Origin of the sequence: Amnibacterium sp. CER49 (assembly GCF_029846255.1) — a bacterium.
Classification (GTDB): domain Bacteria; phylum Actinomycetota; class Actinomycetes; order Actinomycetales; family Microbacteriaceae; genus Amnibacterium.
Genome location: NZ_JARVWQ010000001.1, coordinates 956497 through 1012049, shown reverse-complemented (window position 1 = coordinate 1012049; position 55553 = coordinate 956497). Strand labels below are relative to the sequence as shown.

Here is a 55553-nt window from a genome sequence, read left to right as displayed (position 1 = left end):
CGTACGCCGTCGAGACCACCTTCACCGCGCACACCGGCTCGCTGCCCACCGCGGGCCCGGCGACCACGACCGGCTTCGGCGGCACCGCCGGTCCCGGCGGCCGAGCCTTCGCGCAGGGCGGTGGCTTCCGCGGCCAGAACGGCTTCGGCGGCGGTCAGCCGCCGGCGTTCGGCGGGCCGACCGGGCAGCCGCCCGCGTTCGGCGGCCAGGCCGGCACCAACGGCGGCTTCCGCGGTGCGCCCGGTGGCGCGGCCGGTGGTCTCCTCGGTGGCAGCACGACGGTGAGCAGCGCGCTCGTCACCGCGCTGCAGCAGGACGCCGGCAGGTACACCTGGGCGGCCGCCGCGATCGGCTCGCAGAACGCCGCCGCCTACCAGCTCGCCTCCGGCGAGGCCGTGATGCCGATCGGCGGCTTCAACGGCAGCGACCCGTCGCCGACGCTGGCCGGGTTCCAGGCCGACGTCGCCGCCGGGAAGGTGCACTGGTTCATCGCCTCCGGCATGCGCGGCGGGAGCGCGAACGGCGGCTCGGATGCCGCAGCGCGGATCGCGACCTGGGTCGAGGCGCACTTCTCGTCGTCGACGATCGGCGGGGTGACGGTCTACGACCTCACCTCCGCATCGGCCGCCTCCTCGAGCACGACCTCGGCCTGACGCCCGGCGCGGCGACGGTCGCCCTGGTGGGACAGACTCCTGCCATGGCGACCGTCGTGCTCGCGCCGAACGCGTTCAAGGGCTCCCTCGGCGCCCCTGCGGCCGCCGAGGCGCTCGCCGCGGGCTGGCGATCGGTGCGACCGGCCGACGTGCTCGTGCCGCTGCCCGTGGCGGACGGCGGCGACGGCACCCTCGACGCGGTCGAGGCCTCCGGGGGCGGGGTGCGGCACCTGCTCGACGTGCCGGGGCCTGCGGGAGGGACCGTGACCGGGCCCTGGCTCGCGCTGCCGGACGGGGCGGCGCTCGTCGAGCTCGCCGCTGCCGGCGGGCTCGCCCTCGCCGACCGGTCCGGGCCGCCGGACCCCGCCCGGGCCGCGCTGGCGAGCACCCTCGGCTTCGGGCGCGCGGTGCGGGCCGCGATCGAGGCCGGCAGCGACGAGGTGCTGCTCGCCGTCGGCGGCAGCGCCTCCAACGACGGCGGCGCGGGGTTCCTCACGGCCCTCGGTGCCCGGCTGCTCGACGCGGCCGGTGAGCCCGTGCCGCCCGGCAACGCGGGCCTGGCGGTGCTGCACCGCGTCGACGTCCGCGGCCTCGTGCCGCTTCCCGTGCGCGGCGCCCGGATCCTCACCGATGTGACGAACCCGCTGCTCGGGCCCGACGGCGCCGCCGCGGTGTTCGGGCCGCAGAAGGGCGCGGGGCCGGTCGACCTCCCGGTGCTCGAGCGCAACCTCGCACGCCTCGCCGAGGTGCTCGCCGGCGCGCTGCCGGTCGATCCGTGCGCGGCGGGCGCCGGCGCGGCCGGCGGTCTCGCGTTCGGGGCGGCGGCCTGGGGCGCGACGATCGTCGACGGCGCGGCCGAGGTGGCCCGCCGGGTAGGGCTGCCCGGCGCGCTCGTCGGCGCCGACGCGGTCGTCACGGGGGAGGGGCGCTACGACCGGCAGACGACGGCGGGCAAGGCGCCGGAGCGGGTGCGACTGCTCGCGCTCGCGGCCGGCGTCGCGCCGCTGCTCGTCGCGGGATCGATCGATGCGCCGACGGACGGCTGGCGCGCCGCCGTGGCGCTCGCCGACCTCGCGGGCTCCGCCTCGGCCGCGATCGGGTCGCCGGCGCGGTTCCTCGAGCAGGCCGGGGCGCGCCTCGCGGCGGAGTACGGGGTCTGAGGGCTCAGCCGAGCGAGAGCGTCGGCCCCAGCGCGACGGCGACGCACAGCGCCGCGCCGGCGAGCACGAACACCGCGGTCGCCCGCAGCGGGTGCCGCTCGTGCCAGCGCAGCTGGTGGCGGTGCCGGGAGCGCAGCTCGGAGAGCGTGACCGGCTCGTCGGTGGTCTCCAGGGGCACGTCGAAGTGCGCGAGGACGTCGGTGAGGCACGAGTCGTTCCAGGCGCCCTCGCGCATCCGGAACAGGGTGCGCGCGCGGCCGTCGAGGAGGAACAGGTGGCGCCGCGGCTGCAGGGTGTGCGGGTCGTAGATGGGCACGACGAGCGCGGAGGCGACGTCGCCGATCCGGGCCCGGCGCGGGGTGCGGAGCAGGCCGTGCTCGAGCAGGCCGTCCGCGTCGAGACGCAGCCGGACGCCGGCGAAGCGCCACGACACCGCCTCGGTGGCGAGGAACGCGCCGGCGGTCGCGACGAGCAGCGGCAGCGCCTTGTCGATGCCGCCGATGAGGATCGCGGTCAGGTAGGCGGGCGCGAACGCGCCGAGCAGCGCGAGGACCACGCGGCGCCGGTCCGCGTGCCGGATCGGCGTGAGCGTGCGCTCCGCGACGGGCGCGGCCACCTGGGTCATGGCCGCAGCGTAGGGACGGGTCCGGCCCGGGATGCAGCCCCAGAAGGGGCGCCCTGCCGGTCCCGCCGCCCGGGGTCAGGCGCTCACGTACACCGCGAGGTGCTGCCCCGAGAGGGTCGAGCGCTGCGTCACCAGGTCGGCCGGGGTGCCGGTGAAGACGATGCGGCCGCCGTCGCGGCCCGCTCCGGGGCCGAGATCGATGATCCAGTCGGCGTGCGCCATCACCGCCTGGTGGTGCTCGACGACGATCACCGACCGGCCGTCGTCGACGAGCCGGTCGAGCAGGCCGAGCAGCTGCGCCACGTCGGCGAGGTGCAGGCCCGTCGTCGGCTCGTCGAGCACGAGGATCCCGCCCGGCTCCGCCATCCGGTTCGCGAGCTTCAACCGCTGCCGCTCGCCGCCCGACAGCGTCGTGAGCGGCTGCCCGATCGCGAGGTAGCCGAGCCCGACGTCGTCGAGCCGGCCGAGGATCGCGTGCGCGGCTGGGACATGCGCGGGACCCCTGCCGAAGAAGGTCGCCGCCTCGGTGACCGGCATCGCGAGCACCTCGGCGATGTCGCGACCGCCGAGCCGGTGCTCGAGCACCGCCGCCTGGAACCGCCGGCCCTCGCACTCCTCGCAGGTCGTCGAGACGCCGCTCATCATGCCGAGGTCGGTGTAGACGACGCCGGCGCCGTTGCAGACCGGGCAGGCGCCCTCGGAGTTCGGGCTGAACAGCGCGGGCTTCACCCCGTTGGCCTTCGCGAACGCGGTGCGGATCGGATCGAGCAGCCCGGTGTAGGTGGCGGGGTTGCTGCGGCGGGAGCCCCGGATCGGCGTCTGGTCGATGGACACGACGTCGACGCCGGCGGGCAACGAGCCGTGCACGAGCGAGCTCTTGCCGGATCCGGCGACGCCCGTGACGACGACGAGCACGCCGAGCGGGATGTCGACGTCGACGTGCTGCAGGTTGTGGGCGGTGGCGTCGCGGACCTCGATCCGTCCCGTCGGCGTGCGCACCGAGTCCTTCAGCGCCGTGCGGTCGCCGAGGTGCCGTCCGGTGACGGTGTCGCTGCGCCGCAGCTCGTCGACGGTGCCCGTGAAGCAGACGCGGCCGCCGGCCGCGCCGGCGCCCGGCCCCAGGTCGATGACGTGGTCGGCGATCGTGATCGCCTCGGGCTTGTGCTCGACGACGAGGACCGTGTTGCCCTTGTCGCGCAGCCGCAGCAGCAGCCGGTTCATCCGCTCGATGTCGTGCGGGTGGAGACCGACCGTCGGCTCGTCGAAGACGTACGTGATGTCGGTGAGCGCCGACCCGAGGTGCCGCACCGTCTTCGTGCGCTGCGCCTCGCCGCCCGAGAGCGTGCCGGTCGGGCGGTCGAGCGACAGGTAGCCGAGCCCGATCTCGACGAACGAGTCGAGGGCGGCGGTCAGCGCGGTGGTGAGCGGGGCGACCGCGGGCGCGTCGAGGCCGCGCATCCAGTCGGCGAGGTCGCTGATCTGCATCGCGCACGCGTCCGCGATGCTCACGCCCGCGATCCGGGCCTCCCGAGCAGGGGCCGCGAGGCGGGTCCCACCGCACTCCGGGCAGGACGTGAACGTCACGGCCCGCTCGACGAAGGCGCGGATGTGCGGCTGCATCGCGTCGACGTCCTTCGACAGCATCGTCTTCTGCAGCTTCGGGATCAGCCCCTCGACCGTGAGGTTCAGGTTGCTGAGGCGCACCTTCGTCGGTTCCTTGTGCAGCAGGTCGTCGCGCTGCCGCGCCGTGAGGTCGCGCACCGGCACGTCCGCGGGGACGAGCCCCGACTCCGTGTACATGCGCACCTGCCAGCCGTCGGGCGTGTAGCCGGGCACGCGGATGGCGCCGTCGGCGAGCGAGCGCGACTCGTCGACGATCTCGGCGAGGTCGAGGTCCGTGATGCTGCCCATGCCCTCGCAGCGCGGGCACATGCCTCCCGCGCGCTCGTAGGTGCGCGACACCGCCTTGCCGCCGGCGACCGAGATGGCGCCCTTGCCGACGATCGAGGGCACGTTGAACGAGAAGGCGTTCGGGCCACCGATGCGGGGCTCCGCGAGGCGGCTGAAGAGGATGCGCAGCATCGCGTTCACGTCCGTCGCGGTGCCGACCGTCGACCGGGCGTTCGCGCCCATCCGCTCCTGGTCGACCCCGATCACCGTCGTCAGGCCCTCGAGCAGGTCGACGTCGGGCCTCGCCGACGTGGGCATGAAGCCCTGCACGAAGGCGCTGTAGGTCTCGTTGATGAGCCGCTGCGACTCCGCCGCGATCGTGCCGAAGACGAGCGAGCTCTTGCCGGAGCCCGACACCCCCGTGAAGGCGGTGAGGCGCCGTTTCGGGATGTCGACGTCGACGTCCTGCAGGTTGTGCTCCCGCGCACCGCGCACGCGGATGACGTCGTGCCGGTCGGGCGCGGGGCCGTCCGCGGTCGGCCGGTCCGGGACCTCGATCGTCATGGGCGCTCCCTTCCCCGGCCGACGGCGGCCGGGGGGCCAAGCCGATCCTGCCGGGCGCGGGTCAGCCCTGGAAGTCCTCCGGGTCGACGTCGGCGAGGAACCGCCGGAACTCGGCGACCTCCTCCTCGGCCTCGACGGGCTCCTCCTCGGTGCCCTCCGGCTCCTCGAGCACCCCCGCGTCGTCGAGCACCGCCTCGGCGACGAAGAGCGGCGCCCCGACGCGGGAGGCGAGCGCGATCGCGTCGGACGGTCGGCAGTCGAGCGTCAGGCGTCCGGCCGTCGTCGTGAGGCTGAGCTCCGCGTAGAACGTGCCCTCCTCGATCCGGGTGACCGCGACGCGGTCCACGCTCGCGTCGACCGCCTCGAGCAGGCGCTGCATGAGGTCGTGCGACAACGGTCGCGGGGCCTCTTCGCCGTTCACCGCGATCGAGATGGAGGCGGCCTCCTGCGCGCCGACCCAGATCGGCACGAGCGTGCGCGGACCGCGGTCGTGCACGAGCGGCGTGAGCAGCACGACGGGCTGCATGCGGGCGTCGACGGCGAGGCCGAGCACACGGACCGGGACCACGGGCGGCACCTCCCTCGTCGCCGGCGCGGCGGGCGCCGTCCCGTCCAGGGTAGGCCCGGAGCGCTCCGCCGAGCCGGTCGATCCGCGCCCGCATCCCCGACGTGAAGCAGCGGCGCGGCTGCGTCACCCGGACCTCCCAGCCTGCTCCGGGAGGCTCGGCCGACGGAAGGAGCCGCAGGTGAAGCGCATCTCGATGGCGGGCTCGGACATCGCCGTGACCGACGGGCGGATCGCCGCGGCGCTGCTCGACTACGCGATGCATCTCGGGCAGTCCGGCACGACCGACACGGTCACCCTGCCGGTCGCCGCGAACGGGCGGGTCCAGGAGGCGAGCCTGCTGCTGGGTCCGGCGAGCGAGATCGCGGTGACCGACAACAACGACGTGAGCCTCGAGGGCGTCGAGCTGCCAGGGGTCGAGGCGGTCGTCGCCGAGCTGGAGCGCCGCGTCCACGTCCTGACCGGGCAGCGCGACGAGATGCCGGGCGATCCGGGCGACGTGCACTCGGCGTTCGTCGACTTCGAGGACCCAGCCGGCCGCCAGGGGTGACGCGCCGGTTCGTCGGCGGGGGACGTCCCGCGCCGCTCGGATCAGCCGTCGGTGCCGGTGCTCCTCACCAGGTGGGCACCAGACCGTCTCGCCCGGCCGGGCCCGAGGAGCGGGAGGCCCTGCCGACGCACCGCTCGGCTCGGCGGCCGAGGCGCGGTCACACGCACTTGGGGTTGCTCGAGGCGATGGTCCGTGTCGCGGTGGCGACGGACTGCGCCGCGACCCAGTTCGACCCGACCGACGCCTGGACCTTGTAGGAGTAGGTGCCGTTCGCGAGCGAGGCGCTCGTCCAGGCGGTGCTCGGTGCCGTCACCGTCGCCGTCGCGGTGCCGGAGCCGTTCGCGAAGATCGCGTAGCTCGTCGCGTGGGCCACGGCGGTCCAGGTGACGACGATCGTCTGGCTGCTGCTCGATGTGCAGGAGCTGGTGGGCGACGGTACCGGTGCGGGCGATGCCGAGGCGGCGGATTGTCCTTTCGCGCCGGCGGCGGTGACGGCCCAGGCGGTCGCGAAGGAGGCGGACGCCGTCGTCAGGAGGGCAGCGGCGACCGCGGCGGCGAGCCACAGCCGGATCCTGAGCGCCATCCCGGTCGTTCCGTTCGTTCGATCCCGCGGCGGACCCGATTCCCGTCGCGTCCGCCGTCCAAAGACCCGCTCAGCTGGTCCAGGCGTCGGTCGCCGGCGACGCGGTCGCGGTGCCCGACCCGCCGCTCGCCGCGATACCGGTGAGCGACGGCATCGAGAAGTAGGCGTTCTGGCAGGCCGAGGGCGAGTTCGTGCCCATGATCGCGTCGCTCGTGAACGTCACGGTGAGGTTGCCGTTCGCCGCGACGACGAGCGGCGTCGTCAGCGTGTGGGCGGTGCCGCTCGTGCCCGTCGCGAAGTTCCACGCGACCGTGCTGCCCGTCGCCGTGGTCGTCGCGTCGCAGCCGGTGACAGCCGCGGAGAGCGCGGCGTCGCTGTAGCCGGCCCCGTAGGTGGTGCTCGTCGGGAGGTTCACCCCGGTGACCGTCACGGGGAAGGAGTTCGGGTTCGTGATCTTCGCCACGACGTCACCCGTGCCGCCCGGGTACAGCAGGTTCGACGGCGACGGCGTCGTCGTCGCGACGATCGTCACGTTGGAGACCGAGCCGGCCTTGCTCAGGGCGTTCGAGCCGCCGGCGAGACCGACCAACCAGTTCGTGGCCGCGTACGAGGCGGTGCCGACGAGCAGCACGCCGACGGTGGCCGAGAGGATCTTCGATCCGAGCGACCAGCGGCGCGCGCGGCCGACGTGACGGGCGCTCCTCACGCGCCTGCCCGTGCCCTGCCGGTGCTTGCTCGAGGCCATCCTGCGGTCCAATCCATCGGTCGTGCGGCGCTTCCATGCGCTGACCTCGCGTCAGGGCTCCCTGACGAGGTCGCGCGAAAACTATTCGGAGCGGAGGCGCGCGCCGCGGAGCGACGGGCGCCCCAGTTGGAGGCATCCCCGTTCAGGTGGCGGCGCCGCAGAGCGGGCGATGACCGCGGGGATCGAGGCCGTCGGCCGCCTCGTCCCATCACGTCGCGAGGTCAGGAATGACGGCGGGGACGCCGAGACCGCGACGATCGAGCCCCGCCCCGAACGACTCGGCCCGGATGCGTCGCCGACTCCGCGGGGCGACCTGGATCTTCCGCGTGTCGGGATCCTCGCGCAGCGGGAGGAACCGACCTGACCAGACCGGTGCGACCGTCGCTCGCGGCATCCACGCGCGAATCGCCCGGCGAACTCACAGCCTTCCGCGCATCCAGGAGGGCCTCCGCGGCAGAAGTACAGGTCAGCAGGCGACGACAGGCCGCCTCAACCCCCCAACCCGAGGAGATCCCCGTGCGAATCCGTTCGCTCCTGACCGGTCTGACCGTCGGCGCCGTCGCTGCGGTCGGCGCGATCGTGCCCACGCAGGCAGCCACCACCAGCGACTCCACGACCGCCGTCGTGTCGATCCTGCACGCCGTGCCGAAGACGCCCGTGGACGTGTACGTCAACCACCACCGCCTGCTGAACGACTTCCAGCCCGGCACCTTCGCCGGCCCGCTCAACGTGAAGGCCGGCAGCTACACCATCACCATCACGGCCGCGTCGGCGACGAACGACCGCCACCCCGTCATCGGCCCCCTCACGGTGCGCTTCGCCGCGCACCAGAACTACACGGTCGCCGCGCACCTCACCGCGAGCGGTGCGCCGACCGCGACGCTCTACACCAACCCGCTCGCGCCGACGGCGGACGAGAGCGGCCGCCTCATCGTGCGCCACGACGCCGCCGCGCCGGCGGTCGACGTGCTCGCGAACGGATCGGCGATCATCAAGGGCCTCACGAACCCGGGTCAGCGGATCCTCCGCGTCAAGGAGGGCACCTACAGCGCCGCGGTGGCGCTCGCCGGCACGACGAAGCCGGTCATCGGTCCCGCGAAGGTGCGGCTCGACGAGGGCATGGACACCATCGTCTACGCCTGGGGCAGCGCGAAGGCGGGCAACCTGATGCTCGCCGTGCAGACCGTCTACACCCACGGCGGCGAGGACTAGTCCGCAGCGACCCAGCGGCGCGATCCGCTGGTGAACCCGCCGGGCAGCGGCTGGACCCGTTCCAGCCGCTGCCCGGCACCGATCGGTGGGCCATGATGAGCGCGGTACTGACGCGCAGGGCGGCGGCGCCGGACGGGCTGCGGATGGACGAGGACGACGACGACGCGCTGAGCCGCGCGTTCTCCTCCGGCGATCCCCGCGCGCTCGCCGAGGTGTACAGCCGGTGGTCGGCCCTCGTGCACACGCTCGCCCTGCGCTCGCTCGGCGACCCGGGGGAGGCGGAGGACGTGACGCAGCAGGTCTTCGTCGCCGCCTGGCGATCCCGCGGCACCTTCGACCCGGACCGCTCGCGGGTGCCGGCCTGGCTCGTCGGCATCACGAAGCACGCGATCGCCGACGCGATCGCCGCCCGCGTCCGGCTCGCCGAGCTGACCGAGCGCCTCGAGGGCGAGGAGCAGACGCGGCAGGAGTCCGACCTCGCCGACCGGCTGCTCGTCGCGGACGAGCTGCAGCGCCTGCCGGCCGAGGCGCAGCAGGTGGTGCGGCTCGCCTTCTTCGACGGCCTGACGCACCTGCAGATCGCCGAGCGGCTCGGGCTGCCGCTCGGTACCGTGAAGAGCCACATCCGCCGCAGCCTCACGCGGATGCGCGATCGCTTGGGGGTGAGCGATGACGCACGTCGACCCTGACGTCCTCGCGCTGCTCGCCCTCGGCGAGGACGCCGCGACGGACGAGGAGCGCGCCCACATCGCGGACTGCGCGGAGTGTCGCGAGCTGATCCGCGAGCTCGCGAGCGCCGCGGCCGTCGGCCGCACCGTGCTCGAGCTCGACCGTCTCGTCAGCCCGCCGCCGCGCGTCTGGGACGCCGTCGCCGCCGAGCTCGACCTTCCCGCCGACGTGGCGCCCGTGGCGGTGCTCGAGCGGCCGGTCCCCGATGACGCGCCGCGCGCCGTTCCGCACGTCGCGCGGCGTCGCCGGTCCCGTCGCCGCCTCGTGCTGCTCGCCGTCGCGGCCGCCGTGGTGCTGCTCGCCGCCGGCATCACGGCCGGCATCGGGATCGCCCACGTCGACCAGCCGCGCATCGTCGCCGAAGCCGTGCTCTCGCACCTGCCCGGGTTCCCCGGCGCCTCCGGGCGGGCCGACATCGAGCAGTACCCCGACGGGCGGCGTGTGGTCGTCGTGACCACGAACCTGAAGCCGAGCGCGTCGGCCGGGCACGAGGTCTGGCTCATGGACGCCGCGACCGGGCGCCGGGTCGAGGTCGGCTTCCTGAAGGACGGCGCGGGGGAGTTCCCGCTGCCCGAGCACGTCGACCTGAAGCAGTACTCCTACATCGACATCTCCGTCGAGCCGCACGACGGCGACCCCGCACCCTCCGGCCGGTCGGTGGTGCGGGGGCCGCTCGGCTCCTGAGGCCGCCGCCGGCCGTGACGCAGACGCTTCCAGGACGGACGGGCGGTCACGCCGCATGAGCCGCCAGGCGGTTCCCGCTCCCGCGGAGGGTGCGCGCTCCCGCACATCGGGACGGGTGCGGGTGCTGCGGGTGCTCGCCGCCCTCGTCCTCGTCGCCGCCTGGATGGCGGTGTCCGCGCGAGGCGGCCCGACCTTCGGCACGATCTCCGAGGTCACGAACAACGACCAGACCTCCTACCTGCCCGCGACGGCCGAGTCGACCGTGGTGCAGAACCGGGAGAAGGACTTCTTCGGCTCCGACACGATCCCCGTGGTCGTCCTGTTCGTCCGCGATAGCGGCCTGATCGCCGCCGACCGGCAGGCGGTCGCCGCCGAAGCGTCTCGCTTGCGCGCGGTCCACGACGTCACGTCCGCCTCGCCGCCGCTGCCGTCGAAGGACGGGAAGGCGCTCGAGATCATCGCGACCGTCCGCGCATCGGCGGACGGCAGCGTGGTCGTCGACGCGCTGCGCAGGTCCGTCGCCGGCCACGAGAGCCCAGGGCTGCGCAGCTGGGTCACGGGCCCCGCCGCGATCGGCGCGGACTTCGGCGCCGGCTTCAGCGGCATCGACGGCGTGCTGCTGCTCGTGGCGCTCGCAGCGGTGTTCGTGATCCTGCTGGTCGTCTACCGCTCGTTGCTGCTGCCGGTGGTGGTGCTGCTCACCTCGGGCTTCGCGCTCACCGGCAGCATCCTCGTCGTCTACGGCATCGGCAAGGCGGGCTGGGTGACGATCACCGGCCAGAGCCGCGGGATCCTCGCCATCCTCGCGATCGGCGCGGCGACGGACTACTCGCTGCTGCTCGTCGCCCGCTACCGCGAGGCGCTGCGCACGGAGCGCAGCCACTGGCGCGCGCTGTGGACGGCGTGGAAGCGGGCCATCGAGCCCATCGCGGCGTCCGCCGCCACGGTGATCCTCGCGGTGCTCTGCCTCGGCTTCTCCGACCTCAACTCGAACAAGGGGCTCGGGCCGGTGGCCGCCGTGGCGATCGCGTTCGCGTTCCTCGCCGCCGTCACCGCGCTGCCGGCGATCCTCGCGCTGCTGCGCCGCGCGGCGTTCTGGCCGCTCATCCCGCGCTACTACGACCCCGCGGCCGCCACCGCCGACGAGCCGCGAGCGGGACGCCTCTGGAGCGGCATCGGCCGCGGGGTCGAACGACGGCCCCGGATCCTCTGGATCGCGACGACCGTGGTCCTCGGCGCGCTCGCCCTCGGCCTCACGCAGCTGCAGGCGAACGGCGTGCCCCAGACCGACACCCTGCTGAGCCCGTCGCAGTCGGTGGCCGGGCAGAAGGAGCTCGGGCGGCACTACGACGCAGGCAGCGGCAGCCCGGTGGTGGTGCTCGCGCCGCAGGCATCGGCGACGCGCGTCCTCCACGCGGTCGAGCAGGTGCCGCACATCGCCTCGGCGAGCGTCTACACGGGCACCCGGGGTGGGCCGCCCGCGGGCATGCCGGGGGTTCCGGCGCCGCAGCCGAAGGTCGTGGGCGGTCGGGTGCTGATCGAGGCGACGCTCACCGTCCAGGCCGACTCGCGCACCGCCCAGGACGCGGTGACGACGGTCCGGTCGAGGCTCCGTCCCATCGCGCCGACGGCGAAGGTCGGCGGCACGTCGGCGCTCGACCTCGACACGAACGTCACGGCCCAGCGCGACCTGCGCACGATCATCCCGATCGTGCTGGCGGTCATCTTCGTGGTCCTCGCCCTGCTGCTGCGGTCGCTCGTCGCGCCGCTGCTGCTCATCGCGACCGTCGTGCTCAGCTACGGCGCCACGCTCGGGGTCGCGGCGCTCGCGTTCCGGTTCGGCTTCCGGTTCCCCGGGGCCGATCCCTCAGTCCCGCTGTTCGGCTTCGTCTTCCTGGTCGCGCTCGGCGTCGACTACAACATCTTCCTCATGACCCGGGTGCGGGAGGAGGCGAAGCGGCGGGGCACGCGCCGCGGGATCGTCACCGGGCTCACCGCGACGGGCGGCGTGATCACGTCCGCCGGCGTCGTGCTCGCAGCGACCTTCGCCGCGCTCGGCGTGATCCCCATCCTCTTCCTCGTGCAGATCGCGTTCATCGTCGCCTTCGGCGTGCTGCTCGACACGATCGTCGTGCGCACGCTGCTCGTCCCGGCCGCGTCGCTCGAGATCGGCCGGGCGCTCTGGTGGCCCGCGCGGCTGTGGCGCAGGGACGGGGCCGCGAGCCCGTCGGGCCCGACGAGCTGAGCGCGGAGAGGTCGAGGCCGCGGGGGCTCTGGAACCGCGTGCACGGGCACGTCGCAGGCGCTCGCTCCATTCCCGCTGCTCCCACAGGGCCGGGCGCATCGCAGGGGCAACGGGGGATCGTCCGCGTCCCACCGCGCGCTCGGCTTCGAGGTCGAGCCGAGCGACGACCTGCTGGACGGCGTCCCGGTGCGGCTCGACCACGACGGCCTGCTGCCGGCACCCGCCTGGTGGATCCCGGGCGCGTTCCGACATCGCGGGCGCGGAACGACGCCCGGAATCTCGGAAGCCGCCCGGTTCCGCGGCGACGTCAGGCGGCCGTGCCGCCGAACCGCTCCCAGCGGCCCTCGGAGACCACGTCGACCCGTCCATCGACGACCCGGATGGCGGTCTGGTCGTCGATCGCGTAGGACGGGCACGGCATGGTCTCGGCCCAGGCCACGGCCTCCGCCATCGTGTTGCCCGGCATGCCGTCCTCGGCGAGGTGCGGGCAGATCGCGAAGTCGACGAGGCCGAGCGCGCGGTCCTCGATCTCGCCCTTGCGCCACTGGATGAAGTCCTCGCCCACGCTCGGCGCCGTGACCATGCTCCCCGCGCTCATGCCGACCCAGACGGTCTGCTCGAGCGTCGGCAGCAGGTCCTCGAGCCCGGACTCCCGCACCCAGTGCGCGAGGTACAGCGCGTCGCCACCGCTGAACAGCAGGACGTCGGCATCGCGGAGCCACGGGGTCCACTGCTCGGCCGGAAGACTCGGCAGCGCCGCGAGCTCGAGCAGCGCCACCGACTTCCACTCGAGATCCGTCATCGGCTCCGCGGAGCGGCCGGCGACGAACTGCCAGGCCCGATCGAGGCCCGCGCGGGGGTGGCCGTACATCGCGGTCGGGATGCAGAGCGCGGTCGACTCGGCGATCGGCTTGCCGAGCAGGTCGACGAGCGCGTCGCGGATGCTCGCGTTCTTGACGCCGGCCGAGGTGAGCAGGAGCTTCATCGACGAATCCCTTCCGAGGCTGCGCCGAGACTACGAGAGCCGACCGTCGGGCTCGCCGCGCGTCCATCGACGCCGATCGGCGTCACCAGCGGTGGAACTGCACCGTGCCGTCGACGATCGGGTACGGGTGGGCGTGCTCCTTCTCGTACTTCGACGAGATCGCGACCCGGCCCGGGCCCGTCAGCGACAGCCAGAGGTGCCGGTTCTCGTAGTTCTGCGTCGTGAACCACGCGAACCAGCCCGTCGTCGACGGGTACTCCGCGACGAGGTAGGGCGTCACCGAGAGGTCGCGGTAGAGCAGCGCCTGAGGCGGGATGCGGATCGTCTCGCCGACGCCGAGGTCGCGGAACATCGTGTTGCCGGGGGAGTGGAGCAGGAGCAGGCCCGGGCCGCCCTGGGCGTGGAACAGCTCGTCGTACCGGCCGAGGGGGTACTCGACCTCGTACTCGGTCTCCTTGCCGTTGTCCTTGCGGAACTTCAGCCACAGGTCGTTCTTGTGCGGGCGATAGGTGACTGCGGGCGTCGCGGCGAGGAAGACGTGGTCGCGGACCCAGTAGCCGTGCCCGTCGTCGATGGGGAGCGCCACGATCTCGCCCATGTGGTTGTCGGACAGCGCGATGCGGCCTGGACCCTGTGCGCTCAGCAGCGTCATCGTCATCCCCGATCGCACCCGGTTCAGGAAGCCGTTGCCGTCGGCGTGCTTCCCGAGCTGCACCTGCTCCTCCGCGTAGGTGAGCTTGTAGTGCGGGAACCAGATCGCGTCACCGTCGACCAGCGAGAACTCGGCGATCGGCACGTAGTCGCCTGCGATCTGCACCGAGGACCGGCCGATCTGGATGTGCGCCATGTCCTCGGCGCCCGGCAGCTCCTCCCAGCCGGAGTCGGACACGATCTCCTGCACCCGGGCGTGCGCCCCGCAGGAGAGGCACTCGCCGCGGGACCCCAGCGTGCCGGTCTGCCGGCAGTACGGGCACCAGTAGCCACCTGCCGAGGCGGATGCGGCAGCGGTCGAGATCCCGGCGCCGGATCCGCTCGCGGCGGCGGTGGCGGCCGCCGCGGTGCCCGTCTCCGCGACGTCGGCCACGGCGGTCGCCTCGGCAGTGCCCCCTTCTGTGCTCATGCCCTCCGTGGTCGGCGCCATCGGCCGGATGCGCTGCTCGCCGCTCGCGGCGTCCCACACGTAGTCGGTCCAGTCGCGGCCGCTCCACCACCGTCGCTCGCCGTGACCGTCGTCGTACCAGCCGGGAGGCGCCTGCTGCTCGCCGCTCATGGCCGCCTCAGTCCTCCGAGCTGCTGTGGTGGTACATGGACTGGATGCCGACGCGGCCGGGCCCGACCATCTCCGCGACCCAGATCTTGCCGCCGAGCAGCCCCACCTTGATCCCCGGGAGCGCGACCGTGTTCATCGTCACGGAGGCGTCCTTGTAGAGGAACGTGCCGGGCTCCACGAGGAGCCGTTCACCGGCCCCGAGCGTGCGCTGCAGCACGTCCCCGTTGCCGTGCAGCATCAGCATCCCCGGCTCCCCCTTCGCGAAGAAGCGGTCGAGGTACATGCCGCTTCCGCCATGGAGCAGGTTCGCCAGCCCTTTGATGCGCTGGAACGTGTAGTCGACCGCGTGCGAGGCGAGCAGGAACGCGTGCTCGCGCACGTCGAGCTCGGTGTCGGCGTGGATCGGCATCACCACGAGCTCGCCGGGTGCGTCGCGGGAGAAGGCGATCCGCCCGGCGCCGCTCGCGGTCAGCACCGAGTACGGCATGCCGTGGGCACGGCGTCTCGCGGGCAGGTTGTACTGCGCCAGCGGGACCTGGGGATCCTTCCAGAGCATCGTGTGCTGCTCGAAGTACACGTGGTCGTTCGGGTGCAGCTCGATCTCGGCGACCGGGACGTACTTCCCCTCCACCTGCAGGGTGGACCCCGAGAAGCTGAACCTCTCCATGTCCTTCAGTCGCGGCGCTTCGCGCCAACCCGAGTCGGACACCTTGTCGTCGGCGTCCAGCGGCGCCCCGCAGGTGGCGCACTGGGTCGCGTCGGGCGCGTTGTTGAGCCGGCACCAGCTGCAGACGAGGACTTCCATGGCCGACCTCTCCGAGGCGGGCAGCGGAGCCCGGCGGGAGCCGCCGGAGGGCCTCCGTCGGCCCGACGGACCTGACGTTAGTGAAGGCCGGGATCCCGGTTCAACGGCTCCTTCGGCCGGGGCGGGCGGCTCCCTATCGACAGTGCCCCGCATGGCGGCCATCATCGGTGCGTTCGCGTCGGCAGGCAGGGAGTGGGCACATGGGACTGATCGCGGCGGCAGTCGGAGCGGTCGGCGGCACGTTCGCCGACCAGTGGAAGGACTTCTACACGGTCCCGAACGGCCTTCCCGCGACGGCCGCGGTGTTCCCGGCCGTGCCGCGGGGCACGAACGCCGGCCGCGGATCCAACACGCGTGGGTCGGACAACGTCATCACGAACGGATCGAAGATCGTCGTGCCGCCGGGCTACGGGCTGGTGCTCATGGAGGACGGCGCGATCACCGGGTTCGCGTCCGAGCCCGGCGGGTACGAGTGGAGCTCGTACGCCCAGGACTCGCAGGGGATCTTCACGAGCGGCGACGTCGTCGACTCGCTGATCCTCACGTCCTGGGAGCGCTTCAAGTTCGGCGGCCGGCCTTCGTCGCAGCAGCAGGCCTTCTTCGTCGCCCTCAAGGAGCTGCCGAACAACCGCTTCGGGACGCAGTCCGAGATCTACTGGGACGACGCCTACCTGAACGCGCAGGTGGGAGCGATCACGCGCGGCACCTACACGTTGCGGATCGTCGACCCGATCCTGTTCGTGAAGAGCTGGATGCCGGCCGCCTACCTGCAGAACGGCCGGGTCTTCGACTTCACGGACCGCGACAACGACGCGGCGACCCAGCTCTTCAACGAGGTCGTGGGCTCGCTCGCACCGGCGTTCTCGATGTACACGAACGACCCTGCGAAGGGGAACCGCATCACGCGCATCCAGCAGGACTCGACCGGTTTCGCGCAGAGCCTCTCCGCCGCGGTCGAGGCGAACCACCAGTGGCGCACCGCACGAGGGCTCGAGATCGCGCAGGTGGCGATCGTCGCGATCGAGTACGACGCGAACACGCGTGAGCTGCTGCGGACCGTGCAGCGCGCGGACGCGCTCTCGGGTGCCCGCGGCAACGCGAACCTCCAGGCCTCGGTGGCCCAGGGGTTCGAGTCGGCGGGTGAGAACGCCGGCACCGGCGGCATCCTCGGCATGGGGTTCGCCGCGGGCGCCGCAGGCCTCGGCGGCCTGCAGCAACCGGTCGCCGGCGTCGCCGCGAGCAGCCCCTCGGAGCCGCAGGCCCCCGCGGCCGCCGCTCCGGCCGCCGAGGACCCGGTCGTCGTCCTCACCCGCGCGAAGCAGCTGCTCGACGCCGGGCTCATCACGCAGGAGGACTACGACGCGGCGAAGGCGAAGGCCCTCGGTCTCTGACGCCCGGCGCCGACCGGCGGGGCTCACCTGCGCCTGTGGGATCAGTGAGGCAGGGCCTCGGTGGTCTCGTTGGTCCGGCGCGTGTACGCGGCTGCCCGCACCGCGTCGTCGGACTCGAGGCCGGCGCCGAGTGCGCCACCGACGGTGGCGAGGGAGGCCGTGAGCCAGGCGAGCCGCAGGTAGACGCCGATGTCCACGGGATGCCGCAGGCCCTGGGCGAGCAGCGCGGGCGTGAGCAGCAGGCCCGCTGCCAGCAGGGCGAGCAGGAGGAGGGCGAGGTAGAGGGCGCCGACCCCGATCAGCACGGTGGCGAGGGTCGCGAGGTTGAACAGCACGACCTGCTGGCGTGCGCGGGGCGACCGGGCGCGCTCCCACAGCTGCGCGCCGATGACGAGCGATGCCGCGATGGCGGCGACGGAGGCCAGGCCGACGAGCGTCAGCCGGAGGGGTCCGAGCGCATCCGCGAGCCGCCAGACGTCCGACGTGACGAGCGCGAGCACGCCGGCCGCGACGGCAGCGCTGAGGGCGCGGGACAGCCGCGCGATGAGCCGCCAGGGCTGGTTCGCGCGGACCATCCCCGAGAGCAGCCGCAGATCGCCGATCAGCACGAGACCCGTGAGGCGCAGGGTCGGCAGGGTGCTGTCCTCGTCGACGGCGAGCCGCCGCGCCCGTCGAGCGAGGCGGCTCGTGCGGGAGGACGCGGTGCGCGCGACGGCGTCCTCCGGCTCGCCGAGCAGCCCGTCGACGAGGCGCAGGAGGGCGTCGTGAGCACGACGGGCGACGGTGACCGCGCCGAGCGCCGGCACGCTGAGCAGCGCGACGTGATGCAGCGGGCTGACGTGCGCGACGACCGCGCGCGGGCCGACCCGCAGCGGCAGGTCCGTGAGCACGACCGCCAGGTCGAGGCCTTGCCGCAGCAGCCGTTCGCGCGCCGCGTCGACGATCTCGGCATCGCCGGCCGGCGGCCGGACCAGCCCGTCCTCGTGCACCTCCACCCGCCAGGCGGTGCCGGGGAGCCGGGCCGACAGGGCGGCCGGCAGGTCCCTGGCCAGAACCGGTGCCAGCTGCGCGGGCGCGCCGGGAGCGGCGATCAGGCCGAGCACGGCCTCCGGGCCGGTCGGCACGGACGCGCTCGTCACGACCGGTGGGCGTCCTGGCGTTCGACGTCGTCGCTGTCGGTGCCCTTGAGGATCTGCTCGGCCCGCGCGACCTCCTCCTCCGAGCCGTGGACGACGAGCACGTACCCGCCCGTCTTGACGACCTGCTCGTACTTCGGGATGCGGTCGCGCTCCACGAACTTGCCGACGAGCGCGCCGATGCCGGCGCCGAGCGCGCCGCCTTCGAGGGCCCCGAGCGCACCGGCGGCGAGGGGACCGAGGATCAGCAGGGGGCCGACGCCCGGGATGAAGAGCGCCGCCGCCCCGGTGAGCAGCCCGAAGAGGCCGCCGGCCCACGCCCCGAAGCCGGCGCCGCTCTTCGCGACGTCGCCCACGCTGACGAAGCCGTGCACGCGGGTCTCGCTGGTGAGGCCCTGCCCGATCAGGCTGACCCGTTCGACGGGGAAGCCGGCTTGACCGAGCTGCTGCACCGCGGCGGTCGCCTCGTCGAGTGTGCGGTAGGTCGCGATGACCGCCTTGTCGTCGGGGCCGACGGGGCTGGTGTCGGGGGTGGGCTGCTGGCCGGGCTGCAGCTTGGTGGCGTCCGCGGTGATCGCGGTGGCGTTTCCGCCTGCCGTGGTGGTCATGTGGTGCTCCTCTCGGGGGTGGAAGCGTGCTCGGCCGGGGTGGCCGCGTCCGGCCGGCGCGTCTCGAACGCGAGACCGCCGTCGCGGACGGTGACGGTGACCGTGTCGCCCGGCTGGACCGCGCCGCCGAGCAGCTGCCGCGAGAGCTGGTTGTCCAGCTCCCGCTGAATGGCGCGGCGCAGGGGCCGCGCCCCGAACTCGGGCTGGTAGCCGCGGTCGGCCAGCCAGTCGAGCGCCCCGTCGGACAGGTCGAGGATGATGTCCTGGGCGCGCAGACGGCGTCGCGTCTGCTCCAGCAGCAGGTCGGCGATCCGGCGCACCTGCGTCCGGTCGAGCCCGCTGAAGATGATGATCTCGTCGATGCGGTTCAGGAACTCGGGGCGGAAGCGCTGCCCGAGGTCCTGCATCAGCGGTTCCCGCAGGTCCTCCACCGGGGTGCCCCTACGGGTGGCCGCGAGGATGCGGTCGGCGCCGACGTTGCTCGTCATGATGACGACGGTGCTGCTGAAATCGACCGTGCGGCCCTGCGCGTCGGTCAGCCGACCGGCGTCGAGCAGCTGCAGGAGGGTGTTGAACACGTCCGGGTGCGCCTTCTCGATCTCGTCGAGCAGCAGCACCGTGTAGGGGGTGCGGCGCACGGCCTCGGTGAGCTGCCCCGCCTCCTCGTACCCGACGTACCCGGGAGGGGCGCCGACGAGGCGGGAGACGGTGTGCCGCTCCTGGAACTCGCTCATGTCGAAGCGCACCATGCGGTTCTCGTCGCCGAACAGCGCCTCCGCCAGGGCGCGGGCCAGCTCGGTCTTGCCGACACCGGTCGGCCCGAGGAAGAGGAACGAGCCGACGGGACGGTTCGGGTCCGCGAGGCCCGCCCGTGCGCGGCGCACGGCCTCGGCGACGGCTCCGACGGCCTCGTCCTGGCCCACGACACGGCCGTGCAGCGTCTCCTCGAGGCGCAGCAGCCGTTCCCGCTCCTCCTCCGTCAGCTGCGCCACGGGGATCCCGGTGGCCCGTGACACGACCTCCGCGATGTCCTCCGGCGTCACCGCCACGACGCCCGTGCGCCGCTCCCGCACCTCCTGGAGCCGGCCGCGGGCCTCCTCCGCGTCGCGCTTCAGCTGGTCGGCCCGCTCGTACTGCTCCGCCGCCACGGCGGCGTCCTTGCCCCGATCGAGCTGCGCGAGGTGCTCCTCGAGCTCCCGGGTGTCGGCGGGCGCCGTGGTGCTGCGCAGCCGGACCCGCGCGCTCGCCTGGTCGATGAGGTCGATCGCCTTGTCCGGCAGGAACCGGTTCGTGACGTAGCGGTCGGAGAGCTCCGCCGCGGCGACGATCGCCTCGTCGCTGATGCGCACCTGGTGGTGGGCCTCGTACCGGTCGCGGAGGCCCTTCAGGATCTCGATGGTGTCGTCGACCGAGGGCTCCGGGACGAGGATCGGCTGGAAGCGCCGTTCCAGCGCCGCGTCCTTCTCGATGTGCTTGCGGTACTCGTCCACCGTGGTGGCGCCGACGACCTGCAGCTCGCCTCGCGCGAGCGCGGGCTTCAGCATGTTGCCCGCGTCCATCGAACCCTCCGCCGAGCCCGCACCGACGACGGTGTGGAGCTCGTCGATGAACAGCACCACGTCGCGGTCGGCGGCCTGCACCTCGTCGATGACGTTCTTCAGCCGCTCCTCGAACTCGCCGCGGTACTTGCTGCCCGCGACCATGCCGGAGAGGTCGAGCGAGACCACCCGTCGGTCCCTCAGCGACTCGGGCACGTCGCCGTTCACGATCCGCTGCGCGATGCCCTCGACGATCGCGGTCTTGCCGACGCCGGGGTCGCCGATGAGCACGGGGTTGTTCTTGGTGCGCCGGGAGAGGATCTCGAGGGTCTGCTCGACCTCGTCCTCCCGTCCGACGACGGGGTCCAGCCGGCCCTCCCGCGCCGCCTGCGTGAGGTCGCGGCCGTACTGGTCGAGCGTCGGCGTGGCCGTGCTCCCCGGTCCGCCCTCCGCCTGCCGGCCGCCGCGCTCCGGCTGCCCGCCCTCTCCCGGGGAGCGGACCCCTCGCGGGTCCGGCAGCGCCCGGTCCAGCAGCCGCGCTGCGATCGTCTCGGGGTTGTTGCCGAGCCCGAACAGGATGTGCACGGGCTGGATCGTCGACGAGCCGCCCTGGCGCGCCTCACGGTACGCATCGAGCAGCGCGCGCTTCGCCGCAGGTGTGAGCGGGGGCGCTCCCTCCGCCGAGCGCCCGCCGTGCTCCGCGACCTGCTCCGCCTGCGCGGCGAGCCGATCCACGTCCGCACCGGCACCTTCGAGGGCGCGCCGGGTCTCCGGCTCCTGCGTCGCGGCCCACAGCAGGTGCTCGGTGTCGACGTCGCTGCTGCCCCAGTCCGCCGCCTGTCGCACCGCGCGCGTGACCAGGTCGCGGGCGCCGTCCGACAGGGCCTGCGACAGGTCCACCCGCTGGACCGGGGGCGACGCGGTCCCGCCGCGCGAACCCAGGACGCTGAACGGGTCCTGTCCGCCGAAGAACCGCGACACCAGGTCGTCGAACGACCCGAACGAATTCGACACGGTCCGCCCCTTCCGTCGCTGGAGGTCGGCGTTCGCCGCCGCTCCGCTTCCCGCGTCCGGAGCTCGACGGGCCGACCACGAACCCAGGAGGTTCGCTGCGGCCGAGTGAACGCTTCCGTGCTCCCCGGCGCATCGGTAGATCGACCGATACGGGTCGTGGATCTCGGTCGTTCTGCCGATGCGACGCGACGTGATCCGAGGTGTGCTGTCGGTGTTGAGAGCCCAGCGCCCGGGATCGGCGCTTCGAGGAGGCCGCACCGTGCGCGGCAGGGGAGGAACAGACCATGGCCCGTGATGTGAGCGTCGCGCTCCTGGTGCGCTTCGAGGCCAAGCCGGGAAAGGAGCAGGAGGTCGTCGACCTCCTGCGCCAGGGGCGCTCCCTCGTCCAGCAGGAACCGGACACCGTGCGCTGGTTCGCCCTGCGCTTCGGATCGACCTCCTTCGGCATCTTCGATGCGTTCCCCGACGCGTCGGGCCGGCAGGCCCACCTCGACGGGGAGGTCGCCAAGGCACTCGGGGCGAGCGTCGGCACGCTGATCGAGCAGCCGACGTTCGAGCAGGTCGACGTGCTCGTGGAGCGGCCTCCGGTGTGAGGGCCGCGAGCTGGACCTCGAGCGCTCGCCCGCCGGCGGTGATGAGGAGTCCGAACCAGGTCCACGATTCGAGAACGAGGAGGGCTGCAGCCGGGTCCGGATGGGAGTCGAGAACCTCTGGCGCCTCGTGGTCCCGCGTGCGATCGTGCCGGGCGATGAGCCAGGAGGTGCGTCATGAAGTTCCTCGTCTTCTTCGACCTCAAGCCGGAGACCGTGGCGGCGGCGATGCAGCGGCCGAGCGACCGGGCGGCGGTGGTCGGCAAGCTCTGCGAGGCTGTCGGCGGACGGCTGGAGAGCTACTACTGGATGTTCGGCGAGCATGACGGCTTCGTCATCGCCGATCTCCCCGACTCCGCCGCTGCCGCAGCGGTCAGCCTCGCCGTGACCGGCTCGGGCGCGTTCTCGCGGCTGGAGACCCACGAGCTGATCCCCGCCGACCGGATCCAAGGCGTCCTCGACCGGGCGAGGACCGGCCAGGCCGCGTATGCACCGCCTGGCGCCTAGCTGCGCCGGCGCGCTGCCGACGGCTCCGGCACCTGTTCGGCATCGGCGCGCTCGCGAACGGCAGGATCAGGTCGGCCCGACCCGCTGATCGCCGGTCAGCCCTCGATGATCGGCGGTGAGAAGACGAGCAGTGTCTGCTCCGCCGCGAGCATCGCCTCGAACCGAGCGATCTCGGCCTGTGCTCGCTCCTCGCCGAGCGCTGCGACGAGCGCGGGTTCGGAATCGAACTCGTCGAGGTCGGATCCGTCGAACTGGAAGGCGTAGGGGACCGGGTCCTGCCCGCTGCCTGCGCGTACCAGCCGCCACCGGCCCGCGAAGCTCGGCTGCTGGCTCACGGCGGGGACGACCACCGAGCGCACCCAGTCCTCGAACTCTCGGGCGCGGTCCGCCTTCACCATCGTCAGGGCGACTATGCCGACCTCGAACGCCATCGCACGACTCCTCACCTGGCTGGGAAGGCTCATCCTGCTGGCGCGCCCAGGCCGGGACAACCTGTACGCGCGCCACTCGGCCCGGGGAAGCGGCGTGCGCGACGCCCGGACTCCCTGATCGACCTACCCGCTCCGTCTTCCACGTCTCGCGCGCTCTCGCGTCGCTGGATCGCGGTGAGGCCGAAGCTCCGGTCGGTGCGAAGCTCGGTCATATGGACGAGGTCCGGACCCTCGCGTGGGCGCGAGCCCCACAGAAGTGGGGCTTTTTGTAGGGCGCTGGAGCCGAAACGAAGCCGAGATCCGCGGATTTCCGCGGATCTCGGAGGTCGTACATGGCGGAGGATGGGGGATTCGAACCCCCGAGGGCTTTCACCCAACACGCTTTCCAAGCGTGCGCCATAGGCCACTAGGCGAATCCTCCAGGCGCTCCGACGAAGCGGAGCAGGGACCCCTCGCGCACCCGCCAGAGCCCGGTTACCCTTGCTGCGTCTCCGCCCTGGGGGAGTTGGCCTGGATGGCGCCACGCGAGGAGCCGCGACGATTGTAGCGGGGTCGGCGGGCATCGGCCGGGGCGGGGGGACACGCCGTGTCGAGCGACCGGCTCGCCGGGCGCGAACACGCCCGGCGTTGTCCGAGGCCGCTCGTATCCTCTCCTCGTGGTCACCGCCCTCTACCGCCGCTACCGGCCGGAGACGTTCGCGGAGCTGATCGGCCAGTCGCACGTCACTGATCCGCTGCGCACGGCGTTGCGCACCGACCGTGTCAACCACGCCTACCTCTTCAGCGGCCCGCGTGGCTGCGGCAAGACCACGTCCGCGCGCATCCTCGCCCGCTGCCTCAACTGCGCCGAGGGGCCCACAGACACCCCGTGCGGCACCTGCCCGAGCTGCGTCGAGCTCGGCCGCGGCGGCGGGGGATCGCTCGACGTCGTCGAGATCGATGCGGCCAGCCACAACGGTGTCGACGACGCCCGCGACCTGCGCGAGCGGGCCGTGTTCGCGCCCGCGCGCGACCGGTTCAAGATCTTCATCCTCGACGAGGCCCACATGGTCACGCCGCAGGGCTTCAACGCGCTGCTGAAGATCGTCGAGGAGCCGCCGGAGCACGTGAAGTTCGTCTTCGCGACCACGGAGCCCGAGAAGGTCATCGGCACCATCCGCTCCCGCACGCACCACTACCCGTTCCGGCTCGTGCCGCCCGCGCAGATGCTCGAGTACGTCGGGCAGCTGAGCGCGGCCGAGGGCGTCGCCGTCGAGGCCGGCGTGCTGCCGCTCGTCGTCAAGGCGGGCGGCGGATCCGTGCGCGACACGCTCTCGCTGCTCGACCAGCTCATCGCCGGGTCCGAGGGCTCGAGCATCGCCTACGACCGGGCCACCGCCCTGCTCGGCTACACGAGCAGCGCGCTCATCGACGAGGTCGTCACCGCGGTCGCCGAGCGCGACGCCGCCGACGCCTTCGCCGCGGTCGACCGCATCGTGCAGACCGGGCAGGACCCGCGCCGGTTCGTCGAGGACCTGCTCGAGCGGCTCCGCGACCTCATCGTCGTCGCGGCGACCGGCGAGAACGCGGCCGCGGTGCTGCGCGGCACCCCTGCCGACCAGATCGCCTCGCTCCAGCTGCAGGCGCAGCGCTTCGGCACCGCCGAGCTCTCCCGCGCGGCCGACACCGTCAGCGAGGCGCTCGACGAGATGGTCGGTGCGACGTCGCCGCGGCTCCATCTCGAGCTGATGATCGCGCGCATGCTCGTGCCCACGGCCGCCGAGGGCGACAGCGGCGCCGTCGCGCGGCTCGAGCGCCTCGAGCGCCGCGTGGGCGTCGACACCGGACCGGTCGCCGTGCAGCGCGCCGCCGAACCGATGCCGGCCCCCGACGAGTCGCTGCGTCGGCCCGCGGCCGCAGCTCGTGCGGTGAAGCCGGCCGCGGCTGCCCCGTCGGTCGCCGCCCCTGCCGCTGCGGCCCCCGCCGACACCGCGCCCTCGGTGGCGCCGCCCGCGCCGTCGGTCGCGCCGCCTGGTCCCGCCGTGATGCCCCCGACCCCGTCGGTCGCTGCACCGTCCGTCGCCGCGCCGACCGTCGCCGCACCCGTGGTGCAGCCGCCGACGGTCGCACCACCTGCGGTCGCTGCCCCATCCGTCGCTGCCCCGAGCGCCCCAGCCCCGAGCGCTGCTTCCGCCGCGGCGCCGGTAGCCGAGCTGCCGCCGAAGCAGGCGCCGGGGCCCGCGGGTGAGGTCACGGTGCAGCACGTCCGGGACGCGTGGCCCGAGATCCTCGAGACGGTGCAGCGCACGAAGCGCAGCGCGTGGGCGGTCGTCTACACGTCGCATCCCCGCGCCCTGAACGGCGACGTGCTCACGCTGTCGTTCGTCAGCCGCGGCGATGTCGAGGGCTTCCGCCAGGGCGGTGCCGGTGGCGTCAGCGAGGTCCTCCGCGCCGCGATCCTCGAGGTGCTCGGCGTCCGTGTGAAGTTCCTGCCGAAGGTCGACGGCGCGCAGGGCGATCCGCAGCAGCCCGAGCCCGTCACCGCATCGGCAGCGGGCTGGGGCGCGCCGGGGGTGCCGACCGCCACCGAGGTGCACCGGCCGCCGTCGCCGGTCGTCGTGCCCTCGTTCGAGCAGCAGCGCTACGGCGAGTCCGTCGTGCGCGAGATCCTCGGCGCCAGCTTCCTCGAGGAGACGGTCGTGCCGCACGGGGAGGTGGGCTAGTCCATGTACGAAGGCATCGTCCAGGAGCTGATCGACGAGCTCGGCCGCCTGCCCGGCATCGGGCCGAAGTCCGCGCAGCGCATCGCGTTCCACATCGTGCAGACCCGCGGCTTCGACGTCACCCGCCTCGGTGAGCTCCTCATGGAGGTGCACGACAAGGTGCGCTTCTGCTCGCTCTGCGGCAACGTCGCCGACGAGGACCGCTGCGGCATCTGCCGCGACCCCCGCCGAAGCCGCACCTCGATCTGCGTCGTCGAGGAGCCGAAGGACGTCGCCGCGATCGAGCGCACCCACGAGTACCGCGGTCTCTACCACGTGCTCGGCGGCGCGCTCAGCCCCATCGACGGCATCGGTCCCGACGATCTGCGCATCCGCGAGCTCGTGCAGCGCCTCGCCGACGGCGAGGTGCAGGAGGTCATCCTCGCCACCGACCCGAACATGACGGGCGAGGCGACGGCCACCTACCTGTCCCGCCTGCTGCGCACGATGGACGTGCCCGTCAGTCGGCTCGCGTCGGGGCTGCCCGTCGGTGGCGACCTCGAGTACGCCGACGAGGTCACGCTGGGCCGCGCGTTCGAAGGCCGCCGGCTCGTCGAGCACTGAGGTCCGCTCGTGCTCGTCCCGATCGGCTCCGGCACGAGCCTCGACGTCGCAGACGCCGGCAGCGGCTCGGCCGTGGTCCTGCTGCACGGCTGGCCCGTCACAGCCGTGCACTGGCGCGGCCTGATCCCGCCGCTGAACCGTGCGGGCTACCGGACCCTGGCCATCGAGGCCCGCGGCTTCGGCAACGCCTCCACCGGTCCGGGCGACGGGGCGAAGGCGCAGCTCGCGGCCGAGGTCGTCGCCGTGCTCGACGCCCTGCACGTGCGGCGCGTGGCGCTGATCGGCCACGGCATGGCAGGCACGGTCGCAGCGCTCGTCGCCGCGGCGCAGCCCGCCAGGGTGGTCGCTCTCGTGCTCGAGGAGACCGTGCTGCCCGGCACCGGCGTCCCCGCCGCGTCTCGCGAGCAGCCGGCGGCCTGGCTGCCGGCCCTGCTGCGTGCCCCCGGCGGCATCGCCGAGGGGCTGCTGCACGGGCGGTTCGACCTCGCCGTCGACGCCTACCTCAGCGCGAGCGCCGGGCCGGCAGGGCTCGACTTCGACGCCCACCTCGCCTACGTCACCGCGTACGGCTCGGACGAGCGCATCGGGCCGTCGATCGGCCTGTTCCGCGCCGAGCGCGAGGACGCGGCCGCCGTGCAGCGCGCCGCCCGCCGACGGCTCCGCCTGCCCGGGCTCGCCGTCGCCGGCCGCACCGGCACCGGTCCGGCCGCCGCCGAGTCGCTGTCACGCCTCGTGTCCGGCGTCACGCCGCTGCTCGTCCCCGGCGCGGGCGCCTATCCCGCCGAGCAGGCACCCGATGCCGTGGCAGGCGGGATCGTCCGCTTCCTCCGCGCCGTCACGTAGCGACCCCGGGCCGGAGGCCTCTTCGGGCCGCCGATACACTCGTCGCGGCCGTCGACCGCCGACCCGAAGGATCACCGTGGGGCTCATCGTGCAGAAGTTCGGCGGCTCGTCCGTCGCCGACGCCGAGAGCATCAAGCGCGTCGCGAAGCGCATCGTCGAGACCCGCAAGGCCGGCCACGAGGTCGTCGTCGCCGTCTCGGCGATGGGCGACACCACCGACGAGCTGCTCGACCTCGCCCACCGGGTGACCCTGCTGCCCGCGCCGCGCGAGCTCGACATGCTGCTCACCGCGGGGGAGCGCATCTCCATGGCGCTGCTCGCGATGGCGATCCGCAGCATGGGCCACGACGCGCGGTCGTTCACGGGCAGCCAGGCGGGCATGATCACCGATGCGCAGCACGGCGCCGCGCGCATCGTCGACGTGACGCCCGGGCGCATCCGCGAGGCGCTCGACGAGGGCGCCATCGCGATCGTCGCCGGCTTCCAGGGCTTCAGCCGCGACACCCGCGACATCACCACCCTCGGCCGCGGCGGCTCCGACACGACCGCGGTCGCCCTCGCGGCGGCGCTCGATGCAGACGTCTGCGAGATCTACACCGACGTCGACGGCATCTTCACCTCCGACCCGCGGATGGTGCCCAGGGCGCGCTTCATCCCGCGGATCACGAGCGAGGAGATGCTCGAGCTCGCGGCCGCCGGGGCGAAGGTGCTGCACATCCGGGCGGTCGAGTACGCCAGGCGGCACGGCGTGACCCTGCATGTCCGCTCGTCGTTCAACAACAAGCAGGGCACGATCGTCTACAACCCGGCGGGTCCGGGCCTCGACGCGAAGGGAGCACCCGTGGAGGAACCGGTGATCGCCGGTGTGGCGACCGATCTCGGCGAGGCGAAGATCACCGTCGTGGGCGTCCGCGACGAGCCCGGCAAGGCCGCGGGCATCTTCACGACCGTCGCGGGCACGGGCGCGAACATCGACATGATCGTCCAGAACGTCTCGGCCGCGTCGACCGGGCTGACGGACATCTCGTTCACGCTGCCGAAGTCGAGCGCGCAGACCGTGCTGAACGCGCTGCGCGCCGAGGGGTACACCGACCTGCAGCACGACGACCAGATCGGCAAGCTCTCCCTCGTCGGCGCGGGCATGCGCACGAACGCCGGCGTCTCCGCCGAGCTGTTCCGCGCGCTCGCCGACGCGGGCATCAACATCGAGATGATCTCGACGAGCGAGATCCGCATCTCGGTCGTCACGCGGGCCGACTCGATCAAGGCCGCGGTCACCGCCGTGCACACGGCGTTCGGCCTCGACGCCGAGACCGAGGCGGTCGTCTACGCGGGGACCGGGCGATGACCGCCGGGGAGCGTCACGCCGCTGCCGGCCTCCGCCTCGGCATCGTCGGCGCGACCGGCCAGGTCGGCGGTGTCGTGCGGCGGCTGCTCGTCGAGCGCGGCGTCCGCATCGACGGGCTGCGCCTCTTCGCGTCCGCCCGGTCCGCCGGCACGACGCTGCCGTGGGGTGACCGGCAGATCGTCGTCGAGGACGCCGCGACGGCCGACCCGACCGGCCTCGACGTCGCGATCTTCTCCGCCGGCGCGAGCACCTCGCGGGTGCAGGCGCCGCGGTTCGCCGCGGCAGGCGTGCTCGTGATCGACAACTCCTCGGCGTGGCGGATGGACCCCGACGTGCCGCTCGTCGTCAGCGAGGTGAATCCCGAGGCGCTCCGCGAGGTCCGCAAGGGCATCGTCGCCAACCCCAACTGCACCACCATGGCCGCGATGCCGGTGCTGAAGCGCCTCCACGACGAGGCGGGCCTCACCCGGCTCGTCGTGAGCACCTACCAGGCGGTCTCCGGCAGCGGACTGGCGGGCGTCGCCGAGCTGAAGGAGCAGGTCGAGCGCGGGGTCGCCTCCGGCGCCCTCGAGGAGCTCGTGCACGACGGCTCGGCGGTCGACCTCGGCGAGCCGCACAAGTACGTGGCGCCGATCGCGTTCGACGTGCTGCCGCTCGCGGGCAACCTCGTCGACGACGGCTCGGAGGAGACCGACGAGGAGCAGAAGCTTCGCAACGAGAGCCGCAAGATCCTCGGGCTGCCCGACCTGCCGGTGTCCGGCACCTGCGTGCGCGTGCCGGTGTTCACAGGGCACTCGGTGTCGGTGAACGCCGAGTTCGCGCGTCCGATCTCGCCGGCGCGCGCCCGGGAGGTCCTCGCCGACGCGCCCGGTGTGGCGCTCACCGACGTCCCGACGCCGCTGCTCGCCGCGGGCAACGACCCGAGCTACGTCGGCCGCATCCGCACCGACCCGGGCGTCCCCGACGGTCGCGGGCTCGCGCTGTTCATCAGCAACGACAACCTGCGCAAGGGCGCGGCGCTGAACGCGGTGCAGATCGCGGAGCTCGTCGCCGCGGAGCTCGTCGCGCGGTAGCCCGCTCGCCCGGCCGCGCCACCGATGCGGTCCACCGGCGCGGCCGCCGCGGATTCGGCCCGGCGGCAGCATCCGTTGCCGTCGACCGAATGCATGGCGGCGGGTTCGGCGTGCTGCGATTCAGGTCCAGCGGCCGCGGCTGCCGGGACTCAGGACCGCCCGTCCTGAATCGATGCACTCGTCCTGGATCCCGGCCGCGCCACCGATTCGGCGCACCGGCGTTCCCGCCACGGATTCGGCCCAGGGGCGGCATCCGCTGCCGGCGTCCGGATCCGTGGCGAGCGGAGGCGGCGCCACCGCCTCAGTCGGCCCCGATGATCGTCTCGACCGCGCGCTGCCCGGCGCGGCGCACGCGCAGCACCGGATCCCGGCGCAGCGCGTCGAGCGCCTCGAGCGCCGGCGCGACCCTGTTGCGCGCGGCGACCTTGGCGGCCATCTCCCGGGCGCGCCACGACTCGTCCGACATCGCGGCGACGAGCGTCGCGGTCGCGCGGTCGTCCCACAGCCAGAGCAGCCCTCGGAGCGCCCAGACCCGGTGCCAGTACGCGGCGACATGCGTGCCGCCCACCATCGCGATGCGAGCGGGCGGTCCGCCGAGTGCGAGGACGACCTCGTCCTCGACGTCGCGGCCGGCGAGCAGATCGATGCACGCCGCGACCACGGCAGCGCGGCCCAGGCGGGACGCCAGGGCCTCGATGCTGCGTCGAGGTCCTGGCCAGGACGGCGGCTGCACACGACGATCATCCGCCGCTCATCCGACGCCCCACGGATTCGGTCCACCCCGCGTTCCTGCCATCGAGTCGGTCCACGGGCGGCATCCGCTGCCGCCGTCCGAATCGGTGGCGCTCCCGCAGGCGGTGGGCGACGAGAGCCGCCGGAAGCCCCCCAGCGGGGGCGCGGGAAGGCGCTCCGGCGCGGCGTAGGGTTGCATCCGTGCCGACGAACGACCCGATCGATGTCGTGCTGATCGGCGGGGGAATCATGAGCGCCACGCTCGGAACCCTGCTCCGCACGCTGCAGCCCGACTGGTCCATCCGCATCTACGAGCGTCTCGGCTCGGTCGCGGAGGAGAGCAGCAACCCCTGGAACAACGCGGGGACCGGTCATGCCGCGCTCTGCGAGCTGAACTACACGCCGGAGCGCCCGGACGGCTCGATCGACATCACGAGCGCCGTCAAGGTGAACGAGCAGTGGCAGCTCTCGCGCGAGTTCTGGGCGTCGCTCGCCGACGACGCGGCGCTCCCCGAGGGCACCGGCTTCATCAGCTCGACCCCGCACATGACGTTCGTACGGGGCGCCGAGAACGTCGACTTCCTGCGCCGCCGCTTCGAGGCCCTGTCGGCGCACCCGCTGTTCGCCGGAATGGAGTTCAGCGACGACCCGAAGGTCATCTACCAGTGGGCACCGCTGCTCATGCTCGGACGCGACAAGGACGAGCCCGTCGCCGCGACCCGTGCCGAGACCGGCACCGACGTCGACTACGGCGCGCTCACCCGCGCCCTCATCGACCAGCTGCAGCACCGGGGCGCCGAGGTCCTGCTGAACACCGAGGTCACCGGTCTGAAGCGCGAGGAGGACGGCCTCTGGCGCATCCGCGCGAAGCACACGGTCGGCTACGACCGGCACGAGGTGCGGGCCCGCTTCGTCTTCGTCGGCGCGGGGGGCTGGGCGCTCAAGCTGCTGCAGAAGTCGGGCATCCCCGAGGCGCGTGGCTTCGGGGTCTTCCCGATCAGCGGGCAGTTCCTGCGCACCGACGACCCGGCGGTGGTCTCGCGCCACCACGCGAAGGTCTACGGCAAGGCCGAGGTCGGCTCGCCGCCCATGTCGGTGCCGCACCTCGACACCCGCGTGGTCGACGGCAAGGCCTCGCTCATGTTCGGCCCGTACGCGGGCTTCTCGCCGAAGTTCCTGAAGCGCGGCAGCCTGCTCGACCTGTTCCTGTCGGTGAAGCCGCACAACATCGTGCCGATGCTCGCCGTCGCGAAGGACAACCTCGGCCTGTTGCAGTACCTCATCAGCCAGCTGATCGCCACGCCGAAGCAGAAGTTCGCGGCGCTGCAGGGCTTCATGCCGACCGCCGACCCGCAGGACTGGGTGAAGCTCACGGCCGGTCAGCGCGCGCAGGTCATCAAGAAGGACCCGAAGAAGGGCGGCGTGCTGCAGTTCGGCACCGAGGTCGTCACGGGCGCCGACGGCACGATCGCCGGCCTGCTCGGCGCCTCGCCGGGGGCCTCGATCGCCGCGGCGATCATGGTCGATGTGCTGCGGCGTTGCTTCGCCGACCGGATGCCGGGCTGGGAGGGCGAGCTGCGCCGGCTGATCCCGTCGTTCGGCACCCTGCTGTCGGACGACCCGGAGCGCGCGGAGCAGATCCGCCGCACGACCGCGGGAGCGCTCGGTCTCACCGCCTGACCCGTCTCCGGCTTGCGGTCCGGTCGAACATGTGTTCGACTGGTCGCATGCGGTGGGAGGGTCAGCGGCTCGACGCGCAGGCGTCCGACGCCCTGCCGGGGCTCGCTCGGCTGAACAACCTCGTCCGCACCGTCCGCACGCCCGAGTTCGCAGGCATGACCTTCTACGAGGTGCTCGCGAAGTCGGCGCTGAACAAGGTGCCGGGCTCGGTGCCGGGCACGCCCTACGGCTGGACGATCAACCCGTACCGCGGCTGCTCGCATGCCTGCGTCTACTGCTTCGCCCGTCCCACGCACGCGTACCTCGACTTCGACGACGCCGGGGCCTTCGACCGCGAGGTCATCGTGAAGGTGAACGTGGCCGAGGTGCTGCGCGCCGAGCTCCGCAAGCGCTCGTGGACGCGTCCGCCGGTGGCGCTCGGCACGAACACCGATCCGTACCAGCGGGCCGAGGGGCGCTACCGCCTGATGCCCGAGATCCTCACCGCGCTCGCCCAGTCGGGCACGCCGCTGTCGCTGCTCACGAAGGGCACGCTGCTGCGGCGCGACCTGCCGCTGCTCGAGCACCTCTCGGCGAGCGTCCCGGTCGACCTCGCGATGTCGGTCGCCGTGTTCGACGACGAGCTGCAGCAGCTCGTCGAGCCGGGCACCCCCACCGCGACCGCACGGCTCGCCACCGTCCGGGCCGCGCGCGACGCCGGCCTGCCGTGCGGCGTCTTCCTCATGCCCGTGCTGCCGTACCTCACCGATTCGGTCCAGCATCTCGACCGCGCGCTCGCCGCGATCAAGGACTCCGGTGCGAGCTACGTCATCTGGACCGCGCTGCACCTGAAGCCCGGCGTCAAGGAGTGGTACCTCGGCTGGCTCGCGCAGCACCACCCCGAGCACGAGGCCGCCTACCGGCGCATGTACGCGGGCGTGTCCTACGCGCCGAAGGCCTACCGCCAGTGGCTCGCCGACCGCATGCGGCCGCTGCTCGCGAAGCACCGGCTGCCGGTCGGCTCGGCGGACGACGCCACCGGCGCCACGCGCTCGCGGTCCGCGGGCATCGTCGCTCGCCCGGCGCCGACCGTGCCCGCGGCGCAGCCCGTGCTGTTCTGACGCCCCAGAGCGAGGGGAGATCCGTCCTCCCCCAGTTCGATCACGACTGAGTCGGGCAGAATCGGGGGACCCGCGGGCCGCCCGACCCGCGCCGTACCGGACGCCGTCACGGCGGCCGTGAATGAGAGCGTCATGCGAGCCGAGGACCCGAGCGGATCGCCGCACGAGGCGCGGAGCGTGCCGACCGTCATCGGCGGTGCGCTGCATCCGGCGGGAGGGCAGCGGGATCGGAGCGAGGATCATCGCCGCATCCGCGTCGCGCTGCTCGACGACCACGAGGTGCTCCTCGAGAGCATCGCGGCCTGGCTGCACCAGAACGCGCCCGAGTTCGAGCTGGTGCTCACCGCGACCTCCTGGTTGCAGCTCGTGCACAGCCCGCTGTTCCCCACCGACCTCGTGCTGATCGACGTGCAGCTGACGGAGCCGGTCTCCATCGAGGCCCGGGTGCGCACCTGCCGCGCCGCCGGGGCGCGCGTCATCGTGCTCACCGGCCTCGACACCCCCGATCTCCGCGACCGCGCGATGCGGGCCGGGGCCGCCGCCTTCGTCGGCAAGACGCAGCCGCTCGCCGATGTGCTGGCGACCGCCAGGCAGGTGATGGGCCTCGGCGCCGGCGAGCCCGTCGCCCGCCCCTGGCGCCCGCTGCCCGCCGCTGCGGAGGCCGTCGAGCGGCCCCGGCTCAGCGTGGGGGAGGAGCAGGCGCTGCGGCTCTACGTCTCCGGCCGCTCCACGGTGGAGGTCGCCGAGGAGATGCACGTGCAGTTCGAGACGGCGAAGACGTACCTGCGGCGCGTCCGCGAGAAGTACGCGAAGGTTCGGCGCCCAGCGAGTCGGAAGGCCGACCTCGTGCAACGGGCGGCGGAGGACGGCTACCTCACGTAGCGGAAGGAGCGAATGATGCGACGTTCGGAGATCGAGGCGGCGATCGAGCTCGCGCGAGCCACCGCGGAGCGGTGCTCGTTCGCGCTGCCGCCGTTCGCGGCGTGGACCCGCGAGGAGTGGACCGCCCGCGGCGAGGAGCTGCGACCGACGCTCGAGCGGGGCCTCGGCTGGGACGTCACCGACTTCGGGCGCGGCGACTTCGCCCGCACCGGGCTCACGCTGCTCACGCTCCGCAACGGCACGCTCGACGAGCAGCGGTCCGGTCGCGGGCAGACCTACGCGGAGAAGCTGCTCGTCAGCGCCGTCGGGCAGGAGACGCCGTTCCACCTGCACCGCTCGAAGACCGAGGACATCATCCACCGCGCCGGGGGTGCGCTCGTGCTCGAGCTCTACCCGCCCGACTCGGACGGCCCCGTCCGCACCTTCGTGAACGGCGTCGAGCAGGACATCGCTCCGCGCACCCCGTTGCGGCTGCCACCCGGCGGCAGCGTGCAGGTGCCCGCCGGCGTGCTCCACCGCTTCTGGGCCGAGGACGAGCCGGTGCTCGCGGTCGAGGTGTCGAGCGTGAACGACGACGCCGCCGACAACGAGTTCCTGGGCGGCTCGCCGCGCTACCCGGAGATCGAGGAGGACGTGCCCGCCCGGCACCTGCTCGTCGCGGAGTACCCGGCCCTGCTCGGCTGACGGGACCCAGCAGGTCCGGAGGACGGCCGGAGCAGGCTGCCGCACATGGACTTCACGCACCTCGGCCGCTCCGGCCTCACCGTCTCCCGCCTCGTGCTCGGCACGATGAACTTCGGCCCCGAGACGAGCGAGGACGACTCGTTCGCGATCATGGACGCCGCGCACGAGCACGGCATCAACTTCTTCGACACGGCGAACCGCTACGGCGGCTCGCTCGGCGTCGGGGCGACGGAGCAGATCCTCGGCCGCTGGTTCGCGCAGGGCGGCGGGCGCCGCGAGCGCACCGTGCTCGCAACGAAGCTCTACGGGCAGATGGACGACTGGCCGAACAACCGCGGGCTGTCGGCGCTCAACATCCGGCGCGCCCTCGACGCGAGCCTCACGCGCCTGCAGACCGACCACATCGACCTCTACCAGTTCCACCACGTCGATCGGGAGACGCCCTGGGACGAGATCTGGCAGGCCATGGAGGTCGCCGTCGCGCAGGGGAAGGTGCTCTACGCCGGCAGCAGCAACTTCGCCGGCTGGCACCTCGCGACCGCGCAGGAGGCGGCTCGGCGCCGCGGGTACACCGGCCTCGTCAGTGAGCAGTCGCTCTACAACCTGCTGCAGCGCGAGGTCGAGCTCGAAGTGATCCCCGCGGCGGAGGCGAACGGCATCGGCATCATCCCCTGGTCGCCGCTGCAGGGCGGCCTGCTCGGCGGCGTCGTGCGCAAGGAGCGCGAGGGGCGCCGCCGAACCACCGGGCGCGCCGCGGAGACGCTGCAGCGCAACCGCCCGGCCATCGAGCGCTACGAGGAGTTCGCGGAGGGGCTCGGTCACGAGCCGGGCGACGTCGCGCTCGCCTGGCTGCTGCACCGGCCGGGGGTCACGGCGCCGATCATCGGCCCGCGCACCCGCGAGCAGCTCGACGCCGCGGTCCGCGCGCTCGACGTGCGTCTCGACGAGCAGGCGCTCGCCACCCTCGACGAGATCTTCCCCGGGCACCGCACCGCGCCGGAGGACTACGCCTGGTGACCGCCGCCCGCCTCCCCGGCGTCCTGCCCCAGGTGGGGCAGGATGTCGGTCCGGGAGGAAGGGGCACCGGATGGCGAAGCTGTACTTCCGCTACGGCGCGATGAACAGCGGCAAGAGCACCGCGCTGCTGCAGGCGGCCTACAACTACGCCGAGCGCGGACAGCAGGTGCTGCTGTCGAAGCCCGAGGTCGACACGAAGGGCGACCGGCGGATCGTGTCGCGCCTCGGCGTCGAGCGGCTGGCCGACTTCATGATCGGCGCGAACGACGACGCCCTCGAGCTGTTCTTCGCGCACCGGGCCCGCGTGCGCGCGGCAACGGGCTCGCCGGTGGCGTGCCTGCTCGTCGACGAGGCGCAGTTCCTGTCGCCGCGGCAGGTGGACGACCTGCTCCGCATCGCGCTCGTGCAGGACGTCCCCGTGCTCGCGTACGGCATCCGCACCGACTTCCGCACGGAGGCGTTCCCCGGCAGCCGGCGCCTGCTCGAGGTCGCGCACAGCCTGGAGGAGCTGAAGACGATCTGCCGCTGCGGACGGAAGGCGATCTTCAACGCGCGGCGCATCGGCGAGGTGTTCGTCTTCGACGGCGCGCAGGTGGCGATCGACAGCGAGCACGACGTCACCTACGAGTCGCTCTGCGGCGAGTGCTACCTCGCCGAGAGCGGCGGCCGCCTCGACGGCGAGCGCGACGAGACGGGCGGGTTCAGCTACCGCACCGCGCCGGACGCGGACTTCGCCTGACGCCGCTCCGCAACGACGAACGGCCGGCTCGTGATGAGCCGGCCGTTCGTGTCCGTCGGGGTAGCGGGATTCGAACCCACGGCCTCCTCGTCCCGAACGAGGCGCGCTACCAAGCTGCGCTATACCCCGGTGCCGCGCCGATCCCGGAAGGGGCGCCGCGCGGGCCTCGACAAGGATAGCGGACGTGGCGGCCGCCCGGACCGGCACGACGGCCGGACCCGGGACGACCGGTCAGCGGAACGCCGCGAGCGCGGTGAGCACGCCGAGCAGCGCCTGCGCCGCGAGCCGCCGTCCGAGAGGCACGGCGACGGCGCCGAACCGCTCCGGATGCGCCGCGGCATGCGCGTTCGCCGGGAACACGGCCGCGAGGAAGACGAGCAGGCACCCGCCCGCGAGTCGACGGGTGCGGGGGACGAGCAGGCCCGCCGCTCCGGCGAGCTCGCAGGCGCCTGTGAACGCGACCAGGGACGCGGGGGACGTGATGCCGCGTCCGCGGAACGACGGCGGGATCATCGCCGCCATCGTCCGAGCCGGCCCGGGGACGAGGTGCAGCACCCCCATGCCGGCGAAGGCCGCCGCGAGCAGCGGCCGCAGGATGACGCCCGGCCCGGTCAGCCGGCGCGCCGCTTCGCCTCGGCCTTGTCGTGCTTCGCCGTCCGCTTCTCCTTCAGCGTCTTCGCGGCAGCGGTCTTCGATGAGGACTTCTTGGGGCTCTTGTCGGACATGGTGGTTCCTCCTCGGAACTCGTGAGGCCGACACTAGGCCTCGGGCAGCGGCGGCGGGCGTGGCGCGTCCTGATCCGAAGCGGAAGGATGGACGCCGCGAGAGGGGCGACTGTGCGCGAGATCGTGGTCACCGAGTTCATGACGCTCGACGGCGTGATCGACTCGCCCGGCAGCGGCGACCACCCGCGGGCCGGCTGGGTGTTCAAGGAGGTCGCGTTCGACCTCGCCGCGGTCGAGATCAAGGGCCGGGAGCAGCAGGAGGCGGGTGCCCTGCTGCTCGGGCGGACGAGCTACGACGAGTTCGCGCCGGTGTGGCCGACGATGGAGGAGTTCGCGGACTACAACCGCATGCCGAAGTACGTGGTGTCGTCGACGCTGTCGGACCCGTCCTGGTCGAACACCCGGGTGCTCCGCTCGCTCGACGAGGTCGCGCGGCTGAAGCAGGAGGACGGCGAGGGCACGATCCTCGTGCACGGCAGCGCGAACCTCGCGCAGCAGCTGCTCGCCGCGGGCCTCGTCGACCGCTACCACCTGCTCGTGTACCCGATCGTGCTCGGCAGCGGCAAGCGGCTGTTCGCGGACGACGGCGCCTTCACGAAGCTCGCCGTCACCGAGCACGACGTCTACGGCAACGGCGTGACGAAGCTCGTCTACGACGTCGTGCGCTGACGGCCCCCGAGAGGCAGGCCCGCCGCAGCACCATCGGCCCGGCCGGGCGTGAGCCTGTGCCCTGATCCCGCTGTTGCCCTGGTGCGAGGCGGGTGGCAGCATCCGCGTCAGTGCAGACCGGGGAGGTCCAGCGATGGTGGCCGTCGGGCAGGAGTTCTCCAACACCCGATCGGGCGAGCGCTTCGTCTGGCGCGCGACGCGCGAGAGCACCGCCGGTGCGTACTGCGAGTTCGACCTCCACCTCGCCGCCGGCGCGAAGGTGGCGGCCGCGCACGTCCACCCGCACCAGACCGAGACGTTCACGGTGGTGGCGGGGCGGATCCGACTCCGCGCGGGGCACGAGGCGCGGGAGCTCGAGGCGGGCGGAGTCGGGACGATCCCGCCGGGAACGCCGCACGCGTGGGGGAACGCGACGGGGAGCCCGTCGCACGTCGTCGTGCGGCTCGCGCCGGCGCTCGACATCGAGGACTTCTTCGAAGCCTTCTGCGCCGTCGCCGCCGCGGGTAAGGCGGGCCGGAGCGGGCTGCCGCGGAACCCGTTGCGGCTCGCGGTGCTGCTGGACGCGTACCGCGCCGAGCTCGACTTCCCGTCGCGCGGGCTGCGCCTCGTGCTGAGCCCCGTGCTGGCGCTGCTCGCGGTTCTCGGACGTGCCGTCGGGCTGAGGCCCTCCCCGGTTCCCGCCCGCGCCCCGGTCCCGTTGCGGCGGGGCGCGGCGCGCCGGCAGCGAGGACGCTGAACCGCTTCGCCGAGCGGTGGAGGCGAGGAGTCGCTCCGGCCGCGCGTGCGGTGAGCGTCAGCAGCGACCTGAGTCAGGCCCGCGACCTCGCGCGGCCCCGGGGCGGTCTCGATGCCGCGCTGGTATCTGGCCTTCGCGTCGAGGGCCACTCCTGTGGCACACACGGATCTTCCGCTGCCTCGTCATGCATCGCGAGCAAATCGAGCCATGGTGGACGGATCAGCCGCGACGGCGTCGTCCAGGATCGCCCGCGCGGTAGCTCCATCCGGCACGAGCGGGTCGAGCATGAGTGCCTGCACCGCGAGAGCACGACTGCCGGTGACAGCTGCCTGCACGACGAGCTCCTGCTGCTGAGCGCGGGCCGTCAGCAGTGTTGCGATGCCTGGGGGGAGCTCGCCGACAGCCAGTCCCGTTACACCTGCCGCCCCCACGACCGCCGGCACCTCGACCACGGCCTCCGGCGGCAGATTGGGGATCTTCCCGTCGTTGGGCAGGTTGACGGCGAGCTCCACGTGGTCCCGGCCCGTGAGGATCGCCGCAGCGATCGACACCAGCCGCTCCGCCTCCTGATTACGGGAGTCAGTCAGCGGCTCGCTGCCATTCGCCTCCGCGTGCAGGCGGTTCCACAGCTCGTCCTTCTCCCCGATGTACTGGAACGTCATGTCCTGACCGCCCTGGAGCCCCCAAGGAAGGCTCGTCGGTTCTGCCCCGCGCAGGTACTCCGCGAAGAACTCGGAGACGTGCCGGTCCCCTGGTGCCGGGTAGAGACCGTATCCCCGCAGCAGGTCCGCCGATACGGGCGAATGCGCTCCTTCACCGAAGTTCGAAGGAGCCGCCCGGTCCTGCGCCCTCGCTTCGACGAGCTCGCGGAAGCGGGGATACAGGTCGACACCCCCCGAGCTCAGCTCGAGCAACCAGCAGAGATGGTTCACGCCGGCAAAGACCGCATGCACGTCGCGGTCCTGCAGACCGAGCTCGGCAGCGATCACCGCCTTGCTGTGCATGGTTCCGTGACAGAGCCCGATCACGGACACGCCCGTCTCCCTGACCACCCCGCGGACGTTGGCAGTGAGCGGATTCGTGTAGTTGACCATCCACGCCCCGGGGGCGAGATCGGCGACGTCCTCCGCGATCCGTACCAGCTCGGGCACGTGGCGAAGCGCCCGCAGCAGCCCTCCCGGCCCGACGGAGTCGCCGACAGTCTGCTGCACACCGTACGCCGCGGGGATCTCCAGGTCGCGAAGCCAACCCGCGGCCGAGCCGACAGCGATCGTCGTAGTCACGAATCGCGCTCCGGGAAGGGCATCGCGGCGCTCTGTGAACGCCTCGACCTTCATGTCCGAGCCGAGATCACGCGCGATCCTGCGGCCGAGCTCGGCCATGGTCTCCGCGGCATCCTCGTTCAGGTCCACCAGACGAATGGTGAAGTCGTTGAATGCCGGGTTGCTCGCGAGGTCGCGAAGCAGGCCGGGCGTGAAGACCGTGCTTCCCGCGCCGATGAGCACAAAAGATCGACCGCTCATTCGCCACGTCCTTTCATTTGACGCTCCCGGCCAGCATGCCGTTCACGATGTACTTATTGGCCACGAGTGCGATCAGCGCGGGCAGAAGAACAGCCACCACACCCGCTGCGCTCATCATGGTGAACGGGAAGCTGTGCCGCCCTTGCAACGCCGCGATCACCACCGTCAGCGGCGCTGTCGAGGCGTCCGTGGACAGGATCAGTGGGAACAGGAACTGCCCCCACCCGAAGAGGAAGGTGATCAGCGCGGTGGATGCGATGCCGGGGCGGGCGAGGGGCAGCACAACGAACCAGAGCACCTGCATTCGCGTCGCTCCGTCAGCCTCGCACGCCTCCTCGATCGAGATGGGCAGGGCGGTCATGTAGTTGTGGAGGATCCAGGTCGCCAGAGGCAGGAATCCCGAGCAGTACACGAGGATGATCCCGACGTATGTATTGACCAACCCGACGGCCGACATGAGCTGGTAGACCGGGATCAAGGTCGTATAGGCCGGAAGGGCGAGAGTAGCGAGAACCGCGTAGAACAGCACAGTCCTTCCCCGGAACCTCATCCGAGCGAACGCATAAGCCGCGAGTGTCGCGAGGACGGTCGTGAGGAGCGTCGCGCACAGGCACTCCAGGATCGAGTTCACGAACCCCTGGCGCATCGCCTGCGCCGTCTCACCGGATCCGAGCAGTAAGGCGATGTAGTTGGAGAGGGACGGGGTCGGAGGAAGGTAGTTGGACGGCTTCGCGCTACCCTGAACATTCGTCTGCAGACTGATGTTGACAGCCCAGTAGAGCGGGATGATCGTCCATACGAGGACGAACAGCACCCCTGCGCGCCGCGCCCATGAGCGCCTCGTCTCCATCAATACTCCACAGGTCGGTAGATGAATCTGAGTATCACGAGCGACGCGAGAATCGTGACCACCGTGATCATCAACGACAGTGCGTACCCCTCGCCGAAGTTGAGGTCCTGGAAGCTGACGAAGTACGTCTGCATCACTGCCGAGGCACCGGTGGAGGCAGATCCATTGAGCACGTACGGCTCGTCGAAGATGTTGATGGCGCCGACCAGAGCCTGGACCATCGCGAGGGTCACGCCAGGGAGGGCAAGAGGCAGGGTGATGTGCCGCAAGGTTCGGAGCGGCGAGGCCCCGTCGATGGCCGCCGCCTCGTAGACCTCTCCGGGGATGTTCTGCAGCGTCGCCAGGATCAGGAGAGCCGACAAGGGCGTCATCTCCCACACCTGAACGAGTTCGATCACGAAGATCGTCAGGAGAGGATTCGTGCCGAGCCAGACCTGATAGTGATCGATGAGATGCAGTGAGGTCAGGGCGCTGTTCAGCAGCCCGGTGTCGCTACCCCAGATCCCCAACCACATGATGCCCTCCGCGACACCAGGGAGAGCCCAAGGAATGATCATCAGCGCGATCAGCAGCGATCGGCCCACGAACCTGCGCTGCAGCGTGACCGCCATGATGAACCCGAGCACGGTCGACAGGGTGACGCCGATCAGGACGTACACGGCCGTGTTCGCAAAACTCGTCCGCATGGCGGAGCTGCGGAACAGGTCGACGAAGTTGCCGAACGCGACGAAGCGGATGGGTGGGTCGAACAGGTCGACTCGGAAGAACGACTCGCCGAGGGTGAACGCTGCGGGAACCAACGTCAGGAGGATCACGAAGACCCCCAGCGGCGACACGAGCGCGTAGGGCAACCATGCCGGATGGCGCCTGAGGCCGCCCTTTCGTCTGGCGATCGGTCTTCCGCTCGCGGTGCCTGCCGGCGGAATCGTGAGGCGCACGCTTTTCTCGTGCACCGATGGGATTGGCACTGCGCTATGCCTCACCGATTCAATGAGTGGCTGCGGCCGCCATGGCCTTTATCGCGTCAGGAACAGTCATCGTTCCCGTCGCGGCGGCATGCAGACTCGTTTGCACGGCGTGGGAGAAGGCCGGGTACCATTCGGGAGTGCCGTAGGGGAAGTACGGCTGGCTGTGGTTCTTGAGGATGTTCAGCAGCACGGCGCCGTCACCCACCTTGCCCTTGGCGTTCAGAGTGGTGAGGGCCGGGTAGTTCGACGGCAAGTACTGTGCGCTCCAGACCTCGTCAGAAGCGCCAGCGCCGCCGAACTTGATCTGGTTCTTCCCGTCGATGAGCCAACTCACGAACTTGGCCGCCGCAGCCGGGTGTTTCGCGAATGCCGGGACGCCTATCCCGTCCGACAGGTTGATGCTTCGGACGGGCCCGTGTGCCCCTGGTACCGGGAGGTAGACGACCTGCCCGACGACCTTGGACTGCTTCGGGTCGTCGTAGAGCGACGACACGTTGCCGGCGTAATCGACCAATGAGCTCGCAGAGAGTCCCTGGGCCTGCAGGCCCTGGGCCTGCGAGTCGCCATCGTTGACGGCACCGGGAGACACGAGTCCGGTCTTCAGCGCCGAGATCATCCACTGTGCGGCCTTGTACCCGGGAGAGCTCGGCGAGGAGAACTGTTCCTTGCCGTGCTTGTCGAAGATCGAGGCACCGCCGAATGCCACGGTCGTTTGAATCCAGTAGACGGTCAGCCCCTCAGCGGCCGAGAACGGCATGCTGAGGGGGTACTTGACGATGCCGGCACGCTTGATCTTGACGAGGTCCGCCGTGTAGTCGTCCATCGTCGTTGGCAGGCTTGTGATGCCCGCCTTGGCGAACATGCTCTTGTTGAGCGTGGTGACGCCCACCGAGGCATCCCACGGGACGCCGTAGAGCTTCTTGTCGTACGTGAAGGCGCTCTTCCCAAGAGTGTCCTTGGTGACCCCGGGGTCGAGCAGGGTGTCGAGCGGGAGGAACCACTTGAGCTTCGCGTACTGGGGCCCGTTCAGGAAGTTGAAGTAGGTCACATCGCCGAAGTAGGTCCTCGCTGCTCCGCCAGCGGCGACCTTGGTCGTGATGCTGTCGAAGTCGACGTTGTTCCATTTGACCGTCACGCCCGTCTGAGCGGTGAACCTGTCGAGGAGCTTCTTCGGCGGAGGGGGTGCAGGCATCACCACCGTGATCGTCTCGCCGCGGATCTTCTCGTGGGCGGGGGACTGGCTACCTCCAGAGCAGCCGGAGAGCTCGGTTGTCACCGCGGCTGCCCCCAGGACGAGTGCGATGGAACGGAACAGCCTTGAACTAGCTCTCATGGGAGCCCGATGTCCTTCCTGGCATGTGGATCTCCGCGCTGGCGACCCGTCGATTCGGTGCGGTGCGGTGAGGAGTACAGGGCGGGCCGCGGCGAGCGCGTGGTCTCGACGCGGCCCCGAGCAGCGCCCCGGCAGGAGGGGCGTGCGGGTCGCCGGTGTCCGGTCAGTGCCCCGGGTCCGGGAAGCGGTGCTCGTTCACCTTCCCCAGGCGCGCCGGGTTGTACGTGTAGATGATCGCCATGCGCGGGACGTCGCTGCGGTTGTAGTCGGAGTAGTGCAGCAGGTAGGAGTCGAAGCAGATCATGTCCCCGGCCTTCAGCGGAACGGGCACGACCCGGTCCTGCGGGACGTACGCGGGGTCGACCTCGAAGTGCGAGCCCTGCCGGAAGGGGTGGATGGGCTTGCCGATGTGGCTCCCCGGCACCACCTGGAGGCAGCCGTTGCTCTCGTCCGCGTCGTCGAGGTAGATGAAGCAGGTGACGAGCTCGTCGGTGTTGGCCCGCCAGCAGCAGCTCCAGTCCTGGTGCCAGGGGTAGGGCGAACCGCCGGGCAGCTTCAGGTTCAGCTTGTCCTCGAACAGCTCGACCGAATCGCCGAAGATGGCCTCGGGGGCCGCCGTGACTGCCGGATCCCGCGCCAGGTCGGCGAAGGCCTGATCGAGGTCGGACACCGGTTCGAGCTTGCGGATCACGCCCTGCATCTGGCTTCGGCGGGATTCATCGACGTTGTCGACTTCCCACTCGATGCGGATCGCGTACCGCTCGGGATCCTCGGCGCAGGTCTGCAGGACGCGTCGAGCCTCCGCTCGCATCTGGGCGAGCTGGCTGCTGTCGAGGACTCCGGGGACGACCAGGTAGCCCTCCCGCTTGTAACGGTCCACGTCGATCGTGGCTTCGCTGAGCATGAACTTCTCCTGCCTCATCGTTGAGCAGTCCGGATGCTAACCACAGCGGACCAGTCGCCGCAACTGGTACGGCCTGGTCGCCGGGGCTGGATCTGCCGGGTGACGCGCGACCTCCTACGCCTGCCTGAGGGGCTCCATCCCCGCACGCCGGCGAGATCGCCGGGGCGCGATGGGACGAGACGGCCGACCCCGCGACGGCGCGATCTCTGCGAGTGCTTGACGGTGAGCCGCGCGGTGGTCCGGTGGCCCCGTGACGACGTGGATGACTGCGAATGGCCGCCTCACCGGCGCTCGCGCCCCGGGCGGTGAGTCGACCCGGAGTGGTCCTGCGGGTCAGGCCTCCGGGCGGAAGAGGTCGGCCTGGAACTCGTAGGCGTCCCCGCGGTACTGGGCGTACCCCAGGTTGACCGGGCGTCCGTCGCCGGTGTACGTGGTCTCGCGGCCGACCAGCAGCGGAGATCCGACAGGGACTTCCAGCAGCTCGGCGACACGGCGTTCGGCAGCCTTCGCGCGGATCGTGTAGGACGAGCGACGGACCTCGATCCCGCAGGTCGAGCGGAGCACCTCGTACAGGGATCGGTCGGTCAGGTCGAGGTCGAGCAGGGGGGCCGCTTTCGGCATGGGGAGCACCGCGGTGTCCACGCACAAGGGCGTCTCGTCCATCCCGCGCAGGCGTACGAGCTCGAGCACGCGCGAGCCCGGGGCCACGTGCAGGCGCTCCGACTCCTGGAAGTCGGCGGCGCGCTCGCGCCGGCTGAGGATCTTCGAGGTCGCGCGCAGGCCGCGCGCCTCTGCTATCTCGCTGAACGACTGAAGCGTGCTCGGCGCCTCGCCGAACTGCCCGACGCTGACGAACCAGCCCCGTTGGGCCGAGCTCTGCAGGTGTCCCTCGGCGGCGAGCTGCAGAAGCGCGACCCGAAGGGTCGCACGGGAGATCCCCAGCCTCTCCGACAGCTGACGCTCGCTGGGCAAGCGGGATCCGGCGGGGTAGACGCCGCGCTGCACCGCGGAGAGCAGCACCTTGTACGCGCCTGCGGCGACTCCTTCAGCACCGGACGGGATGCCGATCTGCAGTTCGTCCGTCATGCCGCTTTCTCTCACCGATCAAGATGGTGCGAACCTAGCACCGGGTGAAGGCGGCCATCGAGCCGTCGGACCCAGCCGCTGCGGCGCCGCGGCGTGCCAGCGAACTGCAAGCCGGCGACGAGCCGGAGCGCGTGCGCCCGTCCTCCAGCCGTCCACCGGCACCGCCCCGGCTGCCCCTGGCGTCGCCGGACCTTTCGGAGCTCGCCTCTTCAAGCACCGATATCGGTGGTCGCGCCGCGCCGAACCAGGATGGGCGCGCTGCGTGGTGCATGGGTGACCAGTGCGCGGCCATTCTAGACCAGTAGCCCATATCTGGGCTTTTTGGTATGGTCCTTGCGCAGCAGTCGCACCTCGTCCTGCCTGGGCGGTCCGGCTCGGTGGGCGCGGCCTCTGGCGTGGCCGATGCCCATCATCGTGCTGTGCGCCGACTGCCGCCGATCTCGCCGAGGAGAACCAGCTCATGCACGTCCCACCCGCCGTGTTCGAGGATGCGGGATCGCTCGGGAGAGCGGCCGCCGGCCTGGTCGCCGACCGGATCGCGGCCGCCGGCGACCGTCCGTTCCTGCTCGGCGGCCCAGCAGGTCGAAGTGCCATGTCGACCTACCGAGCCCTCGCCCGCGAGGTGGCTGAGCGTCGGCTCGACCTGAGCCGCCTGATCATCGTCATGATGGACGACTACGTCGTTCGTACAGACGCCGGAGAGCTCGTCCGGGAGGCGCCCACGGCGCAGCACTCCTGCGAGCGGTTCGTCCGAGAGCAGATCGTCGGGCCGTTGAACGCGGCGGCTGGAGAGCGCCGCATCCCGGAGCAGAACCTCTGGATGCCGGATGTCAGCGAGCCCGAGCAGTACGACCGGCGGATCGAGGCGGCGGGGGGCGTCGACGTCTTCATCCTCGCCTCGGGCGCCTCCGATGGGCATGTCGCCTTCAACCCGCGGGGATCGGATGCGGCGTCACGGACGCGCATCCTCGAGTTGCCCGACTCCACCCGGCGCGACAACCTGGCGACCTTCCCGTCGTTCGGCGGCGACCTCGCCAACGTGCCCACGCACGGTCTCACGGTCGGGATCGGCACCATCGTCGCCGTATCGAAGTCCGTGCTGATGCTCGTTCACGGTTCGGACAAGGGACTCGCCGCGGCCCGTCTCTCCGCTGCCGACGCCTACGACCCCGACTGGCCGGCCACGGCCTTCGCCGTCTGCCGCGATCCTCATCTCCTTCTGGACCAGGCAGCCGCGGACGCGGCGGCCGCCCAGACCCTCGCGATCCAGCACTAGCAAAGGCGTCTTCCGATGGCACGGATCAAGCTCGCATACGTCGGCGGCGGCAGCTCTCGGGCCGCCGGAACCATGGCCTCGTTCCTCCACCACGGTGCGGAGTTCGACGGCTCCGAGGTGGTGCTCATCGACCTCGATCCTGATCACCTCGAGATCGTCCGCGCGATCGCCGAGAAGACGGCCCGCAATGCCGGCCTCGACATCACCATCTCGGCCACGACCGATCAGCGCGCCGGCCTGACCGACGTCGACGCGGTGCTCACCAGCTTCCGGCCCGGCGGCTTCGAGATGCGGCTGCAGGACGAGCTCATCCCCATGCGCCACGGCGTGATCGGTCAGGAGACCCAGGGCCCCGGGGGCTTCATGATGGCCCTGCGCTCCATCGAGATCACGAGGGGGATCCTCGCCACCCTCGACGAGGTGGCGCCGAAGGCGCGCATCTTCAACTACACCAACCCCGTGAACATCGTCTCCCAGGCGGTATCCGACAACACCGACACGTTCATCTACTCGATGTGCGAGGGCGCGATGATCTTCCCGCCCCCGATCCTCGCCACGGCCGGTCTGGACCCGGATCGGGCGGAGATCCTGATGGCGGGCGTGAACCACAACATCTGGTCCACGACCCACACCTATGACCGCGCGGACATCATGCCGCTCCTGGACGAGGCGTGGGAGCGGGTGAAGGACGACCCGTCGGTCGACGTCTGGGACAAGCGCATGCTCCACCTCGCCGTGGCGATGCGCTCCATCCCATCGGACTACTTCCGCTACTACTACTTCGCCGAGGAGTGCTTCCGTGAGGCGCAGGCGCAGCGACTGACGCGGGCCGGCGCGATCCTCCAGGACATCCCGAACTACTGGAAGCACTACGAGGAGCAGGCGGCGTCCGAGGACCCGCAGCTCGACCCGGCCCGGTCCCGGGGCGGCATCCATGAGCTCGAGCTCGCGATCGACGTCATGAGCGCCTACTACAACGACGCCCCCGTCCGGCTGCCGGTCAACCTGCCCAACGCGGGCGGTGCGCTGCCCGGCTTCGACGAGGACACGGTCGTCGAGGTGTGGTGCGACGTCGACGGGACCGGTGCGCACCCCATCCCGCAGAACCCGCTGCCGCACTCGGTCCGCGGCATCACGCAGACCCTGGCCGAATACCAGCGGCTGGCGGCGATCGCAGCCTGGAACGGCACGCGGGCGGATGCGGTCAGGGCGCTGGTCGCTCACCCGTTCGTCCCCACGTTGGCCGTCGCGGAGGAGCTCTACGACGACCTCGCCTACGCGAACCGCCGCTACCTTCCGGAGCGCCTGCTCCGGTGAGACCCCTCTACCTGGGCGTCGACGCCGGCAACTCGAAGACGGTCGCTCTCGTGGCGACGGCTGATGGGACCGTGCTGGGCTGGGGGCGCGCGGGCATCGGCGACATCTACGGGGGATACGGCGCCGAGCGCGCCGCGGACGAGGTGTGTGCGGCGGCCGGTCAGGCCCTCCGCATGGCGGGCGCAGCACCTGGCGACGTCCGGCGGGCCGCGTTCCGGCTTGCGGGGGTGGACTGGCCGGAGGACGAGGCGTTCTGGCATGGCACGATCGGCGCCAGGCTCGGCGGGATCGGGTCGTGGAGCGTGAAGAACGACGGGTTCGCACTGCTGCCGTACGCCGGGCCCTCCCGGACCGGGGTGTCCGTGGTCGTCGGCACCGGGGCAGCGATCGCCGCTCGAGGCGCCCGAGGGGACGAGTTCAGCCCGTCGTTCTGGATCCGGGAGCCCCTGGGCGCCGTCGCGCTCGGGTTCGCCGGCTTCCAGTACGTGATGCGAGCCCATCTTGGTCTCGAGCCGCCCACCACAATGACCGCCGGGTTCCTCGAGCTCTTCGGGGAACCGGAGGTGCCGGAGCTGCTGAAGTCCTTCACCCGGTACGAGGCGCCCCGGCCCCACAACGCCCTCGGGCGCGCGAGCCGCACGGTGCTCCGGCTCGCGGCCTCCGGAGATCGAGCGGCACACCGCATCGTGCAGGAGCAGGCCGCGGCCGTGGCCGCATACGCGAGTGTGGCGGCGCGATGGGTCGGCTTCGACCTGGACGAGGCGCCGATCGCTGTCGTGCTCGGCGGCTCAGTGCTCGCGTCCGAGCACCACGTGTTCCGAGAGGCGAGCATCGAGGCCATCCGGATGCGGCTTCCCCATGCCTGGTTGACCGATGAGCCCGGGCCGCCGGTCGAGGGCGCCCTGCTCGACGCGCTTGCGGAGGACGGATTACACCTCGGTGCGGACGTTCGCGCACGGGTCGCCGCGCCCACCTACCCGGTGGACCTCCTGCAGACATGACCGGCCCCGCCGTCCGCAGAGCCCGAAGCGACACGAGCCAGCCCGCTGTCCCGCTCGTGATCTTCGATGGCGACGGGCTGCTCGTCGAGGCGGAACGAGCCAGCGCACGGTGCACTCCGCTGCGAACGCGAACGCCGCGCAGCATCGGCAGGGTGATCGGTCTGCGGTCTCGCCCCTCGACCTGAGCTGATCAGGCTGTTTTCTCAGGATGCCCGCGCGGTGAGCGTGAGCAGCGACACCTCGGGACGGCACGCGAAGCGCACCGGCGCGTAGATCGAGGTGCCGAGCCCCGCCGAGACGTTGATCGGCACGGTCCGCCCGCCCGCCGTCCAGTCGCTCACACCCCGCACCTGGTCGCGGGGCAGGTCGCAGTTCGTGACGAGCGCGCCGACGCCCGGCACCCGCACCTGACCGCCGTGGGTGTGCCCCGCGAGGATCAGGTCGGCGCCGCGTCCCGCGAAGTCGTCGAGGATGCGGCGGTACGGCGCATGCGCGACCCCCAGCGTGAGCACCGCCTTCGCGGAGCGGGAGCGGAGGCCGCGCAGCCCGGCCGTCACGGCTTGGGCTCGGTCGTACCCGCGGTGCGGGTCGTCGACGCCGAACAGGTCGATCGGCATCCCCTTCACCGTGAGCCGCGCGGCGCGGTTGTCGAGGTCCGCCCAGCCCAGGTCGTCGAGGTAGGCCTTCAGGGCGGCGGTGTCCAGGCGCGACGGCTTCGGGGGCGTGGCGGAGGGGCCGGTGAAGTACTTGAACGGGTTCTTCCACATCGGGGCCCAGTAGTCGTTGGAGCCCCACACGTAGGCCCCGGGGACGACCCGGAACGGCTCGAACGCCGCCTTGATGCCGAGCAGCCCGATCCGGTGCCCCAGGTTGTCGCCGGTGTCGATGACGAGGTCCGGCTCGAGGTCGCCGAGCTCCCGGACGAACCGCTGCTTCGCCCGCTGCCACGGGGCCATGTGCAGGTCGGAGAGGTGCAGCAGCCGGATGTCGGGGGAGCCCGGCGGCAGCAGTGGCAGCTCCGCGCGGCGGATCGTGAACAGGTACCGCTCGATCCCGATGCCCCAGACCGCGGAGGCGGCCGCCGCTCCGGCGACCGCCCCCGCGACGGTGCGGATCAGCCCCGCTTGCACTTGTTCGGGTCGCCGATCACCTGCAGGGCGATGGGCGTCTCCGGGGGAGCGGCGGTGCCGCCGGCGGGGTTCTGGCCGATGACGTAGCAGTAGCCCTCCGGGGTCGCGAACGGCGTGACCTGATCGCTCACGTTCGCGTACCCGGCGGACTTCAGCAGATCGAGCGCGACGACGAGTCGCTGCTTCGTCACGTCGGGAACGGTGCCCGGCTGCGTCTGCCCCGGCTTCCCACCGTCGGGACCCGTGCTCAGCTGGATCGTGACCACCGAGCCCGGCGTCACGACGGAGCCCGGCTTCGGGTCGCTCGCGGCGACCGCGTCCTTCTTCACCCTCGGCGACGCCACCGGCGTGCCGAGCTTCGCGGTCAGGCCGACCTTGGCGAGCGCCACGGCGGCGTCCTTCTGCGAGAGGCCGGTGATGTTCGGCACCGTGACCTGCTGGCCGTAGAGGTACTGCGGGTCCGGCGTCGGCCACGTGGCGTCACCGGGGTACTTCGCCTGGTCGGCGCCGACGATGTCGCGCCAGATGCAGTGGCGGGCGAGAGCGGCCTGCGCTCCGCAGCCCGGGAAGCTGTACACCTCGCGGAGGTTCGTCGAGCCGGAGACGTTGCCGACCCACACGGCGGTCGTGGTCTTCGTCGTGCCGCCGACCTCCCACGTCTGGTTCGCGTTGTCCGTGGTGCCCGTCTTCACCATGCCGAAGGCGCCGTTCAGCGTCGTGTCGTCGCCGCGCGCGGTGCCGCCGAAGACGCCGTGCAAGGCGTAGCCCGCAGCGATCGCGACGCTCTTCGGCACCCCGGCGGAGCAGTCGCTCGTCGAGACGGGCAGCTGCTGGCCGTCGGTCTTCACGACCTTCGTGATGGCGACCGGCTTGCACACCTGCCCCTGGCCGGCGACGCCGGCGTACGCGGTCGCCATGCTGAGCGGCGCGACGGTGTTCGTGCCGAGGATCGACGCGGGGTTGTCCTGCAGCTCGTTGCCGTCGGCGCGGTGCACGCCGAGCGCGGTCGCCATGCCGCGGATGTCGCAGAGGTCGAGCTGCGCCGCCATCGACGCGTACGCGCCGTTCACCGAGCGGGCGGTGGCGCTGTAGACGCTCATCTGGCCGTTCTCGGCTGCGCCCTCGTCGTTGCCGACGTCGAAGGTGCCGAGGCCGAGCTGCTTGCCGCAGGCCTTGAAGGCGGCGAACGGGATCTTCCGCTGCGTGCCGTCGACGCTCTGGTAGACGCCCTTGCCGTTCTTCAGCCAGTCGAGCAGCGTGAAGAGCTTGTAGGTGGAGCCGGGCTGGAAGCCGTGCGAGCCGCCGTACGTCTCGTCGGTGTTGTAGTTGAGTGAGGTGGCGGTGTAGTCCGTGCCCTTCGTCGCCGCGCTCGCGCTGTCGTCGAAGGTCTTGCTCTGCACCATGGACAGGATGTGGCCGGTGCCCACCTCGACCGTCACGGCGGCGCCTGCGAGGTCCGTCCCGGCGGGGCTCTTCGCCGGCACGTAGGTGTTGATCGTCGACTTCGCCTGCTGCTCGAGGTCGAGGTCGAGGGTCGTGTAGATCTTCCAGCCGGCGCCCTGCAGGTTGTTGTAGCGCTCGCCCGCGGACCTCCCGAACTGCGGGTTCTGCAGGATCGTCTGCACGACGTAGTCGCAGAAGTACGCGGCCGAGCCGGCCTGCGCGCAGCCCGTCGTCGTCGGGGTGATGCGCGGCGTGACGGGCGTCGCGATCGCCGTGTCGTACGCGGCGCGGTCGAGCATGCCGTGCTTCAGCTCGCTGGCGAGGATGTAGTTCCGGCGCTCGGTGTTCGCCGGGATGTTCGCCTTGTCGTCGATCCGCAGCACCTCGGGCGCGTTGACGATGGCGAGCAGGCTGGCGGCCTGAGCGGGCGTCAGGTCCTTCGTGTGGGTGTGGAAGTAGTACTGCGCCGCCGACTCGATGCCGTAGATGCGACCGCCGAAGCCCGTGATGTTCAGGTAGCCGAGAAGGATCTGGTTCTTCGAGTACTTCTTCTCGAGGCCGATCGCGAGGCGGGCCTCCTTCAGCTTCCGACCGATGCCGCCGGTGCACTCGTCGTAGGCGGCCTGCACCTTCGCGGGCGTCGGCAGGAGCTCCGCCTCCTGGATGCAGACGTTCTTCACGTACTGCTGGGTGATCGTCGACGCGCCCTGCTGCGAGGCGCCGCTCGCGTTCGAGACGATCGCGCGGACGATGCCCATGGGGTCCACGCCGCCGTGCTGGTAGAAGCGGGTGTCCTCGGCCGCGACCGCCGCGTTCTTCACCGTGTCCGGGATGTCGCTCCACGGGACGACCTCGCGGTTCTGGTTGAAGAACGCCGCGATCTGCACCGGCTTGCCGCCGCGGTTCGCGTAGATCTCGGTCTTCTGCTGCAGCGATGCGATCTGCAGGTCGTCGGGCAGCGTCTCGAACAGGCCGATGCCGTTCTTGGCACCGACGCCGGTGAAGGCGATGGCGGGGGCCACACCGACGGTGATCATCACGCCGGCGAGGACGGCCGCGAGCAGCATGCCGAACAGCGCCGAGATCGGGCCCCGGGGGCGCGCGGAACGGGCGGACATAGGATCACAGGGTACGGACGGCGGCGCGGCCGCCCGGCAGCCGCGCCGCAACCCCCAAAAAGGAGGACAGATGCCCGCCTGGGAGTACGCCACGACGCCGCTGCTCATCCACAGCACCGCCGCGATCCTCAACAACTGGGGCGCCGACGGCTGGGAGCTCGTGCAGGTCGTGCAGGGCCCCGAGGGCGGGCTCGTCGCCTACCTGAAGCGTCCGCGGGGCGAGTCCTGATGGCGATCGCGGACCGGCTCGCCGAGCTCGGGCTCACGCTGCCCGAGGTCGCCGCGCCCGCCGGGGCCTACGTGCCGGCGGTCGTCGCCGACGATCTCGTCTTCACCGCGGGGCAGCTGCCGTTCCTCGACGGGAGGCTGCCGCGCACCGGGGTGCTCGGCGCCGACGTCGGCGTCGACGAGGCCGCCGACCTCGCCGCGGTCTGTGCGCTGAACGGGCTCGCCGCCGTCGCGTCCGTGCTCGGCGGTCTCGACCGCGTCGTGCAGGTCGTCAAGGTCACCGGGTTCGTGGCTTCCGCACCGGGTTTCACCGAGCAGCCGGCGGTGCTGAACGGCGCTTCCAACCTGCTCGTCGACCTCTTCGGCGACGACGGCCGCCACGCGCGCAGCGCCGTCGGCGTCGCCGCGCTGCCGCTCGGCTCGCCGGTCGAGGTGGAGCTCGTCGTCCGCTTCCGCTGAACGGCGCGACACGCCGGGACACGGCGATGTTCGAGGTGCTTGCACTGGGCCCCGAACTGGGTACACTCGGACGCGTCGAGTGAAGAGCTTGGCTTGCGGCGCTGTCCGATTCCCCCCAATCGAGCGCTGCTGAGGCGGCACCTGTTCCCCCCAATAGGTGCCGCCCCTTCTTTTTGTCTTCTTCTCGTCGCGACCTTCTCGTCGCCACGTGCTCCGTCCGTCGGGACGGGCCGCCGTCGGGGTGCATCCGCTCCTCCCCAGGCCCGGTTCCGTCGACATCCCCGCGCCGCAGCGGTGAACCGCGGGCAGGGGCCGCATCGCGCGCCTACCGTGCGGCGCGTGTCGGAACCGTTCGTCCCCGTCCGCCGGGCGCCCGCGCCGCAGCAGGCGCTCCTGGGGTCGCAGGCCGTCCCCGCGCCGATCGCGGACGAGCAGCGGCGGGACGTCGCAGCGCTCGGTCCACTCGCTCCCTTCGCCGCGCCTGGCGTCACCGATCTCGTCCTCGACTCCCGCGGCGCGCTCTGGGCCGACGCGGGCCGCGGCCTCGCCGTCGTCGACGCATGGGTGCCGCTTCCGCCTCCCGAGGCGCGGCGGCTCGCGGTCGCACTGATCGCGACGGGCGGCCGCCACCTCGACGACGCGACCCCGTTCGCCGACGTGCGCCTGCCCGGCGGCGTGCGGGCGCACGCGGTGCTGCCGCCGGTGAGCACGGGCGGCGCGCTGCTCTCGGTGCGACTCGCCCGCCCGCGGCCGTGGCGGCTCCCCGACCTCGTCGACGCGGGGATGCTCGACGACGCGACCGCGGACCGGCTGCGGGAGGCGGTCCGCCGGCGCCGCAACGTGCTCATCACCGGCGCGGCGGGCAGCGGCAAGACGTCGCTGCTCGCGGCGCTGCTCGCGGAGGCACCGCCGGCCGAGCGCATCGTCACGATCGAGGACGTCGCGGAGCTCGCGATCGACCACCCGCATGTCGTCGGCCTCGAGGCGCGCCAGGCGAACGCCGACGGCGCGGGCGGCGTCGACCTGCCGCGGCTCGTCCGCGAGGCGCTCCGCATGCGTCCCGACCGGCTCGTGCTGGGGGAGTGCCGCGGCGCCGAGATCGCCGAGCTGCTCGCCGCGCTGAACACCGGTCACGACGGCGGCGCCGGCACGGTGCACTGCGCCTCGCTCGACGGGCTCGGCGCCCGTCTCGAGGCGCTCGGCGCCCTCGCGGGCCTCCCGCCGGAGGCGCTCCGCCGCCAGGCGGCCGCCGCGATCCACCTGGTCGTGCAGCTCGGTCGGCGCGACGGACACCGGGTGGTCGAGCACGTCGGCGCGCTCCGGCTCGACCCGGCTCGCGGGCTCGAGGTGAGCGCATCCTGAGGCGGCGGCCCGATGCGGCGCGGGTCTTCGACGACGTCGCCGGCACCGTCGAGCGGCTCGCCGCCCTCGTCCGGGCCGGCGCCGCGCCCGCCACGGCCTGGGACGCGATCGCCGACGGCTCGGAGGACGAGGCGCCGCTCGCCGCGGCCGTCGCCCGTCGAGCGTCCGCGGGCCTGCCGCTCGCGCCCGCCTTCGCCGCACTTCCCGCGGACCCGCGCGGCGACGCGTGGCGGCGCACCGGCGCGCTGCTCGCGCTCGCGGCCGAGACCGGCGCGCCCCTCGCGACGGCGCTCGACCGGGCCGCCATCGGGCTGCGCGGCGGCGCCGACCTGCACCGTGCCGTGCGCGCCGCGGTCGCCGGCCCCGCCGCGAGCGCGCGCCTGACCCTCCTGCTCCCACCGGGATCCGCGGTGCTCGGCTGGGCGCTCGGCTTCGACGTGCCGCGGGTGCTGCTCACCCCGCTCGGTGCGCTCGCGGTGCTCCTCGCGACGGTGCTGATCGCGGCCGCGGCGACCTGGAGCCGCCGGCTCGTCCGTCGCGCCGCCGCCGTCCGCTGGCAGAGCGGCCTCGGGCTCGACCTCGTCGCGCTCGCCCTCCGGGCCGGCCTGCCGCTGCACGGCGCGCGGCTCGCCGCGATGAGCGCGGCCCGCGACGTCGGCATCGACCTGCGCGAGGACGAGCCCGTGATCGAAGCCGCCGCGCGGTTCGCGGAGCGCTGCGGCGTCGCGGTCGCGCCTCTGCTCGGGGCCGAGGCCGACCGGGTTCGCCGCGCCGTGCTCGCCGATGCGGGGATCGCCGCGACCGTGCTCGGCGTGCGGCTGCTCGTGCCGCTCGGTGTGCTCGTGCTGCCTGCGTTCCTGCTCGCCGGGGCCCTGCCGGTCGGGCTCGCCATCCTCTCCTCCACAGCGCTGCCGATCTGACGCTGGACGGCGCCGGAAGCCGGGCCCGCGCCGGCCGGCGGAACGCCGGGGCGACGATGACCTGCCCGTGCGCGAAGAACCCCAGAGAAAGAGGTACGACATGCCCCGCTCGCCCTGGCCGTCGCGCTCCCGGGTACCCGGGCCGACCTGGCGCTCCGAGACCGGTGCGGTCACCGCCGAGTACGCGATCGCCACGATCGCCGCGGTCGGCTTCGCGGCACTGCTCGTCGTGGTGCTCCGATCCGACGCCGTCCGCGGCATGCTCACCGACCTGATCCGGCATGCGCTCGCGATGCCCGGCTGAGCGACCCGATGCGGGCACCGTCACCGCGGAGGTCGCGGTGGCGGTGCCCGCCGTGCTGCTCGTGCTCGCCGCGTGCCTCGGCGGCCTCACGGCCGGCGCCGAGCAGCTCCGCCTGCAGGGCGCCGCCGCGCTCGCCGCGCGCAGCGTCGCCCGCGGTGACGGCGAAGCGCGTGCGGGGGTGATGGCGACCGAGGCCGGCGCCGGCGCAGTGCGCTTCGGCCGCACCGCCGACGGCGTCGTGTGCGCGACCGCCTCCGCCGAGGTCGTCGTGACGCTGGCCGCTCGCGCCTGCGCCCTCGGGGCTGCGGGGTGACCGGG

General features: G+C 72.3%; 55 protein-coding genes, 2 tRNA genes and 1 other RNA gene (2 of these 58 only partly in view). 33 read left to right on the top strand and 25 right to left on the bottom strand.

From position 1 onward, the window contains the following. Window positions 1-653, top strand: partial view of a glycosyltransferase family 39 protein gene (locus QDR37_RS04775; RefSeq protein ID WP_279712448.1) — the 3' end only. The gene continues 1453 nt to the left of window position 1, outside the view; only the last 653 of its 2106 coding nucleotides appear in the window; its start codon lies off the left edge, out of view; it ends in the stop codon at window positions 651-653. Window positions 654-697: 44 nt separating this feature from the next. Further along, window positions 698-1813, top strand: coding sequence for a glycerate kinase (locus tag QDR37_RS04770; RefSeq protein WP_279712447.1), 1116 nt, complete (start codon window positions 698-700; stop codon window positions 1811-1813). A gap of 4 nt (window positions 1814-1817) precedes the next feature. Here QDR37_RS04770 and QDR37_RS04765 read toward each other — a convergent pair whose 3' ends face one another. From QDR37_RS04765 to QDR37_RS04755, 3 genes are all read right to left on the bottom strand, one after another. After that, window positions 1818-2438 (bottom strand): hypothetical protein, encoded by a 621-nt coding sequence (locus QDR37_RS04765; RefSeq protein WP_279712446.1) that lies wholly within the window; start codon window positions 2436-2438, stop codon window positions 1818-1820. A 75-nt stretch (window positions 2439-2513) separates the two neighbouring features. Next, complete coding sequence (locus QDR37_RS04760) at window positions 2514-4892, bottom strand: excinuclease ABC subunit UvrA (RefSeq protein ID WP_279712445.1); 2379 nt, start codon at window positions 4890-4892, stop codon at window positions 2514-2516. Window positions 4893-4953: 61 nt separating this feature from the next. Then, complete coding sequence (locus QDR37_RS04755) at window positions 4954-5460, bottom strand: bifunctional nuclease family protein (RefSeq protein WP_279712444.1); 507 nt, start codon at window positions 5458-5460, stop codon at window positions 4954-4956. A 178-nt stretch (window positions 5461-5638) separates the two neighbouring features. Here QDR37_RS04755 and QDR37_RS04750 point away from each other — a divergent pair, with 178 nt between their 5' ends. Next, on the top strand, window positions 5639-6007 hold the full coding sequence (locus QDR37_RS04750) for a hypothetical protein (RefSeq protein WP_279712443.1): 369 nt from the start codon (window positions 5639-5641) through the stop codon (window positions 6005-6007). Between the two features lie 157 nt (window positions 6008-6164). Here the strand turns inward: QDR37_RS04750 and QDR37_RS04745 are convergent, their stop codons facing one another. Both QDR37_RS04745 and QDR37_RS04740 read right to left on the bottom strand, forming a co-directional pair. After that, window positions 6165-6590, bottom strand: coding sequence for a hypothetical protein (locus QDR37_RS04745; RefSeq protein WP_279712442.1), 426 nt, complete (start codon window positions 6588-6590; stop codon window positions 6165-6167). A 70-nt stretch (window positions 6591-6660) separates the two neighbouring features. Continuing rightward, complete coding sequence (locus QDR37_RS04740; protein ID WP_279712441.1) at window positions 6661-7335, bottom strand: hypothetical protein; 675 nt, start codon at window positions 7333-7335, stop codon at window positions 6661-6663. A gap of 516 nt (window positions 7336-7851) precedes the next feature. On the opposite strand from QDR37_RS04740, the gene QDR37_RS04735 reads away from it, so the two are divergent. From QDR37_RS04735 to QDR37_RS04720, 4 genes are all read left to right on the top strand, one after another. Further along, on the top strand, window positions 7852-8547 hold the full coding sequence (locus QDR37_RS04735; protein WP_279712440.1) for a DUF4397 domain-containing protein: 696 nt from the start codon (window positions 7852-7854) through the stop codon (window positions 8545-8547). A gap of 95 nt (window positions 8548-8642) precedes the next feature. Then, complete coding sequence (locus QDR37_RS04730) at window positions 8643-9236, top strand: sigma-70 family RNA polymerase sigma factor (RefSeq protein WP_279712439.1); 594 nt, start codon at window positions 8643-8645, stop codon at window positions 9234-9236. Then, entirely contained in the window at window positions 9217-9960 is a 744-nt protein-coding gene (locus QDR37_RS04725) for an anti-sigma factor (protein ID WP_279712438.1), read from the top strand. Before QDR37_RS04730 ends, QDR37_RS04725 begins: the two co-directional genes overlap by 20 nt. A 55-nt stretch (window positions 9961-10015) precedes the next feature. Further along, a complete protein-coding gene (locus tag QDR37_RS04720) occupies window positions 10016-12205 on the top strand; it encodes an MMPL family transporter (protein ID WP_279712437.1) in 2190 nt (729 codons plus the stop codon). A 307-nt stretch (window positions 12206-12512) separates the two neighbouring features. Here the strand turns inward: QDR37_RS04720 and QDR37_RS04715 are convergent, their stop codons facing one another. From QDR37_RS04715 to QDR37_RS04705, 3 genes are all read right to left on the bottom strand, one after another. Further along, window positions 12513-13190, bottom strand: a complete 678-nt coding sequence (locus tag QDR37_RS04715; protein WP_279712434.1) for a Type 1 glutamine amidotransferase-like domain-containing protein — start codon at window positions 13188-13190, stop codon at window positions 12513-12515. An 82-nt stretch (window positions 13191-13272) separates the two neighbouring features. Then, on the bottom strand, window positions 13273-14460 hold the full coding sequence (locus QDR37_RS04710) for an AIM24 family protein (protein ID WP_279712432.1): 1188 nt from the start codon (window positions 14458-14460) through the stop codon (window positions 13273-13275). A gap of 7 nt (window positions 14461-14467) precedes the next feature. After that, on the bottom strand, window positions 14468-15265 hold the full coding sequence (locus QDR37_RS04705; RefSeq protein WP_279712430.1) for an AIM24 family protein: 798 nt from the start codon (window positions 15263-15265) through the stop codon (window positions 14468-14470). A 200-nt stretch (window positions 15266-15465) separates the two neighbouring features. Between QDR37_RS04705 and QDR37_RS04700 the strand changes: the two genes are divergently transcribed. Next, window positions 15466-16656: an SPFH domain-containing protein gene (locus tag QDR37_RS04700; protein WP_279712429.1), complete on the top strand. Its 1191-nt coding sequence runs from the start codon at window positions 15466-15468 to the stop codon at window positions 16654-16656. 41 nt (window positions 16657-16697) lie between these two features. Here QDR37_RS04700 and QDR37_RS04695 read toward each other — a convergent pair whose 3' ends face one another. The 3 genes from QDR37_RS04695 to QDR37_RS04685 are packed head-to-tail and all read right to left on the bottom strand — an operon-like array spanning window position 16698 to window position 20952. Next, window positions 16698-17795: a hypothetical protein gene (locus QDR37_RS04695; RefSeq protein ID WP_279712428.1), complete on the bottom strand. Its 1098-nt coding sequence runs from the start codon at window positions 17793-17795 to the stop codon at window positions 16698-16700. Next, entirely contained in the window at window positions 17792-18400 is a 609-nt protein-coding gene (locus tag QDR37_RS04690) for a general stress protein (RefSeq protein WP_279712427.1), read from the bottom strand. The genes QDR37_RS04695 and QDR37_RS04690 overlap by 4 nt, the downstream gene beginning before the upstream one ends. Further along, a complete protein-coding gene (locus QDR37_RS04685) occupies window positions 18397-20952 on the bottom strand; it encodes an ATP-dependent Clp protease ATP-binding subunit (protein ID WP_279712426.1) in 2556 nt (851 codons plus the stop codon). Before QDR37_RS04685 ends, QDR37_RS04690 begins: the two co-directional genes overlap by 4 nt. 284 nt (window positions 20953-21236) lie before the next feature. Between QDR37_RS04685 and QDR37_RS04680 the strand changes: the two genes are divergently transcribed. Both QDR37_RS04680 and QDR37_RS04675 read left to right on the top strand, forming a co-directional pair. Further along, a complete protein-coding gene (locus QDR37_RS04680; protein WP_279712425.1) occupies window positions 21237-21545 on the top strand; it encodes an antibiotic biosynthesis monooxygenase in 309 nt (102 codons plus the stop codon). A 174-nt stretch (window positions 21546-21719) separates the two neighbouring features. Continuing rightward, window positions 21720-22049: a GYD domain-containing protein gene (locus tag QDR37_RS04675; protein ID WP_279712424.1), complete on the top strand. Its 330-nt coding sequence runs from the start codon at window positions 21720-21722 to the stop codon at window positions 22047-22049. Window positions 22050-22144: 95 nt separating this feature from the next. On the opposite strand, the gene QDR37_RS04670 is transcribed toward QDR37_RS04675, so the two are convergent. The 3 genes from QDR37_RS04670 to ffs form a co-directional block, all read right to left on the bottom strand. Beyond that, the gene (locus QDR37_RS04670; RefSeq protein WP_279712422.1) at window positions 22145-22480 is read right to left on the bottom strand and encodes a hypothetical protein; all 336 of its coding nucleotides are present in this window, start codon (window positions 22478-22480) and stop codon (window positions 22145-22147) included. A gap of 333 nt (window positions 22481-22813) precedes the next feature. After that, window positions 22814-22901: transfer RNA gene (locus tag QDR37_RS04665), tRNA-Ser, on the bottom strand. Between the two features lie 19 nt (window positions 22902-22920). Continuing rightward, window positions 22921-23017: signal recognition particle sRNA small type (gene ffs, locus QDR37_RS04660), an RNA gene on the bottom strand. 119 nt (window positions 23018-23136) lie between these two features. Between ffs and QDR37_RS04655 the strand changes: the two genes are divergently transcribed. The 5 genes from QDR37_RS04655 (at window position 23137) to QDR37_RS04635 (ending at window position 29049) form a co-directional block, all read left to right on the top strand. Next, entirely contained in the window at window positions 23137-25182 is a 2046-nt protein-coding gene (locus QDR37_RS04655) for a DNA polymerase III subunit gamma and tau (protein WP_279712420.1), read from the top strand. A 3-nt stretch (window positions 25183-25185) separates the two neighbouring features. Continuing rightward, window positions 25186-25785 carry a recombination mediator RecR gene (gene recR, locus QDR37_RS04650; protein ID WP_279712419.1) on the top strand — a complete coding sequence of 200 codons (600 nt, stop codon included), beginning with the start codon at window positions 25186-25188 and terminating at the stop codon, window positions 25783-25785. A gap of 9 nt (window positions 25786-25794) precedes the next feature. Continuing rightward, on the top strand, window positions 25795-26628 hold the full coding sequence (locus QDR37_RS04645) for an alpha/beta hydrolase (protein WP_279712418.1): 834 nt from the start codon (window positions 25795-25797) through the stop codon (window positions 26626-26628). A gap of 76 nt (window positions 26629-26704) precedes the next feature. After that, the gene (locus QDR37_RS04640; RefSeq protein ID WP_279712417.1) at window positions 26705-27976 is read left to right on the top strand and encodes an aspartate kinase; all 1272 of its coding nucleotides are present in this window, start codon (window positions 26705-26707) and stop codon (window positions 27974-27976) included. Beyond that, window positions 27973-29049 (top strand): aspartate-semialdehyde dehydrogenase, encoded by a 1077-nt coding sequence (locus tag QDR37_RS04635; protein WP_279712416.1) that lies wholly within the window; start codon window positions 27973-27975, stop codon window positions 29047-29049. The genes QDR37_RS04640 and QDR37_RS04635 overlap by 4 nt, the downstream gene beginning before the upstream one ends. A gap of 301 nt (window positions 29050-29350) precedes the next feature. Here the strand turns inward: QDR37_RS04635 and QDR37_RS04630 are convergent, their stop codons facing one another. Continuing rightward, entirely contained in the window at window positions 29351-29782 is a 432-nt protein-coding gene (locus QDR37_RS04630; protein ID WP_279712415.1) for a HEAT repeat domain-containing protein, read from the bottom strand. Window positions 29783-29982: 200 nt separating this feature from the next. On the opposite strand from QDR37_RS04630, the gene QDR37_RS04625 reads away from it, so the two are divergent. The 6 genes from QDR37_RS04625 to QDR37_RS04600 all read left to right on the top strand — a co-directional run bounded on the left by QDR37_RS04625 (window position 29983) and on the right by QDR37_RS04600 (window position 35883). Beyond that, the gene (locus QDR37_RS04625; RefSeq protein WP_279712414.1) at window positions 29983-31461 is read left to right on the top strand and encodes a malate:quinone oxidoreductase; all 1479 of its coding nucleotides are present in this window, start codon (window positions 29983-29985) and stop codon (window positions 31459-31461) included. Between the two features lie 47 nt (window positions 31462-31508). Then, on the top strand, window positions 31509-32561 hold the full coding sequence (locus QDR37_RS04620) for an Rv2578c family radical SAM protein (protein ID WP_279712413.1): 1053 nt from the start codon (window positions 31509-31511) through the stop codon (window positions 32559-32561). Between the two features lie 132 nt (window positions 32562-32693). Further along, a complete protein-coding gene (locus QDR37_RS04615; protein WP_279712412.1) occupies window positions 32694-33443 on the top strand; it encodes a DNA-binding response regulator in 750 nt (249 codons plus the stop codon). Window positions 33444-33458: 15 nt separating this feature from the next. Continuing rightward, entirely contained in the window at window positions 33459-34127 is a 669-nt protein-coding gene (locus QDR37_RS04610) for a D-lyxose/D-mannose family sugar isomerase (RefSeq protein WP_279712410.1), read from the top strand. Window positions 34128-34172: 45 nt separating this feature from the next. Next, on the top strand, window positions 34173-35144 hold the full coding sequence (locus tag QDR37_RS04605) for an aldo/keto reductase (RefSeq protein ID WP_279712409.1): 972 nt from the start codon (window positions 34173-34175) through the stop codon (window positions 35142-35144). A gap of 70 nt (window positions 35145-35214) precedes the next feature. Next, window positions 35215-35883, top strand: a complete 669-nt coding sequence (locus QDR37_RS04600; protein ID WP_279712408.1) for a thymidine kinase — start codon at window positions 35215-35217, stop codon at window positions 35881-35883. Window positions 35884-35938: 55 nt separating this feature from the next. On the opposite strand, the gene QDR37_RS04595 is transcribed toward QDR37_RS04600, so the two are convergent. Continuing rightward, window positions 35939-36012 (bottom strand) — tRNA-Pro (locus QDR37_RS04595). Window positions 36013-36114: 102 nt separating this feature from the next. Continuing rightward, window positions 36115-36405: a hypothetical protein gene (locus QDR37_RS04590; RefSeq protein ID WP_279712407.1), complete on the bottom strand. Its 291-nt coding sequence runs from the start codon at window positions 36403-36405 to the stop codon at window positions 36115-36117. A 314-nt stretch (window positions 36406-36719) separates the two neighbouring features. Here QDR37_RS04590 and QDR37_RS04585 point away from each other — a divergent pair, with 314 nt between their 5' ends. Together QDR37_RS04585 and QDR37_RS04580 are read left to right on the top strand one after the other, a co-directional pair. After that, window positions 36720-37277, top strand: a complete 558-nt coding sequence (locus QDR37_RS04585; RefSeq protein ID WP_279712406.1) for a dihydrofolate reductase family protein — start codon at window positions 36720-36722, stop codon at window positions 37275-37277. Between the two features lie 133 nt (window positions 37278-37410). Beyond that, window positions 37411-38013 carry a cupin domain-containing protein gene (locus QDR37_RS04580; RefSeq protein ID WP_279712405.1) on the top strand — a complete coding sequence of 201 codons (603 nt, stop codon included), beginning with the start codon at window positions 37411-37413 and terminating at the stop codon, window positions 38011-38013. Between the two features lie 182 nt (window positions 38014-38195). Here the strand turns inward: QDR37_RS04580 and QDR37_RS04575 are convergent, their stop codons facing one another. The 6 genes from QDR37_RS04575 to QDR37_RS04550 form a co-directional block, all read right to left on the bottom strand. Next, window positions 38196-39536: a hypothetical protein gene (locus QDR37_RS04575; RefSeq protein ID WP_279712404.1), complete on the bottom strand. Its 1341-nt coding sequence runs from the start codon at window positions 39534-39536 to the stop codon at window positions 38196-38198. Between the two features lie 13 nt (window positions 39537-39549). After that, window positions 39550-40350: a carbohydrate ABC transporter permease gene (locus QDR37_RS04570; protein WP_279712402.1), complete on the bottom strand. Its 801-nt coding sequence runs from the start codon at window positions 40348-40350 to the stop codon at window positions 39550-39552. 35 nt (window positions 40351-40385) lie between these two features. Further along, entirely contained in the window at window positions 40386-41339 is a 954-nt protein-coding gene (locus QDR37_RS04565; protein WP_279712401.1) for a sugar ABC transporter permease, read from the bottom strand. Window positions 41340-41373: 34 nt separating this feature from the next. Beyond that, window positions 41374-42630 carry an extracellular solute-binding protein gene (locus QDR37_RS04560; RefSeq protein WP_279712400.1) on the bottom strand — a complete coding sequence of 419 codons (1257 nt, stop codon included), beginning with the start codon at window positions 42628-42630 and terminating at the stop codon, window positions 41374-41376. A 220-nt stretch (window positions 42631-42850) separates the two neighbouring features. Then, window positions 42851-43591, bottom strand: a complete 741-nt coding sequence (locus QDR37_RS04555; RefSeq protein WP_279712399.1) for a phytanoyl-CoA dioxygenase family protein — start codon at window positions 43589-43591, stop codon at window positions 42851-42853. A gap of 333 nt (window positions 43592-43924) precedes the next feature. Continuing rightward, entirely contained in the window at window positions 43925-44677 is a 753-nt protein-coding gene (locus tag QDR37_RS04550; RefSeq protein ID WP_279712398.1) for a GntR family transcriptional regulator, read from the bottom strand. A gap of 460 nt (window positions 44678-45137) precedes the next feature. Here QDR37_RS04550 and QDR37_RS04545 point away from each other — a divergent pair, with 460 nt between their 5' ends. The 3 genes from QDR37_RS04545 to QDR37_RS04535 are packed head-to-tail and all read left to right on the top strand — an operon-like array spanning window position 45138 to window position 48271. Then, on the top strand, window positions 45138-45953 hold the full coding sequence (locus tag QDR37_RS04545; RefSeq protein ID WP_279712397.1) for a hypothetical protein: 816 nt from the start codon (window positions 45138-45140) through the stop codon (window positions 45951-45953). Window positions 45954-45968: 15 nt separating this feature from the next. After that, window positions 45969-47270 carry a hypothetical protein gene (locus QDR37_RS04540; protein ID WP_279712395.1) on the top strand — a complete coding sequence of 434 codons (1302 nt, stop codon included), beginning with the start codon at window positions 45969-45971 and terminating at the stop codon, window positions 47268-47270. Next, on the top strand, window positions 47267-48271 hold the full coding sequence (locus tag QDR37_RS04535; protein ID WP_279712393.1) for a BadF/BadG/BcrA/BcrD ATPase family protein: 1005 nt from the start codon (window positions 47267-47269) through the stop codon (window positions 48269-48271). The genes QDR37_RS04540 and QDR37_RS04535 overlap by 4 nt, the downstream gene beginning before the upstream one ends. Window positions 48272-48474: 203 nt before the next feature. Here QDR37_RS04535 and QDR37_RS04530 read toward each other — a convergent pair whose 3' ends face one another. Next, the gene (locus QDR37_RS04530) at window positions 48475-49401 is read right to left on the bottom strand and encodes a metallophosphoesterase (RefSeq protein WP_279712392.1); all 927 of its coding nucleotides are present in this window, start codon (window positions 49399-49401) and stop codon (window positions 48475-48477) included. Further along, a complete protein-coding gene (locus QDR37_RS04525) occupies window positions 49386-51962 on the bottom strand; it encodes a transglycosylase domain-containing protein (RefSeq protein ID WP_279712391.1) in 2577 nt (858 codons plus the stop codon). Before QDR37_RS04525 ends, QDR37_RS04530 begins: the two co-directional genes overlap by 16 nt. Window positions 51963-52032: 70 nt before the next feature. On the opposite strand from QDR37_RS04525, the gene QDR37_RS04520 reads away from it, so the two are divergent. The 7 genes from QDR37_RS04520 to QDR37_RS04490 all read left to right on the top strand — a co-directional run. Beyond that, window positions 52033-52191 carry a hypothetical protein gene (locus QDR37_RS04520; protein ID WP_279712390.1) on the top strand — a complete coding sequence of 53 codons (159 nt, stop codon included), beginning with the start codon at window positions 52033-52035 and terminating at the stop codon, window positions 52189-52191. After that, entirely contained in the window at window positions 52191-52649 is a 459-nt protein-coding gene (locus QDR37_RS04515; protein ID WP_279712388.1) for a RidA family protein, read from the top strand. The genes QDR37_RS04520 and QDR37_RS04515 overlap by 1 nt, the downstream gene beginning before the upstream one ends. Before the next feature lie 339 nt (window positions 52650-52988). Next, on the top strand, window positions 52989-54011 hold the full coding sequence (locus QDR37_RS04510; RefSeq protein WP_279712387.1) for an ATPase, T2SS/T4P/T4SS family: 1023 nt from the start codon (window positions 52989-52991) through the stop codon (window positions 54009-54011). Next, on the top strand, window positions 54005-54931 hold the full coding sequence (locus QDR37_RS04505) for a type II secretion system F family protein (RefSeq protein ID WP_279713551.1): 927 nt from the start codon (window positions 54005-54007) through the stop codon (window positions 54929-54931). Before QDR37_RS04510 ends, QDR37_RS04505 begins: the two co-directional genes overlap by 7 nt. A 100-nt stretch (window positions 54932-55031) precedes the next feature. Then, window positions 55032-55235 (top strand): DUF4244 domain-containing protein, encoded by a 204-nt coding sequence (locus QDR37_RS04500; RefSeq protein ID WP_279712386.1) that lies wholly within the window; start codon window positions 55032-55034, stop codon window positions 55233-55235. 37 nt (window positions 55236-55272) lie between these two features. Further along, window positions 55273-55548, top strand: a complete 276-nt coding sequence (locus QDR37_RS04495) for a hypothetical protein (RefSeq protein ID WP_279712385.1) — start codon at window positions 55273-55275, stop codon at window positions 55546-55548. Beyond that, window positions 55476-55553 carry the start of an Rv3654c family TadE-like protein gene (locus tag QDR37_RS04490; RefSeq protein WP_347882092.1) on the top strand. 522 nt of this gene lie beyond the right edge of the window, so only the first 78 of its 600 coding nucleotides appear in the window; it begins with the start codon at window positions 55476-55478; its stop codon lies off the right edge, out of view. The genes QDR37_RS04495 and QDR37_RS04490 overlap by 73 nt, the downstream gene beginning before the upstream one ends.

Bases quoted from the DNA above. Each gene is read 5' to 3' on its own strand.
- QDR37_RS04720 (WP_279712437.1), top strand. From the start codon at position 10,016: ATGAGCCGCCAGGCGGTTCCCGCTCCCGCGGAGGGTGCGCGCTCCCGC.
- QDR37_RS04540 (WP_279712395.1), top strand. From the start codon at position 45,969: ATGGCACGGATCAAGCTCGCATACGTCGGCGGCGGCAGCTCTCGGGCC.
- QDR37_RS04515 (WP_279712388.1), top strand. From the start codon at position 52,191: ATGGCGATCGCGGACCGGCTCGCCGAGCTCGGGCTCACGCTGCCCGAG.
- QDR37_RS04765 (WP_279712446.1), bottom strand. From the start codon at position 2,438: ATGACCCAGGTGGCCGCGCCCGTCGCGGAGCGCACGCTCACGCCGATC.
- QDR37_RS04675 (WP_279712424.1), top strand. From the start codon at position 21,720: ATGAAGTTCCTCGTCTTCTTCGACCTCAAGCCGGAGACCGTGGCGGCG.
- QDR37_RS04740 (WP_279712441.1), bottom strand. From the start codon at position 7,335: ATGGCCTCGAGCAAGCACCGGCAGGGCACGGGCAGGCGCGTGAGGAGC.
- QDR37_RS04635 (WP_279712416.1), top strand. From the start codon at position 27,973: ATGACCGCCGGGGAGCGTCACGCCGCTGCCGGCCTCCGCCTCGGCATC.
- QDR37_RS04605 (WP_279712409.1), top strand. From the start codon at position 34,173: ATGGACTTCACGCACCTCGGCCGCTCCGGCCTCACCGTCTCCCGCCTC.
- QDR37_RS04580 (WP_279712405.1), top strand. From the start codon at position 37,411: ATGGTGGCCGTCGGGCAGGAGTTCTCCAACACCCGATCGGGCGAGCGC.
- QDR37_RS04680 (WP_279712425.1), top strand. From the start codon at position 21,237: ATGGCCCGTGATGTGAGCGTCGCGCTCCTGGTGCGCTTCGAGGCCAAG.
- QDR37_RS04525 (WP_279712391.1), bottom strand. From the start codon at position 51,962: ATGTCCGCCCGTTCCGCGCGCCCCCGGGGCCCGATCTCGGCGCTGTTC.
- QDR37_RS04745 (WP_279712442.1), bottom strand. From the start codon at position 6,590: ATGGCGCTCAGGATCCGGCTGTGGCTCGCCGCCGCGGTCGCCGCTGCC.
- QDR37_RS04715 (WP_279712434.1), bottom strand. From the start codon at position 13,190: ATGAAGCTCCTGCTCACCTCGGCCGGCGTCAAGAACGCGAGCATCCGC.
- QDR37_RS04520 (WP_279712390.1), top strand. From the start codon at position 52,033: ATGCCCGCCTGGGAGTACGCCACGACGCCGCTGCTCATCCACAGCACC.
- recR (WP_279712419.1), top strand. From the start codon at position 25,186: ATGTACGAAGGCATCGTCCAGGAGCTGATCGACGAGCTCGGCCGCCTG.
- QDR37_RS04710 (WP_279712432.1), bottom strand. From the start codon at position 14,460: ATGAGCGGCGAGCAGCAGGCGCCTCCCGGCTGGTACGACGACGGTCAC.
- QDR37_RS04610 (WP_279712410.1), top strand. From the start codon at position 33,459: ATGCGACGTTCGGAGATCGAGGCGGCGATCGAGCTCGCGCGAGCCACC.
- QDR37_RS04575 (WP_279712404.1), bottom strand. From the start codon at position 39,536: ATGAGCGGTCGATCTTTTGTGCTCATCGGCGCGGGAAGCACGGTCTTC.
- QDR37_RS04705 (WP_279712430.1), bottom strand. From the start codon at position 15,265: ATGGAAGTCCTCGTCTGCAGCTGGTGCCGGCTCAACAACGCGCCCGAC.
- QDR37_RS04620 (WP_279712413.1), top strand. From the start codon at position 31,509: ATGCGGTGGGAGGGTCAGCGGCTCGACGCGCAGGCGTCCGACGCCCTG.
- QDR37_RS04545 (WP_279712397.1), top strand. From the start codon at position 45,138: ATGCACGTCCCACCCGCCGTGTTCGAGGATGCGGGATCGCTCGGGAGA.
- QDR37_RS04670 (WP_279712422.1), bottom strand. From the start codon at position 22,480: ATGGCGTTCGAGGTCGGCATAGTCGCCCTGACGATGGTGAAGGCGGAC.
- QDR37_RS04760 (WP_279712445.1), bottom strand. From the start codon at position 4,892: ATGACGATCGAGGTCCCGGACCGGCCGACCGCGGACGGCCCCGCGCCC.
- QDR37_RS04590 (WP_279712407.1), bottom strand. From the start codon at position 36,405: ATGGCGGCGATGATCCCGCCGTCGTTCCGCGGACGCGGCATCACGTCC.
- QDR37_RS04550 (WP_279712398.1), bottom strand. From the start codon at position 44,677: ATGACGGACGAACTGCAGATCGGCATCCCGTCCGGTGCTGAAGGAGTC.
- QDR37_RS04730 (WP_279712439.1), top strand. From the start codon at position 8,643: ATGAGCGCGGTACTGACGCGCAGGGCGGCGGCGCCGGACGGGCTGCGG.
- QDR37_RS04555 (WP_279712399.1), bottom strand. From the start codon at position 43,591: ATGCTCAGCGAAGCCACGATCGACGTGGACCGTTACAAGCGGGAGGGC.
- QDR37_RS04770 (WP_279712447.1), top strand. From the start codon at position 698: ATGGCGACCGTCGTGCTCGCGCCGAACGCGTTCAAGGGCTCCCTCGGC.
- QDR37_RS04700 (WP_279712429.1), top strand. From the start codon at position 15,466: ATGGGACTGATCGCGGCGGCAGTCGGAGCGGTCGGCGGCACGTTCGCC.
- QDR37_RS04615 (WP_279712412.1), top strand. From the start codon at position 32,694: ATGCGAGCCGAGGACCCGAGCGGATCGCCGCACGAGGCGCGGAGCGTG.
- QDR37_RS04600 (WP_279712408.1), top strand. From the start codon at position 35,215: ATGGCGAAGCTGTACTTCCGCTACGGCGCGATGAACAGCGGCAAGAGC.
- QDR37_RS04690 (WP_279712427.1), bottom strand. From the start codon at position 18,400: ATGACCACCACGGCAGGCGGAAACGCCACCGCGATCACCGCGGACGCC.
- QDR37_RS04725 (WP_279712438.1), top strand. From the start codon at position 9,217: ATGACGCACGTCGACCCTGACGTCCTCGCGCTGCTCGCCCTCGGCGAG.
- QDR37_RS04500 (WP_279712386.1), top strand. From the start codon at position 55,032: ATGCCCCGCTCGCCCTGGCCGTCGCGCTCCCGGGTACCCGGGCCGACC.